Consider the following 56751-nt stretch of genomic DNA (forward strand, 5'->3'; position numbering starts at 1 on the left):
ACCCGGCTTCCGCCCCACCGCCCGCCCCGTCGAGGTCGACGGACAGGGCATCACCCGCATCGAGATCGACCTGGCCGCGGGCTCCCGGGTCCAGGGCACGGTACGCGCCGGGGCCGACCGCAGGCCGCTGCCCGACGCACGGGTGACCCTGGTGGACGCGGCGGGCAACGTCGTGGCCACCTCCACCACCGGTGAGGACGGCGCATACGCCTTCACCGACCTGGACTCCGGCGACTACTCGGTCATCGCCTCCGGCTACCCGCCGGTCGCCAACGCGTTGAACGTCGACGGGTCCGGCGTGGACGGCTACGACATCGAGCTGCACCACCCCGACGAGTAGCCAGCCAGCACACTCGTGCCCACCCCCGGCCCGCCCCCGTGTCCGCCGGACACGGGGGCGGTGTCATCCCTCCCGCCGAGGGGCGAAGCCGGTGGCGGGATCGGTGGCGTATCGGCGCATCGTGCCGATGCTCGCCGTCGTCCGGGCCCACCACCGATACGGCGGGGTCCCTGTCCTGAACCGTGCTGTGCTGCGGTGCGTGCTGTTGAGGTGCGTCGGCCATGTTCCGATTGCACCGCCGGGGCGCCGTGACCGTCCAAGACCTGTTCCAGGGCGTCGATACCGTACGGGTATCGTCGCAGCATGGAGCTACGCGCGCTGCGCTACTTCGTCGCCGTCGCCGAGGAACTCCACTTCGGCAGGGCCGCCGTCAGGCTGCACATGAGTCAGCCGCCGCTGAGCCGGGCGATCAAGCGACTGGAGGCGGAGGTCGGCGCCGCGCTGTTCCACCGGACCTCAGCGGGCGTCGCGCTCACCCCGGCGGGGACGGTGCTGCTCGACGAGGCGCGCGGCCTGTTGGAGCGGGCCGAGCGGGCGCGCGTACGGGTGGCCGAGGCGGGCGGGGCCGGGGCCGGGACCGTCACCGTCGGCATCCTCGGGGACAGCGCCGACCCCGCCGCGACGAGGCTGGCCGCCGCCTACCGCCGCCGTCACCCGCGCGTCGAGGTCCGCATCCGCGAGGCCGGTCTGACCGATCCCACCTGCGGACTGCACGCCGGAACCGTCGATGTCGCCCTGACCCGCGGGCCGTTCGACACCACAGGGCTGACGGTGCGCGAGCCGCGCGCCGATCCGGTGGGCGCGCTGCTGCGCGCCGACGACCCGCTGGCCCGCCGCGACAGCCTGAGCCTGGCCGACCTCGCCGGGCGACGCTGGTTCCGCTTCCCGCGCGACACCGACCCGCTCTGGCAGGCGTACTGGAACGGGGGAGAAGCGCGCGAGGGCCCGGTGGTGCGCACCGTCCAGGAGTGCAGACAGGCCGTCGCCTGGAACGGCACCGTCGGCATGACGCTGCTGGGCCATGAGCCGGGGGACGGGCTCGTGGTGGTGCCGCTGGCCGGCATGCCGCCGAGCCGGGTGCGGGTGGCGTGGAACGAGGGCGACGACCGCCCGCTGGTCCGCTCGTTCGTCCGGATCGCGCTGGACGCGTACGGCGCGCGGAGCGGCTGAGCGGGTGGGGCTCGCGGGTGTGCCGGGGCCTTGCGGGGCAGGGTGGTGCGGTCGTTCCTGGTGGAGTGCGCGGGCGGTGCCCGACGGGGCGGTGATGATGCCGGAGTACGGGACTGTGCCGGGGCGTGCTGTCGGGGCGGGTGTGACTCCGCGCGCCCCGGCCGTGTGAGTGAGGGCACCGTTGTCGAGGCGCTGGCGGCCGGGGCAGGGTGGAGGCATGGTCCACGCGCCGGACGTGTCGCGCGGCGCGGCTGCTCCTGGACCGGTGCCGCAGCGCCACCCGGCCCGCCCGACCGGCCGTCCGGCGGGTGCCACGCACCCTGCGCCCCTCTGCACACCGTGTGCACCCGCGGCCCTCCCACGTCACCCTCCGCACAGGGAGATCACATGCGCCCCGTCACGCTCCGCTTCGCCCTTCCCTCAGTGCCCGAGGAGGGTTCTGCCGCGGCTCGTTGCCTCCTGGCGGTCAGCTCGGCCCTCGCGCGCGAGGGCGTCGCCGTCCGCTGGCATGCGGGGCCTCCCCGCGTCTCCCGCACTCACGATGCGCAGCCGTCCCCCTCGCCCCCGCGGCCATGCCGGTCCCCGCACGTCCAGCCACACCTCCAGGCGCATCCGCATCCGCGTCCGCGTCCGCCGCACCCTCGCGGGCCCCGGCACGGGCGTCGAGACGTCCGCGCCCACGGTGGCGCACCCGGCGAAGGACGCGATGACGCGCCGCTGGCCGAGGGCGCCCGTCTCCTCGGTTCCTCAGCGGCTCCCGGCCCTTCCCGCCCCCCGTTCTTCGACGCGCTGCGGGCCTTCGACGAGCAGCGCGCGCACTCGTGGCACTCACCGGCGCACAGCGGCGGCACCGCCTTTCGGAAGTCGGCTGTGGGAGCGGACTTCCTCGACTTCTACGGACACGCGGTGTTCCGTACGGATCTCTCGGTCTCCGTCGGCGCACTCGGCTCGCTGCTGGAGCACACGGGCGTCATCGGGGAGGCCGAGCGCAACGCGGCACGTGTCTTCGGCGCCGACCGCACGTACTTCGTGCTGAACGGCACCTCGACGGCCGACCGGATCGTCGGCCACTACAGCGCGCTGCCGGGTGATCGCGTCCTCGTGGACCGCAACTGCCACAAGGCCGTGCTGCACGCGCTGGTGCTCAGCGGTGCCCGGCCCACGTATCTGGTGCCCAGCAGGAACGGCTACGGCATCATCGGCCCCGTACCGCCCTCCCGTCTGCTCCCGCCCGACGGGCCGCTCGACGGGCCGTCGGGCGGGGACGTGGCACTGGCCGTCGTGACCAACTCGACCTACGACGGCCTGTGTTACGACGCCGTGCGCGTCGCGGACCTGCTGTCGAAGTCGGCGCCACGCGTGCATTTCGACGAAGCCTGGTTCGGCTACGCGCGCTTCCACCCCCTCTACGACGGGCGGTACGGCATGGCGGTGACCGGCCGTTCGCTGCCGGGCCCCGAGCGGCCCACGGTCTTCGCGACCCAGTCCACGCACAAGATGCTCGCCGCGCTCTCCCAGGGGGCCATGCTGCATGTGCGCTCGGCGCCCCGCGCGCCCGTAAGGACGCGGGCGCTGGACGAGACGTACATGATGCACGCCAGCACCTCGCCGTCGTACCCGATGCTCGCCTCGCTCGACGTGGCGACGGCCATGGTGGACCAGCCAGGCCCCAGCCCCGTCATCGAGGAAGCTCTCGCCGAGGCCATCGCCTTCCGGCAGGCCGTGGCGCACACCGCGAAAGCGGTACGGCACACCGCACCCAGCGGGGAAGAGAACTGGTTCTTCGGTGTGTGGCAGCCCGAGGACGTCACCGATCCGGACACGGGCGAGACCTTTCTCTTCGAGGAGGCGCCCGTGCGGCTCCTGCTCTCCGATCCGCGCTGCTGGTACCTGACGGCAGATCAGGACTGGCATGGCTTCCCCGGGCTTCCGGACGGCTACTGCATGCTGGACCCGCTCAAGGTCACGCTCACCTGTCCTGGTGTGGACGCGTGGGGCAACCGGGCCGAGTGTGGTGTCCCGGCGCGTGTCCTGAGCGCCTATCTGGAGACGCGGGGCATCGTCGTCGAGAAGACGGGTGGCCACACCGTCCTTGTGCTCTTCTCGCCGGGCTCGACGCGGGAGAAGTGGGTCGCCCTGCTCGAAGCGCTGGCGGACTTCAAGGCGCTGTACGACGGTGGCGCCCCGTTGGGCCAGGTGCTCCCCGGCATCGTCGCGGCCCACCCGCGACAGTACGACGGGCTGACGCTGCGCGGACTGTGCGACCGGATGCACGGCTTCCTGGACGCGTGCGACCACGCGGACCTGCTGGCCCAGGCGTTCATGGCACTGCCCGAGGCGGCACTGACCCCGGCCGAGACGTACCGGAAGCTGCTGCGGGACGGCGCCGAACCCGTACCGCTCGTGCGGGCGGCCGGGCGCGTCGCCGCCACGACGGTGGCGGTCACGCCGCCCGGCATCCCCGTCCTCATGCCCGGTGAACGGCTCGGCGGCGCTGAGGGTCCGCTTCTGCGCCATCTCACCGGACTCCAGGAGTTCGACAAGGAGTTCCCCGGCTTTCCGACGGAGATCCACGGGCTGCGCCGCGAGGCCGCGACGGGCGACTACGTGCTCGACTGTCTGCGACACCGCCGCGACGGCTCCTCAAGGGAGGAGGAGGCGACGGGGGAGGCGGAGGGGGAGGCGGAGGGGGAGGCGGCGGGGGAGGCGAGCGCTCCATATCCGGTCCAGACCTCTTGACGAGAGGTCTGGACCTTTCTACTGTGCGGCGCATCGCGGCACCCGCGTCTCCGGGTGCGCCTTCGGGTCTCCGGATCCACTCCTCGCCGTACGGGCGGGAAGGGAGCACAGCGTGTCGGGTCGGACTGCACGTCTTCTGGGGGCCGGGGTGGCGATGGCCTTCGCCGCGCAACTGCTGCTCGGTGCGGCGCCGAGCGCTTCGGGCGCTTCGGGCCCTTCCGGCCCTTCCGGCGCGTCGGACGCGTCAGACACAGCGAGCGCGCCGAGTGCCGAGACCTGCGCCCAGAAGCCGAAGCCCTCGGGCAAGGTGCTCCAGGGCTACTGGGAGAACTGGGACGGCGCGTCGAACGGGGTCCACCCACCCTTCGGCTGGACCCCCATCACCGACTCCCGCATCCGCGCGCACGGCTACAACGTCCTCAACGCGGCCTTCCCCGTGATCCGTTCGGACGGCACGGTGCTGTGGGAGGACGGCATGGACGCGACGGTCAAGGTCGCGACCCCGGCCGAGATGTGCCAGGCCAAGGCGGACGGCGCCACCATCCTGATGTCCATCGGCGGTGCGACGGCAGGTATCGACCTCAGCTCTGCCACCGTGGCCGACAGGTTCGTCGAGACCGTGGTGCCGATCCTGAAGAAGTACAACTTCGACGGCATCGACATCGACATCGAGACCGGCCTCGTCGGCAGCGGCAACATCAACACACTGTCGGCCTCGCAGTCCAACCTCATCCGCATCATCGACGGTGTGCTCGCCCGCATGCCCGCCGGATTCGGCCTGACGATGGCCCCCGAGACGGCCTATGTGACGGGCGGCAGCGTGGTCTACGGCTCCATCTGGGGCGCCTACCTGCCGATCATCAAGAAGTACGCGGACAACGGGCGCCTGTGGTGGCTCAACATGCAGTACTACAACGGCAGCATGTACGGCTGCTCCGGCGACTCCTACTCGGCCGGTACGGTGCAGGGCTTCACCGCGCAGACGGACTGCCTCAACAAGGGCCTGGTCGTGCAGGGCACCACCATCAAGGTCCCCTATGACAAACAGGTCCCGGGCCTCCCGGCACAGCCCGGCGCCGGTGGCGGCTACATGTCGCCGAGCCTCGTCGCACAGGCGTGGAACCACTACAACGGCGGCCTCAAGGGCCTGATGACCTGGTCGCTGAACTGGGACGGCTCCAAGAACTGGACGTTCGGCGACAACGTGAAGGCGCTCCAGCGCCGTTGACGCGCCACGGCGCGCAGACCTGGATGCGCGCTTTCCGGCAGGGATGACCAACCGTCGGGAGCCGCACTGGTGCACGGTGCGTGAGTCCTGGTGTCAGGTGGCGGTAGCTCGGGCCCAGGAGCCGTCCGCGTGCATCAGGCGGGCTTCCGGGGAACTCAGGCGCTGCGTGTGCCCCAGTGTTCAGCCCAGAGGCGGGAGGCCCGGGTGACGCCCTCGATGCCAGGAGTGCCGTCGGCGTACAGGTCGGCCCAGCGGGCTGCCTCGGCCTGACTGAGCACGGCGACAGCCCCGGGGGCGGCCGCGCGGAAGGCGGGTACCTTCCGTGCCCAGTGGGCGGCCTCGGCGGGAGTGTGGCCGCCGTCGGAGATGAGGCGGATGGCCCACAGGGCCGGGTCGATCCAAGAGGCGCCCTGGGCGGCCCACGACCAGTCGATCACGTGGGCGCGGCCGTCCTGGGAGATAAGGATGTTCGTGGCGGCGAGGTCGGTGTGCAGCAGGGAGTCGCCGTGCAGGAGAGGCGCGTCGGCCTCGGAGCAGTAGTAGCCCCAGCGCTCCCAGGCGCTCAGCAGCGGCAGGGACGGTGCGGGGATGCCGGAGATCGTGGTGAGCGCCTGGACGATGGGTTCGAGATCCGGGGAACCGGGGGCGAACTCGGCGTGCTCGCCTCCCTCGACGGCCTCGAAGCCGAGCAGTGTCCATCCGGCCACTGTCACGCGCCACAGCACGCGTGGGCAGCAGCCGGGCAGCTGCGCGTTGACCTCGTATTCCAGGTCAAGCCCATCGGCCTCGGCCTCGTCATGGTGGCCGTGGGGCATCCCCTTCACGAAGACGGTGCTGGTGCCGGTGGAGAGCACGGCGGCCACGGCCGAGGCACCGCCGCCCAGGGCGTCGACGGCGGTGTACGTGCCATCGCCCGGCAGATGCCGGGCGGCAGTCTCACGCACTGCGCAAGGCAGTTGAACCCAGGGGATGCGGCCGGGAGGCATGACGCTGGCTACTTGGGTGGCTTCGGCGGGAACGGAGGGTTCTTGTCCGGTGTGACCGGGCCGGGCGGGCGTCCGGGAGGCGTAGGGGTTTTCGGGCCGGGCGGAGGCTTCCTCTCGGCAGTTGCCATGCCCCGAGGATAGCGGTGCTGGACAGTTCCGGTCTGGATCAGTGCCTGATCCTTGTTGGCGATCGGGTGAGTGGCCACGGGGGCCTCCAGTACGAGGTCACTCGATGGTGGCGCTCCAGCCGCTGCGCTCCAGGCGCACGGTTCCGTCGGGGCGGATGCGGACGCGGGCGCCGCGCACCGGAAGGTCGCCGTCGATGGCGAGCCAGCTCCGGACGCGGTCCAGCTCGTCCCACAGCCGTCGGGGGCCGCCCTGGTGCACGGTGGGTGAGTCGTAGACTCCGGTGGCGGTGGCGCGGGCCCAGGAGCCGTCCGCGTGGAGCATGTAGACGGTGCGTTTTCCATCGGGGCCTTCTTCGCGACGGTGGTCGATGCCGGGTACGAGAATTTCGAGCGTGGAGCGCAGGTCCCAGGTGTCCGGCACATATGTCAGCGGATACCGGCTGGTGGTGATGCTCTCGCCCTCGGCGTGCTGCGCGGTCTCCCACACCTCGGCGTTCTCGGGGAAGGTGTCGACGTAGTCGTCGCCGTGCCGCGCGGTCATGAAGGACGCGGCGTCCGGGGCGACGCGTCCGACGGCTCCACCGTCCTCGGTCTTGTCCGCCACCACGATCAGCCCCGTCCCGGCGAGCGTGGTCACCAGCCTGCCGCCCGGCGCGAGCGCCGTGAGCCAGGAGACGGGTACGGGGCGTACGGACACGGTAGCGATGATGCGGTCATAGGCGCCCTCGGGCAGGTCACCGGTCAGATCGCGGACCTCGGTCCTGGGGTGGTAGCCGATCGACGCCAGCCGTTCCCGTGCAGCCTGGACGAGGTACGGGTCCACGTCCACGCTGGTGACCTGCTGATCGCCGAGGCGGGCGCAGGCCAGCGCCGTGCCGTAGCCGGTGCCGCAGGTGATCAAAACCCGCGTGTCGTCGGTGAGGAAGGCGTGCCGGTACATGGTCGTCATCAGCGACGGCAGGGTGGAGGAAGAGGCGGGCCGCAGGTCTCTGCCGCGGGTGAGCGTCCGGCCCTCTTGGGCGTGGTCGGCGTGATGCGGCCCGACGCGGGTGACCAGGGTGGTATCGGCGTACACCGACCGCAGCCACGCGTCGGTGCCGTCGGTGTTGTCGGCGTCGTGGGGGCCATTGCGCAGCTGCCACACGTGGGTGTCGCCGCTGGTGGTCCTTTCCCACCACCGGGGGACGAACAGATGTCGCGGGGTGGCGGCCAGCGGCCGGTACCAGCGCGACTCGGCCCTGACCACCACCTCGTCGGCCAGGCGGGCGGCGTGTGTTTTCCAGTCCACGTGGTTCCCTTTCAACTGGCGGGAGGGCAGGTGGTGTTCTTGTCCGGCGCGCACGAGTCGCTGTGGGAGGGGTTGCAGTCCGGAGGACACGGTGCCGCACCGGCCCGGTGCGGGATGCTCGCGGCCATATCCGCCCACCGGTCACTGGCCAGTACCGACGCCAAGCTGACGCCTCCCTTGACGCTGCCCGCGGTCAGGAACCGCCCGATCTCGCACGGCGCGACCCGCCCGTCGGGGAGGATCGCGGCCTTCCCGTCCCCGCACCGCCCGCACAACGATGCTGCGGAGGGCACCTCGGCGCCCGCGGCGTTGCCGACGGCACGGACCCGGTCGACGTGCACCTCGACGCCGAGGGCCCGCATCTCGGCGCGGGCCCGCCGCGCGCGTTGGCCGCCGCCCATGTCGACGATGCCCACCGTCACCTCCACGCCACGGCGTACGGCCTCGATGATGTTGCCGCGCGTCGCCGCGTGGGAGCCGCGGCGGCGGGTGATCCCGTCATGCTCGTCGGCGTCGTCGCTGTAGTACGACGTCGCCAGGCTCACTTGCGGGTGGGTGAAGAGCCGCCAGTGCTCGTCCCGCAGCCGGTACAAGTTGGAGTAGACGCGCACGCGGAGGCCGACCCTCAGCGCGTGCTCGACGAGTCCGGTGAAGTCCGGGTGCAGGGTGGGTTCCCCACCAATCAACTGCACCTTCCGCACGCCCAGTTCTGCTGCCTCGTCGATGATCCGGTGCCAGTCGTCGGCGGTCATGCTGCCGTGGCCGCGTGTCGGTCCGGCCTGGGCGTAGCAGTGGGAGGGGCAGGTGAGCTGGCACCGGGCGGTGATCTCCAGGGACAGGAACCGCAGTGTGGTGGGGGCCTCCGTAGTGGTCATCATCGGAAGGTGTCCTGTCCTTCGTGGGTGATCGGGTGAGTGGTCATGCTCGGACCTCCAGTCCGGGGTGCCTGGGTGGCGACCTGCGCACGGCAGGGGGCAGTATCGGGGGCATGCGCGTACTCGTTCTTGGCGGAAGCTGGTTCCTGGGCCGGGCTGTTGCTGGCGAGGCAGTCAGCCGCGGCTGGCACACCACGACGTTCAGCAGAGGGAAGTCGGGGGAGGACGTCCCTGGGGCGCACGTGGTCCGCGGGGACCGTACGGACCAGGTCGACCTGGCGCGACTGGCCACGCACGGCCCGTGGGACGCCGTGCTGGACACCTCGTCCGCCGACTTCCCGCCGAAGACGGTGCTGGCCAGTGCGCGGGCGCTGCACGGCACGGCCGCCCGGTACGTCTACGTCTCCACGGTCAACGCCTACCGCGGGTGGCCCGACGAGCCATTGACCGAGGAGTCCGAGCTGCTCGACGCGCCGCCGACCGCCGATGAGGACTTCGGGCGGCTGCCCGAGGGCTGGGACGGTCCTGACTGGTACTACGGGCGGCAGAAAGCGGGAGCCGAGCGCGCGGTGCTGTCCACCTTCGGTGCCGAGCACAGCGTCATCCTGCGGCCCGGCGTCATCCTCGGCCCCCGCGAGTACATCGGGCGTCTGCCCTGGTGGCTGCTCCGCGCTTCGCGCGGCGGCCGGGTACTCGCCCCGGGGAGCCCGGAGGCGAGCATCCAGCCCGTCGACGTACGCGACGTCGCCGACTTCGCCCTCGACCAAGCCGCCGCCACGGCAGGAGGCGCGTACAACGTCACAGCCCCGATCGGGCGCGAGACGATGGGCGGCCTCCTCAACGCCTGCATGGAGGTGACCGACAGCACCGGCCGACTGGTGTGGGCGCCTCATGAACTGCTCACCGAGCACGACGTGCAGCAGTGGACGGAACTCCCGCTGTGGCGCACCCACGCGGGAGTGTGGGCGGTCGCGTCCACGGCCGCGCAGCGGGCCGGACTGGTGTGCCGGCCACTGGCCGAGACGGTCGCCGCGACCTGGTCCTGGATGCGGCAGGGAGGAACACCGGTCGATCACCCCCGATGGGCGGAGCAGGGAATCAGCGAGGAGAAGGAAGCGAAGATCCTGGCGGCGCTGGGCTGGTAATCACTCCTCAATTGCCAGTGGCGCCGATGTGCCGAGCGGGGCACGGGCACCGGCTGGAGGCCAGCCCTAGCCACGCACCCCGGCCCAGCGCGCCAACGCCGCCAGTTCCGGTTTCGAGCGTCGGTGCAGGGAGACGAGGACGCGCAGTACCTCGCGGGCCATGGGGTGGATCCGCGCCATCTGCGGGGCGGTCTCGCGGGCGCGCATGAGCGCCGTCAACGCTCCGTCGCGGTCCCCCTTGAGCAGGTAGGCGCGGGCGGCGTCGATGTGCAGGTGACACGTCCTCGTCGGGCGTAGCCCGCGCAGTGGGTTCCCCTCCAGTTCGGTGCTCATCGAAACGGCTCGGTCTGGGTCGTCCAGCTCTACCCATGCGGCGAGTTCGTGAAGCGCCGTGTTGCCCGTGCCGAACGTCAGATTGTGGGTCAGGAGGTCTCCCTCCGGTAGCTGGTCAGCCAGCTGGTAGGCACGCTCCATGTGTGCCTGCGCCTCGTTCTTGTCCCGTGCGCGGGAAGCCAGGGTGATGCCGCGCAGGTGCAGGCTTCCGGCGGCGACGATCGACTCCGTGCTGTCGTTGGGCAGTTGCCTGAGGTGGGTGATGGCTCGCTGAACGACGTCCAGACCGCCGTCGTAGTCACCTGCGGACTGGAAGGTGCCTGCTTCTGTCCACGCCGCTGCCGCCTCGGCTATGGGGGTCCCTGTACGGGTGGCGGCCCACTGCTGACGGGCGACGATGAGTTCGGCCAGGTCGGGATAGCCGAGTCGGTGGGCGATCGTGTAAGCACAGGAGTACACGTCCACGAGGACGAGCCAGGCAGCGGGATCGTCGGCCTGATGGGCATGGACGGTTGCCTGCCGCACCAGAGTGGGCAGCATCTGCGCGAGTTCGTTGTAGGCCGTGTCAGCGCGCAGCGCGGCAGCCCGGTTGACGTCCGCCAGGAGCTGTCGCGGATCGGGTGCGTCTCCGGCAGGGTGCGCGTAGCGCCGCGTTGCCGAGCGCAGATCGATGATGTGCTGCGGGTCGGCGTTGCTCTCCGGATACGGCTGCCCGTACAGATCCTGAGTGGTGACGCCAAGGGCCTGGGCGATGTTCGTGGCGACAGCGGGCGTACAGGCACGATCGCCCACTTCGATCTTCGACAGCAGGGACTTGGAGATCTTCGCCCGGTGCGCGAGAGCGTCCTGGGTGAGTTCGCTGGTCTTGCGCAGTTCGGAGATGTTCTCGCCAACCGCGTTCGGTGGAGTGGCAGCGTGCATACCGGCCAGTGTTCCCCACAGGGCGGCGAGATGCCGTTGCTGCGGTCGAGGCGGCTCCGCAGGTGTGCAAGAGCTGTGCAACTTCAGCCCCGGCTTCCGTAGTTATCTGGTTACACAACGTTGAAGTCGACGCGACAGGAGACCTTCATGCGCGACGAACGGCCTTGGATCCTGCGGGGCAAGGAAGACGACAGCAACAAGGGCAACGATCACGGCGGCGGAGGGCAGGGGGAAGGAGACGACTCCGACCACTCCGACAGCCAGCCCTCAGCAATCTCGCACGGAGCACCCCAGTGACCGCGAACGCACACACGACGGCCAGCCCCGAGGGGCTGGCCGCCCAGCTCACCGCGACCGGTGCCCTCGACAAGCGGTGGCGTCCCGCGTTCGAGGCCGTCCCGCGACACTGGTTCGTGCCGGATGTGATCTGGCCCGGCAAGTTCCAGGGCACCGGGCAGGCTTCGGCCATCGACCGCCGGAGCCACCCTGACGCATGGTGGGACGCTGTCTACAGCGACCGCGCGCTGACCACGCAGTGGGACGACGGCGAGCACACCGGCCCCGAACCCGGCAAGGTGCCCAGTTGCTCGTCCAGCATGCCGACCATGGTTGCCGGCATGCTTGATGACCTCGATCTCCAGCCGGGCATGCGCGTGCTGGAAATCGGCACCGGGGAGGGATGGAACACCGCGTTGCTGTGTCACCGCACCGGCGAGGCCAACGTCACGACGGTGGAAACGGACCCGGCGCTCGCCGACCGGGCACGCACACGACTGCGTGAGCGCGGCTTGACCCCCATCTGCCTCACAGGCGACGGCAGCCTCGGCCACCCCGAACGTGCTCCGTTCGACCGCATCATCGCCACCTGTTCTCTGGCCCGCATCCCCACGCAGTGGCTCGGGCAGGCTCGGCCCGACTCGGTGATCGTGGCCCCGTGGGCACCGGACTACGGCTCCGAGGCCATCGTCCGACTGTCTGTCACGGACAGTGGCAACGCGCACGGACGGTTCACCCGGTCCTCCGCGTTCATGCGCCTGCGCCAGCAACGCCGACGGTCCCGCCCCCTCCGCGAATACCTCGGGGGGCGGGACTGGCCAGCCGATGCCACACAAGGCACTACCAGCTTGTCACCGGACGAGATCGGTCCGTGGGAGCGGATGTTCGCCCTCGGTGTGCAGTTGCCTGGCGTATTCGTCTGGCCCGAGACGCACAACGAAGGCACCTACCGCCTATGGCTGCGGGACAAGGAGGTCACCTCCTGGGCCAGCGCTGATTTTGCTCCAGGCCGTGACGAGTTCGACATCGCGCAGTCCGGTCCGCGCCGATTGTGGGACGAGGTCGAGGCCGCATATCGGTGGTGGATCCAGCAGGGCCGCCCCGGCATCGAATGCTTCGGGCTGACCGTCGTCGGCGAACATCGCGTATGGCTCGGAGACCCCTCCCAGCCCGTACCCCAGTGGTGTTCCACCTCGGACGACTGGACCGCACCCTGTGATGACGACGCTTGAGCCCTTGCGGATCTGCCATGACGCCTCCCAACTGGACGAGCATCGCTTTGCCGCCCCTCGTGGAACCTCCCAACAGCTTCACGGGCCATCTCGATGACACAGGCCACTCGGTGGCTTCTCGCGTCGAATCCCGGCACATGGACATCGGCACCCCCGGCCCGGGCGATGACGAAGTCCTGGCCCGGGTCCGGGCGTACGTCAACGATGCCGCGGCCCAGTGGGGGCTCTGTTCGCTGGCCGACGATCTCGCTCTGATGGCGGACGAGCTGGTCGGCAACGCGCTCGAGCACGGGGAAGCGCCCGTGACGCTGGACCTGCGCCGTGGTCCTTGCGACGTGTGCCTGGTGGTCACGGATGCCGGGCCCGGGCGCCCCGTTCTGCGCGAGTCGACGTGGGAGGACACCAACGGCCGTGGCATCGCCCTCGTCTCCGCTCTGGCCGAGCAGTGGGGGTGGTGGCGCCGGGGGAAACGCAAGGCGGTCTGGTGCTCGTGCTCGTGTCCTTCCCGTACGCCGGTCACCGTCAACTGCTCGTCGCTGTCGCAGAGACAGAGGTGATGAGCGCCGCTCTGCACCTACGCCATCACCACCACCCGCTACTGACCTGGAGCAGCCCTGTGCCCCGTGACCACACCGTTCTCATCCCCGCCGACCCCGAGGATGTCTTCTACGACCCTCACGGCTGGGCCACCACCGCCGGTTTCCCCGTCGCCGTACTCGACGGCCACGCACCCCACTTCGTCATGCGCCGCATCCAGGACCGCGCCGTGCGCCTCATGTACGAACTCCCGCACGGCACCGCGTTCCTCACCAGCTACCCGCGCCCCCTGCCCTCCGGACAGGTCATCGAGATCATGGAAGGCAACCTGGCCACGCTGCTGACCGCACACGCCTGCCACCCCCTGCGCCTGCGCGAGAAGGGCGAACGCATCACCGTCGACGGGGAGACCCGCGACTGCGTGTCCACCCTGCTCGCGCCCCGACACTGGTGGCACGCCCGCCACACCCGTATCGGCAAGGCCCTGCACCACGAGGGCCGCACCGTCATCCTCACCGCACCGCTCGTCGGCGGACGCGCACTCCAACTGGTCACGGTGCGGCCGAGCTGACCCCCGTACGCCCGTCCCCCCGGGGAACCGTCGGCAGCGGTCCGGGGGACGGGCCCCGGCGCGGCCCGATCCGTCACGGCTCGCCCGCCGCCGCCTCCGCATCGGTCGCGGTGCGCTGGATGCGGGAGAGGACCTTGGAGGGGCTGCCGTCGTCGGCGACGGCCTCACCGGCCGTCAGCTTCAGCTCCCGTACGGTCGGACCCCAGGACGCCTTGCCGACGGGGTAGAAGACGGCCGTGTCCAGTTGGTCGAGGAAGGGCCAGACGTCCTTGTGCGCCGCCTCGTCGCGCATCGTCTCGGACGCGGGGACGGTCACCGGCAGCAGGTCGTAGCCGGAGGCGAAGGAGAGGACGTTCTTCTCGCCGTAGACGAAGTCGAGGAAGCCGCGGACCTCTTCGCGGTGTGCCCGCTGTTTGAACGCCACCAGCCAGTCGGCCACACCCGTCGTGGCCTCCGTCGGCCCGTCCTTGCCCGGCAGGGGAGCGATGCCGGACTCGATGCCGTTCTCCAGGGCCAGTTCCATCAGCGTGGGGTGCCCGTTGAGCATGCCGACCTCGCCGCGGGTGAAGGCGTCGTAGGCGTCCTTGCGGTCGGTGCCCGCCGGGTCCGGGTTGGTGAGGCCTTTGCCCACCAGTTCGTCCCGCAGCCAGGTGAAGGTGGCGGTGTTCTTGGGGGAGTCGAGGGTGTAGCCGCCCGCGTCGTCCGTGTAGCCACCGCCGCCGCTGAGCATCCAGTTGAGGGTCTCGGCCTCGGCGTCCTCGGTGCCCAGCGGCAGCGCGTACGGCACCTTCACGCCCGCGTCCTTCAACTTCGCTGCGTCCTCGCGCAGTTCGGCCCACGTCTTGGGCGGCTTCTTGATGCCCGCCTTCTCGAAGAGCTTCTTGTTGTAGAACAGCGCCCTGGTGTTCGCCGCGAACGGCAGCCCGTACTGCACCCTGCCCACCGTGCCCGCCTGTGCCATGGACGGGACGAACGCGGCCTGGGTCGGCGTGGAGAGTACCTCGTCGGCGCTGTAGAGCTTCTCGCCGCGCGCGTACCCGGCGAAGGAGCCGCCGATCTGCGCCACGTCGGGCGCGTTGCCGGACCTGACGAGGGAGGCGACCTTCTCGTCGACCTCGTCCCAGGCGTAGACGTCCACGTCGACGGTGACACCGGGGTGCTTCAGCGAGTAGCGGCTCGCGAGCTGGTCCCAGTACCGCTTGGAGCTGTTGCCGAAGCGGTCGCCGTGCTCGGCGGCCACCAGTTTCAGGGTGACCTCCTTCTTGAGGGGGCCGGTGCCGCATGCCGACAGCGCCGCCGTCAGGACGACCACCAGTCCGGTCACGGCACACCCCAGGCGCCGGCCCCGGCGTCGGCTCGTACGCCGATCCGTATGCAGGTCGTCGCTCCGACGCGTGTGCCCATCCCTGTACCGCCGCCGCCGCACGCTCGTACCGCCTCCGCTCCGCGGCGGGCCGACGCACCAAAGCGCCCGGTCCCGGCGCCGCGGCTGGAGTGTGCCGCGCCGTAGGGCGCCCGGTCCAGCACGGTACGGATACCGCTTCGGTCTCACGGATAACGGGTACGGGCCGACGCCGCACCCGGGCACCCGCGCCCGTCACCCCCGTCCCGTCACCCCCGTCCCGTCACCCCCGTCCCGTCACCCCAGCCACCCGCGGTCCGCCAGCTCCTTCACGAACCGCCCGTACGACTCCTCCAGCGCCTCCCGCTCCGCCGCCACCGGCTCCACCAGCCCACCCCCGTCACCGTTCCCGCCACCGTCCCCGTCCCCGCCGGTCATCGTGTCGGCCGCCTCCGTCAGCGAGGGGTGCAGGGTGCCGGTGGCCGCGAGGAGCGCGGCGCCGAACGCGGTCTCCGCGCGCTCGGCGACCCGCAGCGGCAGCCCGAGCGCGGTCGCCCTGATCCGGTTCCACAGCGCGCTGCGGCTGCCGCCGCCCGCCGCGTGCAGCGGCCCCTCGACCGGCACGCCCAGCTCTCGTACCCGCTCCACGGCCAGCCGCTCCAGGAAGGCGACGCCCTCCAGGGCCGCGCGGTGCGCGTCGGCCTCGTCGGCGGGGGTGCCGAGGGTGAAGCCGCGTGCCTCGCCGCTGACGAAGGGGAAGCGCTCTCCCTCCCTGCGCAGCGGATAGCGCACACAGGAGGCGGGACCGCGCCCGGCCGCCGCCGCGTCCAGGCCCGGCATACGTCGCGCCGGTATGTCGGCCAGCGCCTCGCCGCCCGTGCTGGAGGCGCCGCCCGGCAGCCACCAGCCGTCGGGGTGACGGTGGCTGTAGAGGGCGCCGGAGGGGTCGGTGAGCAGCTCGCGGGTGACGCCCTTGAGCACGTACGTCGTGCCCAGCACCCCCACGAACTGGCCCGGACGCACCGCGCCCGTGGCGAGCTGGCCCGCGCAGCCGTCCGTCATGCCCAGCCGCACCGCGCACCCCTCGGGCAGCCCGGTCTCGGCAGCCGCCGACGCGCACACGGTGCCCGCTTCCGTGCCGGGGGGCCGCACCTCGGGCAGCCACTCGACGGGGATGCCGAGCGCGGCCAGCACCTCGTCGGGCCACTCCCGCGCGAGCGGGTCGTAGCCGGTCTTGAGCGCGTGGCTCCAGTCGGTGGGGACGGGGCCGCCCGTCAGCGCGGCGCCGATCACGTCCGGTGTGTGCAGCACCCGCAGCGCGCGGTACGGCGCTGCGGCGGCGCCCGCGAACAGGGCGCGGTCGCGGGCCGCCACGCCGTCGGCCGCCGAGCCCGCCAGCGCCGCGTACCAGCCGACCCTGCCCAGCGCCGCCGTCGGCCCGACGGCCAGACCGAGCCGCTCCCACCTGCGGGAACCGGCCTCCTGGGCGCGGGCGTTGAGGGGGGCCGCCCTGCGGTCGTCGTACATCAGCGCGGGACCCAGCGGGCGCCCGTCGGGACCGGCCAGCACCAGGGTGCCCGAGGTCGCCGAGACGGCCACGGCCACCACCTCGCGACCGCCCCCGGGCAGCGCCGAGGTCGCCTCCCGCAGGGCCCGCGCTGTGGCGGGCCACCAGGCGCGCGCGTCCTGCTCGCTGCGGCCCTGCCCTGCCTGGCCCGAGCGTTCGGGCCGGGGGAGCGCGGCCCTGCCCTCGGCCAGCACCCGCCCGCGCGCGTCGGCGCACAGCACGCGCACGGCCGCTGTCGCGATGTCGATCCCGGCGACGACGGGCACGGGGGAGGGGGACGAGGAGGACGGGGGCTGCGATGGCGCGGTACGCATGCGGAGCGGTCCTTTTCTGCTGTGATGTGCCGTGTGAACTTCACACGGAAGGTGTGATGAACGGGAGTGGTGACGTCGTCACGGCCGCGACGCGTCGTCGCCCGCGACCCGCACGTCGGTCTGCTTGCGCAGCTCAGCGACCAGCCGCGGGTCCGTCCGCGCGTCCACCACCACGTGGTCGAAGTCCGCGACGGGGCACAGCCGGTGCAGCGCCGTGCGCGGCATCTTCGAGTGGTCCATGAGCAGCGCCGTACGCGCCCCCGAGCCCAGCATCGCCCGCTTGACCAGCACCACGTCCTGCTCCTGGTGGTACGTCATGCGCGCGTCCATCGCCGACGTGCTCACCAGCACCAGGTCGACAGCGAGCGCCTCGACGGCCTCCACGCAGGGGACGCCCAGATACGAGTCGTGGGTGTGCGAGTACTCCCCGCCCAGCGCGATCAGCCGCACCCCCTCCTGTCCCGCGAACACGTCCACCACGCGCCGCGCGTTCGTCAGTACCGTCAGCGGAACCGTGGCGGTCAGCAGCCCGGCCAGCGCGAGGGCCGTCGTCGAGTCGTCCAGCAGCACGGACATGCCGGGTTCCACCAGGCCTGCCGCGCTCCTCGCGATCGCCTCCTTCTCGGCGACGCGCACCCCGAGCCGGTAGTCGAGGTTGCTCTCGAAGACGCTGGAGGGCAGCGCCGAGACCCCGCCCCTGAAGCGCCGCAGCACGCCGCGCCTGGCCAGCTCGTCCAGGTCCCTGTGCACCGTCATCACGCTGACGCCCGTCAGCGCGGCGATCTCGGTGACGGTGACCGTGCCGTGCTCCAGCACGTGCTCGGCGATGAGCTGGCGGCGGCTGTTCTGGGAGCGGGAGCCGTCCTGGAGGCGGGCGTTTCCCGTGGATGCCCCGGCACTTCCCGTCGAAGCCCCGGCGTCCCGCGTCATCGCGCCGCCCCCTCGCGCACCGTCGCGCGGCCGTGGTCGCCGGGCGCGGTGGGGACGTTCAGCGAGCGCAGCGCCGTACGCTCCCCGTCCATCTCGATCTCGGTGACGGCCGCGTTGTCCAGGCGGGGCAGCACGAGCCGGTAGCGGCCGACGGGGATGCCGAGCAGCGCGCACAGCCCCACGCGCAGTGCGGTGTTGTGCGCGACGACGAGCACGGTGCGGCCCGGGTGCTCCCGCGCGAGGCCGCGCAGCGCGGCGCCCACCCGCTCCGCGACGGCGGCGGGCGGCTCGGAGCCGGGGAAGGCGCCCTTGTCAGCGTCCTCCCTGAACGCCCGCACGATCTCCGGGTCCTCGGCCTCCATCTCGGCGAGGGTGCGCCCCTCGCCCCAGCCGAAGTCCACCTCGCGCAGCCCGTCCACGACCTGCGGCTCCAGGCCGAGCGCGCGGGCCGCGGGCAGCGCGGTGCGCCGTGCGCGGTCCAGTGGGGAGCAGGCCAGCGCGCCGACGCCGCGTCCCACCGCCCAGTCCGCGAGAGCGCGCGCCTGGCGGTCGCCCTCGTCCGTCAGCGGCACGTCCGAGATCCCCGCGTAGCGGTTCTCCGCGTGCCACACCGTCTGTCCATGGCGTACCAGCAGCAGCCGGGCGGTCATCTCGTCCTCGTCTCCGTGTCTCTGTGGTTCCGTGGCTCGGGGCCGCGGGGGTGGCACAGCCGACCGCCCCTGCCCATTGCTTCTTATCGTCGATCGCTATAAATATAACAACCAACGTGTGGAAAACGAGGAGTCGCGAGCTACGGCGACCCGGCGACACGGTCCAGCGGCACGGAGAAAGGCAGTTCCATGCGATCCATCATCGGCGTCGACATCGGCACCTCCGTCACCAAGGCCGTCGTCTTCGACCGCGACGGACGGGCCCTGCACACCGCCGTGCGCCGCTCCCGCCTCGCCCGAGGGCCCGGCGGCATCGTCGAACAGGACCTGGAGGAGGTGCTGCGCTCCGTCGCCGAGGTGGTCGGCGAGGCCGCAGCCCCGCTGGAGCGCGTGCCCGACGCGCTCGCGCTCACCGGGCAGGGCGACGGGCTGTGGCTGAGGGACGCGGCGGGCAGGGCGGTGCGCCCGGCGATCTCGTGGATGGACGGGCGCGCCGCCGGGCAGGTCGCCGCCTGGCAGCGCGACGGAACCGTCGACGCGGTGTACGGGCGCACCGGATCCGGCATGTTCCCCGGCTGCCACGCGCCCCTTCTCACCTGGCTGCGCACGCACGAGCCCGAGACGCTGGAGCGCGCGGAGGTGGCCGGGTACTGCGTGGACGCCGTGGCCCAGCGGCTCACGGGCACCGTCGGCGTCGACGCGTCCGACGCCACGCTGCCCTTCCTCGACCCGGTCACCCGCACCTACGCGACGGAGGCCCTCGACGCCTGCGGCCTCGCCGGTCTCGCCCACCTGCTGCCCCCGCCCGCCGCGCCCGGCACGGTGCTGACGCTGGACCGCGAGGGAGCGGAACTGCTCGGGCTGCCGGAGGGCCTGCCCCTGACGGCCGGGCCCTACGACCTGCCCGCGTGCGCCATCGGCAGCGGCGTCGGCGAGTTGGGCGAGGGGCTGCTGACGGTGGGCACGACCCTCGCCTGCCAGGTGCTCACCGACCGCGTCGACCTCGTGCCCGGCGCCGAACCCGCCGGGATGTGGCTGTGCACACCCGACCCCGGGAAGTGGCTGCGCGCCATGCCCGCCATGGTCGGCACGGCGGGCATCGACTGGGCGCTCACGACGGTGGGCGCCACCACGGCGGACCTCGGGGACCTGCTCGCGCAGAGCCCGCCGGGCGCTGCGGGCGTCACCGCGCTGCCGTTCCTGTCGGAGGCGGGGGAGCGGGCGCCGTTCGTCGCGCCGGGCGCGCGCTGCCGGTTCGACGGGATCAGCCTCGCGCACGGGCGCGCCGACCTGGTCCGCGCCGTGTGCGAGGGCGTCGGCTACGCGGCACGCCACTGCCTGGAGACGGCGGGACTCTCCGCCGGGCTCGCGGCGTGCGGCGGCGGCACCCGTTCCGAGGGCTGGATGCGGACCTTCGCGGGGATACTGGGGCGCCCCGTGCGGGTGCCGGAGGAGACCGAGGTGGGTGCCAAGGGCGCCGCCATCGTGGCCCGTCGGGCGCTGGGGGACCCGGTGGACGAGGAGCGCTGGCACGCCGCCCACCACGTCGTGGAGCCGGATCCGCGCGAGCGCGAGCTGTACGAGCGGGGGTACGCCGCCTACCTCGGGGAGGTGGAGCGGAGCCGTCCGCGCTGGGAGGCGCCGACGGGCTGACGGGGGATCCGGGGGCCGCCGTCCCCTTGACCGTGGTCCGACAAGCTGTAAAGTCTAGACCAATCGGTGAGCGTGAGACGGACCGTCAGCTCCCGGCCGCCGACGCGTGTGCGCGAGGGCGGCCGACCCCACCGCCGACGGGCCCTCCTCACCCGAACCGTGGCTCCACCCTCTCCACCCCCCGCTTCACACCACGCTCGACCCGCGTTCGACGAGGCCGCCTTCGAGGGGCGCTCGACACGGCGGTGCCGGCGCTGCCCCCCACCCTGCCGGCGGCTCACACCGTGAAGGAGTTGGCATGGACAAGAAGAGAAAGCTCGCCGCGCTCGTAGGAGCCGCACTGGCTCCCGTGCTCGTGGTGACCCTGCCGGCCGGTTCGGCCAGCGCGCACGGCTACGTCTCCTCGCCCCCGAGCCGGCAAGCGCAGTGCGCCGCGGGGGTCGTCCCCTGCGGGGACATCAAGTACGAGCCGCAGAGCGTCGAGGGTCCCAAGGGTCTGAAGAGCTGTAGCGGCGGCAACTCCCGGTTCGCCGAACTCGACGACGACAGCAAGGGCTGGAAGGTCACCCCCGTCGGCAAGACGGCGTCCTTCAAGTGGACGCTGACGGCACGTCACGCCACCAGCACCTGGCAGTACTACGTCGGCGGCCAGAAGGTCGCGGAGTTCAACGACGGCGGGGCGCGCCCGGGCGAGACCGTCACGCACCAGGTCGACTTCGGTTCCCTCAGCGGCAAGCAGAAGGTGCTCGCCGTGTGGAACGTCGCCGACACCTCCAACGCGTTCTACGCCTGCACCGACGTCCAGATCGGCTGACGTCTCCCGGCCAGGGCCGGGAAACCAAGGCCAGGGAGGCGCGGACGCAGGCCGACGGCCACGCAGGACGCGCGTGCGGCACACGTCCCGGCGTGCGCCGCACGCGCGGCACCCCCCCCGTCCGCGTCTCCCGACGATCCCGCACCCCGCGTGCTTCCCCCGGGTGTACGGGTCACGTGGTGCATCGCGGGACCGGTCGGCCTCCGGTCCCGCGATGCACCACCCGGGCGCCCGGCGTCGCGTCGCGCCGCCCACCTCGCCCGCGTCTCCTGCGGAGTGGCTCATCTGGCGGAGGTGCGGGCCGGGCGGGGTGCGTCAGGGCTGAATGTTCTCCAAGTCCTTGAGGAGGCTGGGGCGGGTCGGCTGCCACCCGAGGGCATCGCGGGTGCGGGCGCTGGACGCCGGCTGGTCCATGGCGAAGATCGGTCCGAACGGACCGAAGCTCTCCTGCGGAACCTCCTCGACCGGCAGGCCCAGTCGCCGGCCGATGACCGTGGCGATGTCCCGCACCGCGTCGCCCTCGTCGGCGACGGCGTGCCAGGCCGTCCCGGCCGGCGCCGACTCAAGTACCAGCCGGAACAGGACCGCCGCGTCGAGCGCGTGCACGGCCGGCCAGCGCTGGGTGCCGTCGCCCGGGTAGCCCGCCACCCCGGTGCGGCGCGCCGCATCGGCCAACAGGCCGGCGAATCCGCCCTGACCCTCGTTGTGGACCGTGCGGGGCATGCGGACAGCCATGCTGCGCAGACCGCGCGAGGCCAGATCCAGCAGCGCTGTGACCGAACGGCCTCGACCGCCCACAGGTCCGTCGGTCGGCAGCGGATCGGCCTCGGTGGAGGCGCGTCCCGGCACCCAGGGCGTACCCGAGACCGTGACGATCGGGCGGTCGCTTCCGATGAGTTCCTGCCCCAGCGCGGTGAGAGCGGAGCTCTCCTCGGCGATGGCCTGCGCGAGTGCGTCCGGACTGCCGTAGTCGCGTCCGAACGCCAGGCTGATCACACCGTCGGACTGCGCGGCGCCGGACCGCAGGACGTCGAGGTCCGCCAGATCTCCTCGCAACACCTTGGCGCCAGCGCTTTCGAGGACCTGCGCGGAGCCGTCCGAGCGGGCCAGCGCGAGAACGGTGTGACCGTTGCCGAGCAGTTCGGTGACGACGGCGGAACCGATGGTCCCGGTACCGCCGGTGACGAAGACGTGCATGAGCCCTCCTCGAAAGTGATGGGACTGTTGTCCCATCACTGACTCTACACAGTGACGGGACAACAGTCCCATCGCCTATCCTGGCCCCATGGCTAGATGGCAACCAGGGGCGACCCAGCGACTCGTCGTCGCGGCCGTCGACCTGTTCACCGAGCAGGGGTACGACGCCACCACGGTGGCGCAGATCGCCGAGCGCGCGGGCGTCACCAAGAGCACCTTCTTCCGGCACTTCTCCGACAAGCGCGAGCTGCTGGTCGCCGGTCAGGAGACGCTCAGCAGGCTGCTCGCCGACGGCATCACCGAGGCGCCCGCCGGTGCCAGCCCGCTTCAGGCGGTGGCAGCCGGCCTTGAGCGCGCGTCGGGCGCCATGGGGCCGGCGAACCGCGAACTCGGCCCCCGCATCAAGGCGGCGGTGGCAGCCAGCACCGAACTTCAGGAGCGGGACGCTCTCAAGAGCGTGGGTCTCGCGGCTGCCATGACAGCGGCGCTCATCGCCCGCGGTGTTCCCGACGCGACGGCGCATCTCGCGGGCGAGCTGGGGGTCCTCGCCTTCAAGCGGGGCTATGCCCAGTGGTCGGAAAGCCAGGGTGACGAGGCGGAAGGGCTCGCGTCACATGCGCTGGCGGCCTTGGAGGACCTGCGTGCGGCAACGGCGTCGCTGGGCTGACCGATGCCGCGGACAGTCACCCAGTCACCCGCGACCGGCGTGAGCACCCCGGGAGCCGGTCGTCGGCCCCTTGGTCCGCCGCTTCGAGCTGACGGAGGCACACGGCGCCTCACCTCACCTCACCTCACCGCACCACCGCGAACCGCAGATGCTTGACGCCGGGCGACTCGATGACCCGGGTGCGCTCCAACTCGACCTTCCTGGTGCCCAGATGGTCGAAGAGGCGGAGGCCCCCGCCGAGCAGCACCGGCACCAGATGGATCTGGATCTCGTCCAGCAGCCCCGCGCGCAGGCACTGCTGCACCACCGTCCCGCCGAGCAGCCCGATGCGTCCGTCGCCCGCTGCCGCCCGCGCCCGCTCCACCGCGCGCTCCAGGCCGTCGGTGACGAACGTGAAGGCACCGGACCCGGACCCGGACTCCGCGCACGCCCCGGACGGCCCGGATGCCCCGGCCGCCTCGGATGCCGTGGCCGTCGTGGCCGTCGTGGGCTCGGGGCTCTCGCGGGTGAGGACGAAGCAGGGGGTGGCGCGCAGCGGGCCGCCGTAGCACCGGCCGCCCTCGCTCCGGCACAGGTCGTAGGAGCGTCTGCCCATCACCACCGCGCCCGTGGCGCGCAGATCCGCGGTGTCGTGCGGTGCCGCGATGAAGCCGTCGAGCGACATCGACATGCTGGAAAAGACCCGTCCCATGTCCCCTCCACCGGGGGTAGTCCTCCCGCCGCCCCCCCCGAGTCCGCACACCGTGCGGGCCGTGGGGGACGGCTGCTGACGGAGTGCGGACCGGTGGGTCGCGGGGAACTCATCGCCACGGACCGGATCAACAACAATCCGCATCCGCGGTCATGTTCGGCATGGGAAGCGCCGTTTCCGGGCCGGTTTTCTGTTGTTTCGCGTTCAGTCCTGACGGCTCTGGCGAGGGAGAGAGGGGAGTGGTCAGCCGATCTCGGCGCCCGTGGCCTCCAGCGCCGCCGTGACCGGCTGGAAGAAGGTCTCGCCGCCCTGGGTGCAGTCGCCGCTGCCGCCCGAGGTCAGGCCGACGGCCGCGTCACCGGCGAACATGGGCCCGCCGCTGTCCCCGGGCTCCGCGCACACGTCGGTCTGGATGAGGCCGTTGACGATGTCGCCGTTGCCGTAGTTGACGGTGGCGTCGAGGCCCGTGACGGTGCCGTCGCTCAGCCCTGTGGTGCTGCCGCTGCGCTGGACCTCCATGCCCACGCTCGCCTCGGCGGCCGAGGTGATCTCCCGGGTGGTGCCGTCCTGGAGGTCGACGGCGCTGGGCGCCTCGGCGGCGGTGTCGTCGTAGGCCACCAGCGCGAAGTCGGCCTCGGGGAACCGGGACTCGGCGACCGTGCCCAGTGCCGTGGCCCCGGCCTGGTCCGAGGTCCAGGTCGCGGAGGCGTTGCCGCAGTGGCCCGCGGTGAGGAAGGCGGGGGCGCCGTCGAGGGTGACGTTGAAGCCCAGCGAGCAGCGGGAGCCGCCGCCGAAGATGGCGTCGCCGCCGACCGGGGCCGCGTCCGCCCCGTCGCTGCCGCTGCCGCTGCCGCCGTCGCCCGGGCCCGGTGCGTCGGCTGACGGGTCGGTGCTGTCCCCTCCCTCCGCGCCGTCGTCGCCGTGGAACGGGGTGAACTCGCCACGGGAGCGTCGCACGGTCACCGTGCCGCTCATCGCGTCGGCGGTGCGGCGCAGCGTGGCCAGGTCGGCGCCGGTGACGGTGCGGTCGGCGAGGACGACGACCCTGTTCGTCCTGGGGTCGGCCGACCAGGCGGTGCCGGGGATCGACGCCTCGTCCGCGAGGGTGTCCGCCGCGGCCGACAGTTCGGCGCGGCTGTTCTCCACGACCCGGGCCCGTGCGCCGCGTGCGCGCACCTCCCGCGCCGTCTCCTCGTCCACGACGTTCATGACCAGGCGCTCGCTGTCGCGGTCGAAGTACCAGCCGGCGGTCTTCCCGCCCAGCTCAGAGGAGAGCCCGGACCCCAGCGTCGCCGCCGCGTGCGCGGTGAGCGTCGCGGGGCCCTCGGCCCGGTCGGGGCTCGCGTTGGCGTGCGGCAGCAGGATCACCGCCGCCGCGAGCGCGGTGGCGGCGGCCCCGGCTATGACGTAGGTCCGTTTGCTGTTCTCGCGTCGGTGGTTCAGTCGGTGGTTCAACTCGTCGACCTCCCTGGGCGGCGGACCGGCCCGCGGCCGGACCGCTGGAACAGAGCGGTGTGCGGCCGGACGGGAGGCCGCACCCCATGCCGCTCAGAGGTACATGCCCCCGCAGCCGCGCGGTGAGGACCGCTCACGTTGCGCGGGATTCCGGCACCGCGCGGCAGGGGCGTGTAAGGTCGGCAGGCTCATCACGCGGACGCCCGACGACGGGCCGCACCTGAGGTGTGACGCCCTGTCACGGGGGCAGCTCGTCACAGTGACGCCCCGTCATGGTGGCGACCGGTCACCGAGTTACCCCGCCACGGTGACGCCCCGTCACATCAAGGGGCCCGTCACACCGCCGCCCCCAGCCCGTACACCCGCCGCGCGTTGTCCGCCGCCAGCATCGCCGTCACCCGGTCCGCGTCCTTCCCCGACCAGGCGCCTTCCGCAGTCCAGCGCTCCAGCAACCGGGACAGCGCCTCGCCGAACAGGCGGGCGCCCACGACGTACAGCTCGGGCAGCCCGTACGCGTCCGTCGAGAACAGCAGCTTCCCGAACGGCGTCAGCTCCAGCATCTCGGCGAGCACCGACCAGGACCGCGCGCCCGTGTGCGTGAGCGAGAGCCCGACGTCGGCGTAGACGTGCGAGTAGGCCGCTGCGAGATAGCCCGCGTTGCGGTGGTACGGGTAGCCGTGCAGCAGCACCAGCGGGGTGCCCCACGGCGCGGTGGCGCGCACGAACTCCGTGAGCAGCGCGGGGTCGCAGCGGTCCAGGCGCAGATCCGGGTCGCCGAAGCCGGTGTGGAGCTGCAACGGCAGGCCCGTGCGGACGGCGGACCACAGCAGATGGCGCAGCAGGACCGGATCGCGCAGCCGATCCCCGTGCTGCCGCCCGGTGTGCCAGCGGACGGCTGCTGTGCGCACCTCCGCGTGCCCGGGTGGTTCGGGCGCCAGATCGAGGCCGTGCCGGTAGGCGGCGACGGACTTGAACGCGACGGCCGAGCGCGTGTACCGCAGCACCGACTCGTCCAGCTCGACGAGGAAGGCGTGGCCGTCGCGCGAGGCGTCGGCGGCGTGCTCGGCCAGCGTCTCCAGGCGGACGACCTCGTGCGCCGTCGCGCGGCCCGCCTCGGCCAGTTCGCTGGGCGTCAGCAGATCGCCCGGCAGGCCCGTGTCGACGAGCAGCGTCGCGACGCCGCTCGCGCGCAGCATCAGCCGGGTGACCTCGCCGGGGCCCAGCTCGCCGCGTCTGGCGAGGTAGGCGTCGGGCGGGCAGTGCGGCTCCAGGCCGAGCACGGGCGCGCACCAGCGGCGCACGGCGAAGCCGAGCTGTGTGTCGAAGAAGCTGGTGCCGGGTGCTGCCGGCGCGTCCGACTCGGTCAGGAACTCCTCGAAACCCGCGCGGTCCAGTGGCGTGCGGACCACTCCGTGGCAGTGGTGGTCCACCAGCGGCGGCAGCGCGGGGCTGCGGGGTGACAAGTGGCGGGGTGACAATCAGTACCTTCCGCGCGTCGCCGCGACGATCTCGTGGGGCGTCGCCCCGTCGAACAGCTCGGACTCCGCCCTCCGTACGGCCGCGATGGCCCCGAACAGCGGCTCTCCCAGCGCCTCGCGCAGTGTCTTGGAGCGCTCGAAGTGGCCCAGTGCCTCGGGCAGCGAGGTGGGCAGCCGGGGCTGTGTCCCGGCGTGCGCGGGGTCGCCCGCCACGGGCGGCGGCAGCCGCAGGCCCGCTTCGAGCCCGGCGAGTCCGGCGGCGATGACGGCGCCTGTGACCAGATACGGATTCGCCGCCGGGTCACAGCACTTGACCTCGGCGTTCGCCGCTCCGGGGCGTCCTGGGGAGGCGGCGACGAAGCGCAGCGCTGCCTCGCGGTTCTCCAGTCCCCAGCACTGGTAGGCACCGGCCCACTGGGAGGGCTGGAGCCGCAGATAGCTGGCCGGGGCGGGGGCGCCGACGGCCAGCAGCGCGGGCAGTTCGCGCAGCACTCCGGCGAGGAACGCCTCGCAGTCCGCCGTCATGCCGTTCGGTCCCTCGCCGCCCTCGTCGCTCTCACCGCCCTCGCACAGGTTCCGGCCGTCGCGCCACAGGCTCAGATGCAGATGCCTGCCGTTGCCGACGCCGCCCACCTCCACCACGGGCGCGAAGGAGGCGGTGTAGCCGTGCCGCAGGGAGACCGCGCGGACCGTCTCCCGTACGAGGACGGCGAGGTCGGCAGCGCCGACGGGGCCCGTGGGCGCGACGGAGACCTCGAACTGGCCCTGCGCGTACTCGGGATGGATCTGGAGCACCTCGACGTCCTGCGCGGCGAGCGCGTCCAGCACATCGCGCACGTAGTCGGACAGCTCGACCAGCCTGGCCATCCCGTAGGCGGGTCCTGTGGAGGGGTAGCGGAGCGGGGCGTGGGGCGCGGGGTGGAGGGCGGTGTGGGGTGTGACGTGGGGTGTGGCGTGGGCCGGGGTGTCGGCGCTCGTGCCCGGAGCGGCAGCGTCCGCGCGTGTGACCACCCACTCCGTCTCGAAGCCCGCCTTGAGTTCGAGCCCGTGCCGCTCGGCGGCCCGTTCTACGGTGCGGCGCGCGAAGTGCCGCTGGCAGGCGGCGTAGGGCTCGCCGCTCTGCTCGAACCTGTCGACGGGCGCCCATGCCCAGCCCGGCTGCGCGGCGAGCGGGGTGAGCCGGGCGAGGTCGGGGCGCAGCCGCAGATCGCCGTCGGGGCCGCCGATATGGGGGCTGGTCGTGGCCGAGTCGTCCACGAGATACACGTCGAAGACGGGGGACATGCCCACGCCCGTTCGCGCGGCACTCGCCAGCCGGTCGGTCGGTACGGCCTTGACGCGGGTGATGCCCGCGACGTCCACCCAGGTCAGGGCCACGCCGTGGACGCCCGCCGCGCTGAGCCGGTCCGTCGCCTCGCGGGCCTGTTGTTCGGCCGGGATCCGCTGTGTCGTACTCATGACGGCCGTCTACTCCGTCCGTCGGCCCGGGGCAAGGCCGCACGGCCGCGTGTCGGAACGGAACGCCTCGTACCGCGCTCCCTCCCCGCCATGGGCCCGCTGCGTCAGCGCGAGGCCGGGTCCGGGGCCGGGACCGCTGACGGCAGCCCCGGGAAGAGGTGCGCCATGAACGGGTTGCGGAACTTGCCCTCCGGATCGTGCTCCTGGAGCAGTGCGGCGAACTCGGGCGCCCGCTCGTACAGCGCGACGATCTCACCGGGTGACGTGGTCGTGAGCTTCCCCCAGTGCGGGCGCGCCTCCAGCGGCATCAGCAGCTCCTCCATGGCCGCTATCGCGGGGAGCACGGCCGCGGTGTCCTGGACCCAGGTGAAGTGGACGGTCAGCGAATCGCGCCCGTAGGCGGGGCTGAGCCACAGGTCCTCGGCCGCGACCGTGCGCACCTCCGACGTCTGGAGCACCGGCCCGATCACGCCCGCGAGCCCGCGCAGCGCGGCGAGGACCTCGGGCGCCCGCTCGCGGGGGAGATACAGCTCCGACTGGAGTTCCGTGCCGTTGCTGGGAGTGAAGTCGGGCCGGAAGTGGGGCAGCCGCTCGAACCAGGGCCCTGGCACGCCGCCCTGCGTGGTGCAGGAGTCCGGGGCCATGCCGGGGATCGGATGACGCGGCCCTTCGGCGAGCCGCCCGCCCTGCCAGGCAGGGCCCGGGTGCTCGGTGCCGTGCCGGTCGGTGCGCCGCTTGAGCCAGACGACGGCGGTGCCGTCGAGCCAGTCGGCGAACGCGCTGACGCTGTAGGCCGAGCCGAAGATCTCGTCGAAGTGCTCGGCCAGCCGCTCCAGCGGCACCCCGTCGTAGACCCACTGCGCCACCTCGAAGGCGGGCTCGGTGTCCAGCGTCAGCTCGGTGACCACACCGAGCGCGCCGAGGCTGACGACGGTGCCGGTGAAGCACTCCGGGTCGGCGTCCCGGCTCATCCGCCGCACCTCGCCGTCCGGGCCCACCACGTTGAAGCCCGCGACGGCCGAGGCGAGGCTCCGCTGCGCCGAGCCCGAGCCGTGCGTGCCGGTCGCGCAGGAACCGGCGACCGAGATGTGGGGCAGCGAGGCCATGTTGGCCAGGGCGCGGCCCTGCGAGTGGAGCACGGCCGCGAGTTCGCCGTAGCGCGTACCGGCGCCGACGGTGACGGTGGCGCAGGTGCCGTCGGTCTCGATCTTCGACGGGAGTCCGTCGACGCGGACGAGATCGCCGCTCGTGTCGGCGATCCGGTTGAAGGAGTGCCCGCTGCCGAGCGCGCGGACCCGCGTGGCCGAGGCGACGAGGTCCCGCAGCTCGTCCAGCGAGGCGGGCCGGTGGACCCGCGCGGCGCCGAAGGTGGTGTTGCCCGCCCAGTTCCGGGTCGGAGGGCCGGTTGTCAGCATGTGCGATCCGATCCGGTGAAGGCTCCGTCAAGCTGTGTTGGCCTGCGCTGACGACCCTAGTACGAAAACGCTTTCGCGACGACGGTGCACAACACGCGCCGGACGCGTGTGCGAACAGGCGCGCCGGGGCACGATCTTGAAGCGCCGGGGGCGTGCACCGGAAGCGCGCGCCGGAGACGAGCACGGGGAGCCGCACCCCGCGCGCGGCGATGAAGAGGTCCAGGGGCCGGGGAACCGAGGGAGGGAGCACCGTGGGACTGCCGCTCGACGGCGTGCTGGTGGCCGACTTCAGCCGCGTCCTCGCGGGCCCGCTGGCCGCCTCGACCCTCGCCGATCTCGGAGCCCACGTGATCAAGGTCGAACGCCCCGGCACCGGCGACGACACCCGCGCGTGGGGCCCGCCCTTCGCTGAGGACGGCACCGCCGCCTACTTCGACGCGGCCAACCGTTCCAAGAGCGGCCTCGCCCTCGACCTCGCCGACCCGCGCGACGCCGCCCTCGCCAGGGAGCTGGCCCGCCGCGCGGACGTCCTCGTGGAGAACTTCCGCCCCGGCGGACTGCGCGCCTACGGCCTCGACCACGCCTCCGCGCTCGCCGCCAACCCCGGCCTCGTCTACTGCTCCATCAGCGGCTTCGGCTCGGGTGAGGGCGCCGACCTGCCCGGTTACGACTTCGTCGTCCAGGCCGTCGGCGGCCTCATGAGCATCACGGGCGAGCCGGGCGGCCCGCCCCTCAAGGCGGGCGTCGCGCTCGTGGACGTGCTCACCGCGAAGGACGCCACCACCGGCATCCTGGCCGCGCTGCGCCACCGCGACCGCACGGGCGAGGGCCAGTTGGTCGAGGTCAGCCTGCTCTCCTCGCTGCTGGCGTCCCTCGTCAACCAGGCGTCCGCGCACCTGCTCACCGGCCGCGATCCAGGACCGCTCGGCAACCGGCACCCCAGCATCGCGCCCTACGAGACGCTCGCGTGCCGGGACGGCCCGCTGGCCGTCGCCGTCGGAAACGACCGGCAGTTCCGGGCCATGGCGGCGGCGCTCGGGGACCCGGAGCTGGCGGACGACCCACGCTTCGCGCGCAACGCGGACCGGGTACGGCACCGCGAGGCCCTCGTCGAGACGCTGGAGCGCCATCTCGCGCGGGACACCGCGCAGAGCTGGGCGGAGCGGCTGACGGCCGCCTCCGTCGCCTGCGGCCCCGTCAACTCCCTCTCGCAGGCGCTCGCGCTGGCCGGACGGCTGGGCCTGGACCCCGTCGTTCCGGTGGGCGCAGGCAGGGTGCCGCAGACGCGCAGCCCGCTGCGGATGTCGGCGACGCCCGTGGCCGAGCCCGTCGCACCGCCCCGCCTGGACGAACAGGGAGCGGTGCTGCGGGAGTGGCTGGAGGGCCCGGCGGAGGAGCCCGTTCCAGGGGGCGGGCCGTGAACTCGGGCCCGTACGGGCAGAGGTAGAGTGTGGCGCTCCGTATCCGGCCGGGTGCCCGGCGAGCGGTGGCGGGGAGGGGCCGGAGGGCCCGTTTCCGGCATGGAACCGCCCGTTTGACGTCCGTTGCCGTCCGGGTTCCGGCCGGGACTCCACGCCCGGCGGGGGCCGGGAGAGGGCCGGTGGGACCCGGCGGGCGCCGGTGACGGAAAATGCCTTATTTCGCAGAGCTTGATCGCGGGAAGAATTCCTGTGGCTCATGCCAGGGAAATCCCACGGGCTCGGACAAATGGAGTGGTGAAAACGACATTGTCGGTGGTGTGGCCCATGCAGTTACCGCACGGGGAGCCAGAGCATGCGTATCACTAGCGCGACGGGCGAACGCCCTGGCGGGCAGGCGGGTGAGGTCCCCGCCTCGGGGCCCGCCGTACCGCGGCTCGTGCTCGGCACCCGGCTGCGCCGTCTGCGCGAGGCACAGTTCATCACGGCGGCCGAGGCCGCCGATTCCCTCCGCGCTCCCGAGGAGCACGTCACGGCGATGGAGCTGGGCCGCTCAGGTTTCCGGCCGCGCGACGTCGCGGACTTCCTCCGGATCTACGGCGTCACGGACGAGGCCGAGCGCGCCACCCTCATCGCGCTGATGGAGGAGGCCAACAGGCCCGGATGGTGGCACTCCTACCAGGACGTGGTGCCCGCGTGGCTGCACACGTACCTCGGCATGGAGGAGGCCGCAGGGGTCATCCGCAGCTACGAGGTCCAGTTCGTGCCCGGCCTGCTCCAGACCCCCGACTACGCGCGCGCCGTGATCGCCCTGCGCGACGACGCCGGGGAGCCCCGCGCCGCGGAACGGCGCGAGCGGCGCCTGGCCCTGCGGATGCGCCGCCAGGAGATCCTGCGCGGGCCGCGCCCGCCGCATCTGTGGGCCGTCATCGACGAGGCGGCGCTGCGCCGTCCCATCGGCGGCCCCGAGGTGATGCGCGCCCAGTTGCGGCACCTCGTCGAGGTCTGCGAACTCCCGCATGTGACGGTCCAGGTGATGCCGTTCGCCGCGGGCGGCCACCCGGCGGCGGGCGGGCCCGTGACGCTGCTGCGGCTGCCGCAGAGCGAACTCCCCGACGTCGTCTACCTGGAGCAGCTCCACGGCGCCCACTACCCGGAGGACCCGGCGGACGTCGAGCGCTACCGCCACGTCATCGACCACCTGGTCACCCGCGCCGAACCCGCGACGCGCACCCGCGCCTTCCTGGAGCGGATCCTCGACGAGACGGCGACGTCGAGGGGGCGCCGGGGGCAGTGACGGGGTGGTGACGGGCGGGCCCGTCCCGGCTCCGGGGGCGTACGTCCCGCTGTGGCGGGTCGGCACGGGGGGGAGCGGTGTTCGTCCGTGCCGCAGTTCGTTCATACGTAGTGCGGGACCGGGGCCCGGTCCTTCCCCAGCCAGACCGTATGGCTCTCCGGGGTGACCGTGACGCCGAAGTCGAACAGCCGCGGCCTCCCGGATCTCTCCCACCATCCGAGGGCGTCGCGAAGGCTCCGGATGAGATCGCGGGTCCCGTACTGAGTGGTTTTTTCACCGGTGATTCTCAACCATGACTCTTCGTCATCAGTCAGGAAGAACCACCCGTCATCCTGCTTGTACGGCGTCACGCCGGGGAGGGTGACGGCCAAGGCGAACTCGCCATGAACGTCGAGGTCTATGTCGAGCGGGCCCGGAACCTGCTCCGCGGCATCGCGGGTTTCGTTCCAGATGCTCGAAATGTCCGGCCGCGTGGGACGCTGGCCACGCACCGCCATGAAGGTCTCCCCGCCGTGGAACCAGCCTCGGGCCACCTCTCCCGGTTCGCGGACTCTGAGCCATATCAGTCCGAGGGCCCTGCCGTTGGGCAGCCAAGGGGTGACGATTTCGCCGCCCTTCTTCACCTGCGTCAGCCAGGCTTGGGGCACCCGGTGGACCGAGGCCGTAGAGATGAGACGGTCGTACGGAGCTTCGTGCGGAAACCCCTCTTCACCGTCGCCGCAGTGGACAGCGGGTGCGTATCCCGCCGCTTCGAGGTTCGTTTGGGCGAGGTCGGCGACCGATGCGTCCACCTCCTTGCTGAAGACATTGCGCTGGCCCACGCGCTCACACAACAGAGCGGTGTTGTAGCCGGTACCGGTGCCGATCTCCCCGATGCGCTCGCCCGGCTGCGGGGCGAGCGAGGTGAGCATGTTCAGCACCCCGCCCGAGGCGCTGAGTGAGCTGGTGGGGAGAAGTCCGGAGCCATCTGCGGCCGTTCGTCCGTCGTCCACCTGAGTCACTACGGCATCGGTCTCGTGATAGACGAGTTCAGCCCACCTTGCTTCGTCGGTGCGCCGATGGAACGGGCGCCAGCGTCCGTCTCGCCACGTCCACACGGTCTCCGGAGCGAACCAGTGCCGATGCACTGATTCGAACGCCCCGCGAAGCCACTGTTGTTCGCGGAAGGCACCCCTGGCCGCCAGAGACTCGATGAGCCGCCGGCGGTAGGGAGCGAAATCAAGGGTCACTCGTCGTCGTCCTTACGGCGCGAGCCGGAGTCACCGCCGCCGATCGTCGGCGATTGCCCGTCGGTGTCTCCCGGAGGGCCCTTGGGCTGCTCGTCCGGCGGTTCCTTCGCGTGCTCTCCACCCATCGCAATTGCTCCTCTCAGAGGCTGGGACCATCCCAGCGCGGTCGGGGCGCTTCAACAACCGCATCGCTGGAATGAAGCGGCTGGCTCGTCGGCTGACGCCCGTCCCCTGGACCGTTGACGACGGTTTCTCCAGGGGACGGGGGCTCATGGGGTCGGGGTCGCGTCGTGCGGGGGTGTGACGGTGGTGAGTTGGAGGGTGCGTCCGCCGACGAGGGGTGCGGTGAGGATGACGGCGTGGCCCTGGTGGTGGAGGGCTTTGCCGATGCGGGTGTGGCGGGCGTGCCACCAGTGGCGGGGTGTGAGGAGGGTGGACAGGCAGTCGCGTGTCTCCCCGTCGACGGTGATGCGTTCGCCCATCTCGCGGAGGCGGAGGGCGTGGCAGGCGTAGCCGGTGAGGAGGGTGGCGAGGTTGCCTTCCATGATCTCGATGACCTGCCCTGACGGCATGGGCCGCGGGTAGCTGGTGAGGAAGGCGGTGCCGTGCGGGAGTTCGTACATCAGCCGCACGGCGCGGTCCTGGATACGTCGCATCACGAAGTGGGGTGCGTGGCCGTCGAGTACGGCGACGGGGAAGCCTGCGGTGGTGGCCCAGCCGTGGGGGTCGTAGAAGACATCCTCGGGGTCGGCGGGAATGAGAACGGTGTGGTCGCGGGGCATGGCGTTGCTCCAGATCGGTGACGGGGTGAGGACGTAGAGAAGGACGACGATGAGTGCGGCGAGCACGGTGATGGAGGCGATCTGCTCGGGCCGTCCTGGCGGGCAGAGGGGGCAGTGTGCTGTGGCCGTCGTGTTCATCGCATGTCGATGACCGTGACGTCGCGGAGTTCGCGGATCAGCTTCGATACGAGCAGCGCTCGCAGGCTCGTGTCGCCCTTGGGGGCCCACACGTCGGCCTCGTCGGTTTGCCAGCCACCGGCGGTCAGCCGGTAGTGCGTGCCGCCCGCGCCCCACAGGCGCGGGGTCTTGACGCGCAGCTCGGCGAAGTGGCCCTTCCCCAGGCGTGGGCACAGCTCCCGCGACATCTTGGCGTGTGCGTCGCACAGGGGCGGCATGGCGGTCACCGCGCCTTCGGGCCAGGTCGGCGGGTCCAGTTCCTTGCGCCAGTCGAAGAACAGCCAGCCATCACGGTTTCGGGATGCGGGTCCCTTGCACACCTGGCATTTCATGGAGTACATGCAGATGTACTGGCGTGCGGGATGCATGTTCGCGAAATGTGCGGTTCCCACGCCTGGAGATGAGGAGACTCTTGCCCACAGGGCGCCGAAGCCGCAGCGGTCTTCGGGGAGCGCAGGACCGTGGTATGTGAGCCTCGGCTCGGGGGCGAACGCTACGGTCAGCAGGCTCAAGGGCACGGGGACTTCGCTGTCCCACATCACGACGTAAGGGACCAAGGTGGGCTCCCCGGTCACCGGGTGGGGGGCGTAGTGCTCGCTCGGCAGCGTGCTGCCTTTATGGAAGAACGACGCGGGTCGAGCCATCAGGAGTCCTCCTCAGCACTGAGGAGTTCCGCCCATACGACCTTGCCCGAATGCCAGTATTCCGAGCCCCAGCGGTGCGCCAGCTCGTGAACGATGAACAGTCCTCGTCCGCTCTCTTCATCACGTCCGGGGCCTGGCCTGTGCAATGTCGGGGACTCGGCGGACGTATCGGATACGGCGAAGCGGACGCGATACGGCGCGGGCAGACTGACACCAAAACAGAGGAACAGACCGCCGCTGTGCTGAGCCGCATTGCCGACCAGTTCCGAGATGATCAGTGACCCGTCCTCTATGAGGTGACCCAGACTCCACGTGCTCAACGCTGTTTCCACCAGTTGACGGGCGTGCCCGGCGGCTTCTGGTGTACAGCACATCTCCTGGCTGTAGCCGGGTACGCCGATTACGTTCGGTTTCGTCGCGGTCATGATCACGGGGTCTTCCCTCCGAGTGGTGGAACCTCCAGGCCCCGACATATAGGAGGCGTATCTAGCTTCCTCCTGCTGCCACAGGTATTCCTGTAGAGCCATTTCACAGGGCTCGCAGTAGTGGAGCTGGCCGGTTTCGCCTTCCGCTTTTATGTCTCCCACTAGCCTCACCGGTAGCGGACTGTTGTCACATTTGAAGCAGCGCCCAGTGAAGACCTCGGAACGCCGAAACTTCATTTATTCATCGAGGGCTTGAGCGGCGGGACGGGCATCAGCCCGCACGGTCGTGGAAGGGCTGGCCCATCGTCGTCCGGCAGTAGAACTAAGGCGCGAGGCGTCCGCCACACGAGCCCGCCGCCGTGCTCCAGTACGTACCAACCGCCGTCCACGGACGAGAACATCGCCACGACGTCACTACGGTTCACGACATCGGGTGGGGCAGGGCGGCCCCGTCCGTGGCACCGACCCCGAGAACTTCACCCAGCTCCGAGTAGAGCCGACGGGCTTCGTGCGGCAGCAACCTCAGTGGCACGTCGCCTGTGAACGTCCCCTCATTGGAGAGCCGCGGGGGAACACTGATCGTGCCGTCGCTCTCCAAGATCAGCTGTTGACCGGGGATGCGCTTAACGCGCCAAGTCGGCTGGTGCACGGCCGCTCCTCTGCATGGTTTGGCGGGTCTGTGAACTACTCAACGCCCGTACGCAGGGGTTATCTACGCTCAACTGCCGGACACGGAGGCGTTCTTGGCATAGTGTCCTAAGTGGCCCAAACGTCCCTGGAGGCCCCTTGAATCAAACGCTGTATGGTGCTATGGCCCGGCGTGGGGTGAAGCCCGGCGAGTTGGCCCGTAAGGTTGGGGTTGACCCCAAAACCGTGAAGAGATGGCTCGCCGACGCCAGCAGGGCGCCCCACCAGGTGACCAGGGCTGCGGTGGCAGAGGCACTAGGAGTGAGAGCGGAAGTGCTGTGGCCTAAGTCGCTCCGGGAAACCGTGAAGATGGGGCCTGACCGGGAGATCGTCAGCGCCTACCCCTATCGAAATGCTTGCCCTACGTCTGTATGGGCGGATCTGATCGCTTCTGCATCGCAGAGCATCACGTTCGCTGGCTACACGAACTACTTCATCTGGCAGGAGCAGCCTCGATTGGCTGACCGGTTGAAGCGGAAACTGCATGATGGGTGCCGAGTGCGGTTCCTAGTAGGAGACCCCGATTCTGAAGTGACGAGAAAGCGCGAAGAGGTCGAAGGTGTGCCACTGACCGTAGGCACACGTATCCGAATCACCCTGGACGCCTTGGAGAAGATGCGGGGTGTCCCCGGCCTGGAAGCTCGCTTCTCGGACCAGCACATTGCATTGTCGGTTTTCGCCTTTGATGACCAGATGCTGGTGACCCCGCATCTGAGCAGTCTCCTGGGGCACGACTCGCCTATGCTTCATCTGAGGCGCCTTGGGGAAGACGGACTGTTTGACCGGTTCCAAGGACACGTGGCAGCTCTGTGGGAAGGCAGCCCTAGGCCCGTATGGGAATAGATTGACTTTCTGATGTGTCGTGGTGCGAAATCCCTTTCCTGGATACATATCCAGGAGGCGCACATGGCTCGGAAAGTCATCACCATCTTCAATGCGTGCCTCCATGATGAGGGACCCGCCCGGCACCGGTGCGGCGCCCGTACGCGTCAGCCCGTGACGCGTCAGCCCGTGACGCGCTCGAAGACGGCGGCCAGCCCCTGCCCGCCGCCGATGCACATGGTCTCCAGCGCGTACCGCGCCTCCCTGCGCCGCACCTCCCCGGCCAGCGTTGCCAGGATCCGGGCCCCGGTGGCGCCGACGGGGTGGCCGAGCGAGATGCCGGAGCCGTTGACGTTGACGCGCTCCTCGTGGTCCTTCTCGGTCAGCCCGAGGGCGCGGGTGCAGGCCAGGACCTGCGCGGCGAACGCCTCGTTCAGCTCGATCAGGTCCATGTCGTCCAGGGAGAGCCCGGCCCGCTCCAGCGCGCCGCGGGTCGCGCCGACGGGCCCCAGTCCCATGGTCCTCGCCGGTACGCCGTCCCGCGCGAAGGACACCAGCCGCAGCAGCGGCGTCAGGCCCAGCCGCTCGGCCGTCGCCGCGCCGGTTACCAGGCAGGCGGCAGCCGCGTCGTTCTGGCCGCTGGCGTTGCCCGCGGTGACCGTCGCCTCCGGGTCGGTCTTGCCCATGACGGGGCGCAGCCCGGCCAGTTGCCCGGCGGTGGTGTCGGGGCGCGGGTGCTCGTCGGTGCCGACGACGGTCTCGCCCTTGCGCGTGCGCACGGTGACCGGCGCGATCTCGTCGGCGAAGCGGCCCTCCTCCATGGCGCGTGCCGCCCTGCGCTGCGAGCGCAGCGCCAGCGCGTCCTGGTCCTCGCGGCTGACGCCGAAGTCGCGGCGCAGGTTCTCCGCCGTCTCGATCATGCCGCCGGGCACCGGGTGGTTCACCCCGCCCGCGGTGACCCGGCCGCGCGCGAGGGAGTCGTGGAGCTGGAGCCCGGGGCCCTTGATGCCCCAGCGGCCCTCGTGCGTGTAGTACGGCGCGGCGCTCATCACCTCGACGCCGCCCGCGATCACGACCTCGCTGAAGCCGCACCGCACCTGCATGGCCGCGTCGAGCACGGCCTGGAGCCCGGAGCCGCAGCGCCGGTCGGTCTGGAGGCCCGTGACCGTCTCGGGCAGCCCGGCGTCCAGCGCGGCGACCCGGCCGATGGCGGGCGCCTCCGAACTCGGGTACGCGTGCCCGAGGATGACCTCGTCCACCCGCGCGCCGTCGATCCCCGTACGGGCGACGACCTCGGCGATGACGTGCGCGGCCAGCGCGGCGGGCCGCTGCGTGGAGAGGGCGCCGCCGAACCTGCCGATGGGGGTGCGTACGGGGGCGCAGATGACGACGTCGGTCGGGGCGGGGGACGACGGGGCCGTGGCCATGGTCGGGCCTTTCCTGAGAGGGCGGGGGCTGTCCGGCTGAGCGGGCGCCGGAGGGGTTTCCCGCCGACCTTCGCACCCCGCACTGTGCCGGTCCAATATCCGATCCGCCTCGCACTGAGACGCACCCGCACCTAATCCGTGAGGGCCTCGGGCGCCGCGTGCGTGCCGGGCGTCGGCAGGGCCTCCTCGGCGATGTCCAGGACGCTGCGCAGCGCAGCCGAGGGGTTGTCCGTGCGCCAGGCGAGCGCGGCCCGCAGCACGACGGGCGGACCGGCGAGTGGGCGGTAGACCAGGCCCGTCTGCTGGATGTGCATGCAGGAGGTGAGCGTGAGGGTCACGCCGACGCCCATCGCCACCAGGGCCAGGATGGTGTACGAGTCCGGCGCCTCCTGCACGATCCGCGGGCGGTGCCCGGCGCTCTCGCACGCCTGGAGCGTGATGTCGCGCAGGCTGGACCCCGTGTTGGCGGGGAAGCTGACGAACGGCTCGCCCGCGAGGTCGGCGACGTCGATCCGCTCGCACCGCGCCAGCCGGTGGTCGGCGGGGAGCGCGCACACCAGTTCCTCCTCGTCGATCACCCGCGTCTCCACGCCGGGCTGGGTCACCGGCAGCCGTACGAAGCCCACGTCCAGCGAGCCGTCGGCGACGCGTGCCAGCGCGCGGTTGGCGTACGTCTGGCCGCGCATCACCAGCTCGATGCCGGGGTGCGCGGCGCGCACGGCCCGCGTCAGCACGGGCAGCGTCGTATGGCTGGAGGCCCCGGCGAAGCCGACCGTGACCCTCCCGTACTCCCCGCGCCCGGCCGCCTTCGCGACCCGCGTGGCGATCTCCAGGTCCTCCAGCACCGTGCGCACCGGTTTCAGGAAGGACTCCCCGGCGCTGGTGAGCCGCACCGAGCGGGTGCTGCGCTCGAAGAGCTGCACGCCCAGCTCCTTCTCCAGCTGGCGGATCTGCTGGCTCAGCGGCGGCTGGGCCATGTGCAGGCGCTTCGCCGCGCGCCCGAAGTGCAGCTCCTCGGCGACGGCCACGAAGGAGGCCAGATAGCGCAGTTCCACGGTGGCCCTCCAGTTATCAATCTCCCGTCTCAAACTGACCTTAATTTGGTATTGGACCCCAATCAATAGGCGCTGGCAGCGTAAGAGGCGACCCGTCACCCGTCACCGCACGCGAGGAGCCGCCATGGGACAGGACGAGGACGCAGCCACCGGAACCGCGCCCGCCGCGCGCACGACCACCACCCCCGCCGCCGTCGACAAGACGATGACGATGCGGGACGCGGTCGCCGCGTATGTCCACGACGGGGACACCGTCGCGCTGGAGGGCTTCACCCACCTCATCCCGACGGCCGCCGGGCACGAGATCATCCGGCAGGGCCGCAGGAACCTGACCGTCGTGCGGATGACCGCCGACATCGTGGTGGACCAGATGCTCGCCGCCGGCTGCGTGTCCCGGCTCGTCTCCTCCTTCGTCGGCAACTCCTCGGCCGGTTCGCTCGGCGAGCTGCGCCGCCGGGTGGAGAAGGGCCTGCCCGAGCCGCTGGTCTTCGAGGAGTACAGCCACTACGGGCTCATCTGCCGCTATCTCGCGGGCGCCCAGCGGCTGCCGTTCTACCCGCTGCGCTCCTACGGCGGCAGCGACCTGCCCCGCGTCAACCCCGACCTGCGCAAGGTCACCTCGCCCTACCCCGGACCCGACGGGGAGCGCGAGGAGATCTACGTCGTCCCGCCCGTCAACCCGGATGTGACGATCATCCACGCCCAGCGCGCCGACCGCGCGGGCAACACCCAGATATGGGGCCTCACCGGCATCCAGGCCGAAGCGGTCTACGCGGCACGCAAGGCCGTCGTCGTCGTGGAGGAGGTCGTCGACGACGAGGTCGTCCGCTCCGACCCGAACCGCACCGTCGTCCCCGCGCACGCCGTGGACGCCGTGGTCGTCTGCCCGCGCGGCGCCCACCCCTCCTTCGCGCAGGGCTACTACGACAGGGACAACGCCTTCTACCGCGCCTGGTCCGCGATCAGCAAGGACGAGGAGCGGCTGCACGCCTGGCTGGCCGAGTGGGTGCACGGCACGCGGGACCACGCCGAGTACGTGGAGCGGCTCGGCGAGGAGCACTGGGCGCGGCTGGCCGTCGGCGACGCCATGAGCCTGCCGGTGAACTACGGGCGGCGGCTGTGACGCGCGTGCCGTCCCGGACACTCGTGCCGCCTCTGAAGAGCGGCGCCAGGGCCGCCGTCCTCCGCCGTACCTCCCGACTCCCGGAAGCGAGCCGCGCATGACCCCCGCCACCACATCCGCCGACGGGTCGGCGACCCGCGAGGCGACCCCGTCCGAGCTGCTGTCCGTGATCGCCTCCAGGGAGCTCGCGGGCAGGCGGACCGTCTTCGCGGGCATCGGACTGCCCACCCTCGCCGCCTCCCTGGCCCATCTGACGGTCGCGCCGAGCCTGGAGATCGTCTACGAGTCCGGGGTGTGCGGCGCCCACCCCTCCCACCTCCCCGAGACCATCGCGGACGCCGTCCTCATCACCGGTGCAGAGGCGGTCCTCTCGATGCCCGCGCTCTTCGGCTCCGTGCTCCAGGGCGGCCACATCGACGTCGGCTTCCTGGGCGCGGCCCAGATCGACAAGTGGGGCAGCCTCAACTCCTCCGTCATCGGCGACTGGCACAGCCCCACCGTGCGGCTGCCGGGATCCGGCGGGGCCAACGAGGTGATGGCCAACTCGCGCGAGGTCTTCGTCGTCATGCGCCGCCACGACCCGCGCTCCTTCACCGAACGCCTCGACTTCTGCACCTCGCCGGGCCCCGACCGCGCTCTGGAGGACGGCATCAGGCCGCTGGGCGCCGGGGTCACCCGCGTCATCACGGAGCTGGGCATCCTCGCCCGCGAGGGTGTGGGGGAGGAGCTGCGGCTGGCTGCCGTGCACCCCGGGGTGAGCGTCGAGCGGGTACGGGAGGCGACCGGCTGGGACCTGGCCGTCGCCGACACCGTCCGCACCATCGAGCCGCCCACCGACGCCGAACTGCGGCTGCTGCGCGACGATGTCGACCCCGACCGTGTGTACCTGCGCTGAACCGGCGCGGAAACGAGAGGAGCGGCAACCGGATGGACCGTAACCGTGTGGACCACAAGGGTGTGGACCGTCACCGTATGGGCAGCCCCGCGCGTATCAGGATCGTCGGAGCCGGGGTCATGGGCCGCGGCATCGCCCAGTGGGCGGCGACGGCGGGCCACACCGTCGAACTCGCGGACGCGCGCCAGGAGTCGGTGACCGAGGCCCGCGAGTTCGTGCGCGGCATGCTGGAGCGCGCCGTCGCCAAGGGACGCACCAGCGAGGCGGAGGCGTCCGCGGCGCTGGAGCGGCTGGTCCCGCTGGAGAGCCCCTACTCCGCGCCCGTCGACGAGGAGCACGCGCCGGTGCTGGTGATCGAGGCGGTCAGGGAGGACCTGGAGACCAAGGCGGGCCTGTTCACCGAGCTGGAGAAGGTGCTGCCCGCCGCCACCGTCTTCGCCACCAACACCTCCTCCCTCTCCGTCACCGAGATCGGGGCGCGGCTCGCCGACCCCTCGCGGCTGGCGGGGCTCCACTTCTTCAACCCGGTGCCGCTGATGCGGATCGCCGAGGTCGTGCCGGGCGCCGCGACCCGCGCGGACATCCCCGGCGCGCTCACGGAGTTCGTCGAGAAGTGCGGCCACCGCGCCGTCACCGTCGCCGACACCCCCGGCTTCCTCGTCAACCACGCGGGCCGCGGACTGGTCACCGAGGCGCTCGCGCTGCTGGAGGAGAACGTCGCGGAACCGGCCGCGCTGGACCGGATCGCGCGCGACGTGCTCGGGCTGCGCATGGGCCCGTTCGAGCTGATGGACCTGACGGGGCTCGACGTCACCGCCTCCGTCATCGACACGGTGTGGCGCGGCTTCCGGCACGCCGACCGGCTGCGCCCCTCCTATCTGACCGCGAACCGCGTGGTGGCGGGCCTGCACGGGCGCAAGACGGGGCGCGGCTGGTACGCGTACGGGGACGAGGGCGGCGTCTCGGACGCCCCGGGCGAGGGCCCGGAGCCCGGCGACGCGGGACGCGCCGTGACCGTCGCGGGAGAGGACGCGGCGGCCGGGGAACTGCGCGCGCTGCTGGCCGCCTCCGGGGCGCGGCTCGACGAGGCGAACCCGCGCGCCCTCGTCCTCGTGCCGACGTGGGGGACCACCGTCGCCGAAGCCGTCGAGCGCCACGGGCTGGACGCGGGGCGCACCCTCGGCGTCGACCCGCTCTCCCTCGCCACGCCGCGCCGCGTCCTCGCGGTGACCCCGGCGTCCGCGCCGGCGGCGGTACGGGACGCGGTCGCCGTGCTCGCGGCGACGGGCGGCGAGGGCGGCGGGAGCACCGAGCAGGGCGCGACGGTCGCGGTCACTGTCGTACGGGACACCGCCGGGTCCGTCGCGCAGCGGCTGCTGGCGTCCATCGTCGGCGTGGCCGCCTCCATCGCCGAACGGGCCATCGCCACCCCGGCCGACATCGACCTCGCCGTCACCCTCGGGCTCGGCTACCCGCACGGCCCGCTGGCCTGGGGCGAGCACGTCGGCGCCGCGCGGCTGCTCGGGCTCCAGCGTGCGCTGCACGCCACGACGGGCGACCCTCGTTACCGGCCCACCCGCTGGGTCACCGAGCGCGCCCAGCTCGGACTCCCGCTGACGGCCCCGGACGCGCCCCTGCCGTAGAGCCGTCGCACACCGCGTCACCCCGCACCGCACCGCACCAACCATCCGGATCACTGAGCTGATCCTCAAGGACGAGGAGCACACTCCATGGACCCGAGGGACTTCGGCCTCTCCGAGACACAGCGCGACTTCCGCGCCATGGCCGCCGAGTTCGTCGACGCCGAGATCGTGCCGCACACCCGCGAGTGGGACCGCGCGGAACGCGTCGACCCCGGCATCGTCAAACGCCTCGGCGAGCTGGGCTTCCTGGGCCTCGCCGTGCCCGAGGAGTACGGCGGCGTCGAGGCCGACACGCTCTCGTACACCCTGGTCACCGAGGAGCTGGGGCGCGGCGACTCCTCCGTGCGCGGCATCGTCTCCGTCTCCCTCGGCCTGGTCACCAAGACCATCGCCGCATACGGGACGGACGCGCAGAAGAGCGAGTGGATACCCCGGCTCACGGCGGGCGAGGCGCTCGGCTGCTTCGCCCTCACCGAGCCGGGCACCGGATCCGACGCGGGCTCGCTCACCACGCGCGCCACCCGCGACGGCGGCGACTGGGTCATCGACGGCGGCAAGATGTTCATCACCAACGGCACCGTCGCCGAGGTCGCCCTCACCTTCGCGCGCACGAGCGAGAAGGGCATCACCGCCTTCCTCGTGCCCACCTCCACGCCCGGCTTCACCGCGACCGAGATCCACGGCAAGCTCGGACTGCGCGGCCAGGCCACGGCCGAGATCACCTACGAGGGCGTCCGCGTCCCCGACTCGGCCCGGCTCGGCGAGACCGACCGCGGCCTGGGCATCGCGCTCGGCGCGCTCTCCCGCGGCCGGGTCTCCGTCGCGGCGGGCTCGGTCGGCGTGGCCCAGGCGGCGCTGGACGCGGCGGTGCGCTACTCGACGGAGCGGGAGCAGTTCGGAAAGCCCGTCGCCTCCTTCCAGCTCGTGCAGGAGCTGCTCGCCGACTCGGCCGTCGACGTGCGTGCCTCGCGGCTGCTCACCCACCAGGTGGCACGGATGGCGGACGCGGGGGTGACGCCGAAGGAGTACGCGACGGAGGCGTCCATCGCGAAGTACCACGCCAGCGAGACCGCCGTGCGGGTCAGCAACAACTGCCTCCAGGTCTTCGGCGGTTACGGCTTCATCGACGAGTACCCGGTGGGCAAGTACCTGCGCGACGCGCGCGTGCTGACGCTCTACGAAGGCACCAGCCAGGTCCAGAAGCTGATCATCGGCCGCGCGCTGACCGGGGTGAACGCGATGTCCTGACGTGTACGTGTGATGTGTTTCTACGTGTGCGCGTGAGGTGTGCGTGCGCGGGGCCGCCGCCCCCCGTGGTGGCGGCGGCCCCGCGCACGGGTGGGGGCAGGCTCAGTCGGCGTACTCGCCGGTGCGGTAGCGGCGCGCCTCGCGCCTTCCCTCGTACCGCGCCTTGCGGTTACTGCTCCTGACCATGCCCTGCCACTCCTTCCTGCACCGTCGCGCCTGGCATCCGGCGCAGCAGGTGTGGCCGAACAGAAGCTGACCGGGGTCGGCCCAGTGGCAGCGGGTGCCCGTCAGCTCGTCCGGGGGCGCGAGGTAAGGGGGCAGGTCGCAGGCGCCGTGACGGTGATCGTGAACCGGTCGCGGACCGTGCTCGGCGTAGCGCACCCACAGTGGCTTGGTCTTGTCCGTACGGGACATACCGCTCCTTTCGGAGTCGCCGGAGAGGGCTTTTGGTGAACCTTGCAGGTTAACCGCACACGTCGAGCGCCGACAAGACCGGAACGAGCGACCGTGGCCCCGGTCTTCGCCGTGCACGCCCTCGGGTAAAGTCCGTGCAGGTTGCAAGAATGTCCGCGACCGGGGAATCAGTGAGCAGCGGCGAGCCCCCGGCGGACCGGACGGAGAGGGTGCGAACACATGGGTGCCAGCAGTGTCGTCGACGAGACCAGCGGGGGAGAGACCGCCCCGGCAGAGCCGTCGACTCCCGCGTCGGACAGCGCCCAGGGAGGCACTGCGGCGGAGCGGCTGCTGCTCTTTACGGACGCGGTGGCCGCGATCTCCATCACCCTGCTGGTCCTGCCGCTGGTCGAACTCGTCCCGGAGGCCGCTTCCGCCCACGAGGGTGCCAGCGAGGTGCTCACCGGCCACCTCAACCAGATCTGGAGCTTCCTGCTCAGTTTCACGGTCATCGCGAACATCTGGCTGGAGCATCACCGGACCTTCGCGTCGGTCTCGAAGGTCAACCGCCCCCTGATGGTATGGAACATGGGGTGGCTGCTCTCCATCGTCGTGCTCCCCCTCCCGACAGAGATGATCGGCGCCTTCGGCTTCGACCGGTTCGTGGGGGCGTTCTACTACTCGACGCTCCTGGCCGGAATGGTGTGCCGGTTGGCGATGCTGAGGATTGTGAAGACCACCCCGGGGCTGCTTGAGGAAGATGACCCAAGGGCACCGCAGAAGGCCGAGGACTCCTACACCGAGAGCTGGCTCAACGTCATCGCCCTGGTCATCGCATTCGCCATCGCGCTCGCCGTACCGGTGCTCCAGTACTACAGCCTGCTGCTCCTCGCCGTCGCGCCGAGGCTGGTACCCCTCCTCAGGGGCCGACGCACCGCCCGCTGACCGAGCGTTCGGGCCGGTGATCGGTGTTGACTCCGGCCCGTCACACGCCTGGCGACGCCTTCCCCCTACCAGTACCAACTCGGACACCGGCAGCCGACACAGGCACAGGCACAGGCACGCCAACATCGTCAGCCCTTTGTGTCAGCTCCTCTTAAGGCACCCGCACCCGGTGGTGCCGCGCGGCGATGCGGAGGTCCGCCTCGACGGCGGCGGCCGTCTCGCGCAGCGCGGGCAGGAGCGCGTCCCTGGTCGTCTCCAGGGGCTCGGAGCCGGAGTGCTGGGCGACGTTGAGCGCCGCGACGACCCGGCCCCCGGCATCCCTGAGCGGCACGGCCACCGAGCGCAGGCCCTCCTCCAGCTCCTGGTCGATGGCGGCGTACCCCGCCCGCGCCGTCTCCTCCACGATCCGCGCGAGCCGTGGCACGGAGGTGACGGTGTGCTCCGTGAAGGCGCGCGGCTCTGCGCGCTCCAGCACGTGTGCGCGCTCCGCCTCGGGCAGCCCGGCGAGGAGGACCCGGCCCATGGCCGTCGCGTAGGCGGGGAAGCGCGTCCCGAGCGTGATGCTGATGCTCATGATGCGGATGGTGGGCACCCGGGCCACGTAGAGGATGTCGGTGCCGTCCAGCACCGTCACGGAGGCCGACTCGTGGACCTTGGCGACCAGGCCGCGCAGATGCGGCTGGGCGATGTCGGCGAAGGACAGGCCCGTCAGATGCGCGTAGCCCAGTTCCAGGACGCGGGGGAGGGGGCGGAAGAGGTGGTCCGAGCACTCCGCGTAGCCCAGCTCCTCCAGTGTGAGCAACGCGCGGCGCGCCGTCGCGCGGGCCAGCCCCGTCGCCTCGGCGACGGCCGAGAGCGACATGCCCTGGCCCGGCGGCGCCTCGCCGAGGGCGCGCAGCACCGTCAGGCCACGGGCGAGGGACTGGAGGAAGCCCGCGCCCAGCTCGCTCTTCGCGCTCCGCGCGGGGTCGGCGCCTGACCCGGCGGCGTCCGCGTCCCCGGCGCCATGCGCATGGTTCACGTCCACCGCCCGCGCCGCGAGCGTCGACTCCATCGTGGCGGCTGCCTCGCGCAGCCTCGGCAGCACCGTGCGGGCGAGGTCACGCGCGCTGTGCCTGCTGGTGTGGCTGACTGCGCTGAGCGCGCAGGCCGTGCGTCCGTCGAGCCCGCGCACCGGCACGGCGACGGCCACCAGCCCCGGCTCGATGAGCTGGTCGTCCAGTGACCAGCCGTCCTCGCTCGCGGCCTCCGCGCGGCGCGTGAACTCCTCCTCGGTGCCCGGCACGGCGCGCGCGGGCACGGCGGAGAAGCCCTCGTCGTGCGGGTCGGCGGCGCGGCGCCTTCGCCACGCCGCCCACTGGTCCGCGTCCCAGCGCGCCGCGAACAGGGCGCCGGGCGCGCAGCGTTCGGCCGGCAGCAGGTCGCCGATGCGGAAGGCCAGCGCCATGGTCCTGCGGCGGGTGGCCTGCACGATGAAGCGCACCCCGTCCCCGTCGGGCACGGCGAGCGAGACGGACTCGTCGAAGTGGTCGGCCAGGGCCTCCGCCTGCGCGCCGAGCGCGTCGGGCAGGCCGCTGGCGGAGAGGTAGGCGTTGCCCAGCTCCATCAGCCGGGGCGCGAGCACCGCCTCCTGGCCGTCGAAGCGCACATGGCCGAGCCGGTCCAGGGTGGCGATGACCCGGTCCACCGTGGAGCGGGCCAGTCCCGTGGCCCGTACGAGGTCACCGGGGCGCGCGCTCTCCTTTCCCGGCCAGGACATGGCGCGCAGCACGGCGAGCCCCCGTTCCAGGGGTCGTACGGATTCCTGCTGCGGCATCGCGCCCTCCTCCTCGTGGCCGTCCCCGTGGCGTCGCCCCGTGGCATCCGTGGACATCCATCGACATCCATGGAAAGCGATTCGCGCGCAACCGTTGACACCGGCCCCCCGCGGTCGGAGACTCCCGTCAAACATTATGAACGAAAGTTCACCAGGCGAACAGCCCCTTTGGTGGACGCGATCAGCGGACCCGCCGCGCCGCGCCCGATACGTATGGGCGGCACACGCAGCACGCACGAAGGGAAACAACCGATGCGCACCACCGTCGGCATCATCGGCGCGGGCCCCGCCGGCCTCCTCCTCGCCCGCCTCCTGCACCGCGCCGGGATCGACTCGGTCGTCCTGGAGGCCCGCGACCGCGCCTACGTCGAAGCGCGGCAGCGCGCCGGGATCCTGGAGCAGGGCACCGTCGACGTGCTGCGCGAGTGCGGCGCGGGTGCGCGCATGGACCGCGAGGGGCTGCGCCACGACGGCATCGAGCTGCGCTTCGACCGGCGCCGCCACCGCGTCGACTTCCCCGAGCTGACGGGCGGAAAGTCCGTGATGGTCTACGCGCAGACAGAGGTCGTCAAAGACCTCATCGCCCTCCACACCGACGAAGGCGGCCCGCTGCTCTTCGAGGCGAAGGCACTGGCCGTCGAGGACCCGGACTCGGAGCACCCGCGCGTCCGCTACGTCCACGAGGGCGTCGAACAGACCCTGGAGTGCGACTACGTGGTCGGCTGCGACGGCTTCTGGGGCGTCGCCCGCGAGGCCGTGCCCCGCGAGCTGTCGCGGGTCTTCGAGCGCACGTACCCCTTCGGCTGGCTCGGCGTCCTCGCCGACGTGCCGCCCTCCAACGACGAACTCGTCTACGCACGCCACGACCGGGGCTTCGCACTGCTCAGCATGCGCTCGCCCGAGGTCTCCCGCCTCTACCTCCAGGTGCCCGACGGAACCGACCCGGACGAGTGGAGCGACGAGGAGATCTGGGACGAACTGGAGCGCCGCTTCGAGACCGCCGACGGCTGGTCGCTCAAACGCGGCCCCGTCACCTCCAAGTCGGTGACCCCCATGCGCAGCTTCGTCCACGAGCCGATGCGCCACGGCCGCCTCTTCCTCGCGGGCGACGCGGCACACATCGTCCCGCCGACCGGAGCCAAGGGCCTCAACCTCGCCGTCAGCGACGTGGTCACCTTCGCGCGCGGCCTGGTCCGGCTGCGCGAGACCGGCTCGGCCGACCGGCTCGACGCCTACTCCGAGACGTGTCTGCGCCGGGTGTGGCAGGCCGAGCGGTTCAGCTACGCGATGACGACCACGCTCCACCGTGCCCCCGACGCGACCGCCTTCGACGACCGCCTCCAGCTCGCCCGACTGGAGCGCATCGCCACAGCGCGCTCGGCCGCCACCGACCTCGCCGAGAACTACACCGGGCTCCCCTTCGGCTGAGCCCCGCCCCCCCCTCGCACCGCTCCCCGCCCGCGTTCCCGTCCCCGCAGAAACGAGAGCCGCATGCCTCCCTCCTCCGGAGCCCCCGCACCCGAGGGCCGTACGCACAGCTTCCGCTCCGTGGCCCCGGTCCTCGGGCTGTGCTGGATGGCCGTCTTCTTCGACGGCATGGACGTCAACATCTACGGCGCCGTCATGCCCCACCTCCTGGACGACGGCTCCCTCGGGCTGACCGAGAGCACGGCGGGCACCATCGGAAGCTGGACGACGTTCGGCATGCTCATCGGCGCGCTGACGGCGGGCACCTTCACGGACTGGCTCGGGCGCAGGCCCGTACTGGTCTGGAGCGTCGTCCTCTTCTCGCTCGGCTCCGCCGTGTGCGCGCTCGCGGGATCGGCCTCGCTCTTCGGCGGCGGGCGCTTCCTCGCCGGGCTCGGCCTCGGCGGGCTGATGCCGATCTGCCTGGCCATGGTCGCGGAGTTCGCGCCGCCGCGCAGGGCCGCGCTGGCCGTCGGGATGCTGATGACCTCGTACCACGCGGGCGGCATGGCGGCCACCGGGCTCGGCCTGGGCATCGCGCCCTCGTTCGGCTGGCGCTGGGTCTTCTGGGCGGGCGTGCTGCCCGCCGTCATCGCGGTGCCGCTGCTGCTGAAGCTGCTGCCGGAGTCGCCCGGCGTGCTGCTGGCGCGGGGCCGCAAGGCGGACGCCGACGCCGTCGCCGACCGCTACGGCATGCCGCGGCCCGTCCCCGCCGAGGCACCGGAGAGCGGCGCGAAGGGCCGGGTCACGGCGGTGCTGGCGCTGTTCGGGCGCGGCACCCGCTGGGCCACCCCGCTCCTGTGGATCGCCTCCTTCTGCGGGCTGCTCCTCGTCTACGGGGTCAGCACCTGGCTGCCGCAGCTCATGCGCGCCTCCGGCTACGGGCTGACGTCCTCCGTCAGCTTCCTGCTCGTCATCAACGCGGGCGGCATCGTCGGCATGCTGATCGCGGGCCGTACCGCCGACCGCTTCGGCCCGGTGCGGGTCTCCGCGATCTGGTTCGTGCTCACGGCGGGCGGCGCACTGCTCCTCAAGGCGCACCTGCCGCTGGGCGTCACCTACGCCGTGGTCTTCGTCACCGGCGTCTGGCTCTTCAGCGCCCAGGTGATGGTCTACGCCGCGAGCAACGCCACCTACGCGCCAGCCGAGCGCGCCGCCGGGCTCGGCTGGGTGACGGGCATCGGCCGCAGCGGCGCCATCGTCGGGCCCTGGATGGGCGGCGCCGTCCTCGCCAACGGGACGGCGGGCTGGGGGTTCACCGCGTTCGCGCTGGCCGGACTGCTCGGCGCGCTGACCATCGCGCTCGTTCCGCTCGCCGTTCGGGTACAACGGAGGCGGGCGGAAGGTTCCATTCCGGGCCCGGCCGACACCCCGCTCCAGCCACAGAGCTGAGCCGTCAGACCAGCAAGACGAGCAGAAGGGCAGGACCCGTCATGACCCTCCACCGCGGCCTCCTCATCGGTGGCCAGGAGGTCCCGGCCACCTCGGGACGCACCGAGGACGACATCAACCCCTCCACGGGCGAGGTCTACGCCACCGTCGCCGCAGCGGACGCCCAGGACGTCGAGCACGCCGTCGACGCGGCCGAGTCCGCAGCCGAGGCGTGGGCCGCGACGGGCACTGGCGCGCGCCGCGCGGTCTTCCTCAAGGCGGCCGAGCTGCTGGAGTCGCGCGGCGAGGCGGCCGTCTCGCTGATGGCCGAGGAGGTCGGCGGCAGCCGCCCCTGGGCGCTGTTCAACGTGCACCTGGCCGCCGGGATCCTGCGCGAGGCCGCTGCGGCGGTCAGCGCGCCGCGCGGCGAGGTGCTGACCCCGGACGACGGCGGCTCGCTGAGCCTCGCCGTACGCGCACCCGTCGGCGTCGTCGCCGCCTTCGCGCCGTGGAACGCGCCGCTGATCCTCGGCATCAGGGCCGTGGCCGCGCCGCTCGCCGCCGGCAACACGGTCGTCGTCAAGCCCAGCGAGGAAGCGCCGCTGGCCTGCGGCTACTTCCTCGCCGATGTGCTGCGCGAGGCGGGGCTGCCGGACGGCGCGCTGAACGTCGTCAGCAACGCGCGCGAGGACGCGGCGGAGGTCGCCGAGGCCCTCGTCGGCGACCCGCGCGTGCGGGCCGTCAACTTCACCGGGTCCACGAACGTCGGCCGCGTCATCGGCAACCTCGCCTCCCAGCACCTGAAGCCCGCGGTGCTGGAACTGGGCGGCAAGAACGCCATCGTCGTGCTCGACGACGCCGACGTCGACTACGCCGTGGACGCCGCCACCTTCGGCGTCTTCATGAACGCGGGCCAGATCTGCATGTCGGGCGACCGCGTCCTGGTGCACGAGTCACTGGCGGCCGACTTCACCGAGAAGTTCGCCGCGAAGGTCTCCGCACTGCCCCACGGCGCGCCCACGGACCCGGAGACGGTCATCGGGCCCCTGGTCAGCGAGGCGGCGGCACACCGCGTCGCCGCGCTTGTCCAGGACGCGGTCGGCAAGGGCGCGAAGGTCCTCGCGGGCGGCGGCGCGCCCACGGGGGCCGTGCACCCGGCGACGGTGCTCAGCGGCGTCACCAAGGAGATGGACCTCTACTACGGTGAGGCGTTCGGCCCGGTCTGCGCGGTGACACCCTTCGCCGACGACGAGGAGGCCATCCGCCTCGTCAACGACACGGACCACGGCCTGACCTGCGGCATCCTCACGGAGAACGGCACCCACGGGCTGGCCGTCGCCCGGCGCGTCCGCACGGGCATCGTCCACGTCAACGACCAGTCGGTGGCGGACGAGCCGCAGGCCCCGTTCGGCGGCGTCAAGTCCTCGGGCTACGGCCGCTTCGGCGGCCGCTGGGGCATCGAGGCGTTCACGGACACCCGCTGGGTCACGCTGGCGTCGAAACACGCGCGGTATCCGTTCTGAGCGGTTCCGTCCTTCAGCCTGCGGCAGGCGTCGACGGAGTGGAGCCAGGATGATCCTGGCTCCACTCCATGGTGCCGGCGTGTCACTGGAACTGTGCGAAGAACCTCCAGATCTCTCCCTTGGTCCAGGTGGCGACGCCGCTTTCGTTGGGGGAGCCGTCGACCGGGCCGGGTATGTGGCCTCCGTCGAACGCGGCCCATTGGACCGGGTATCCGGCACGGCAGCCCGAGTAGGTGGTGGTGATGTGCGTCCGGCTGCCCGGCGCGGGCTCGCGGGGGCTCTGGGGGGTGCAGCCGTTGTTGCCGACGAATCTGTCGCGCAGGGAACGCCCTTGCGAGATGTTGAGGACGTTGTCGCTGATGCCGTGGATTCCGAAGTAGGCGATGGGCTGGGTGCCGCCGCTGCACCCGCTGATCTGGGCGCCGGACATGACCGCGACGGCCCTGAAGACGTTCGCCCGGCTGCATGCGAGTGCGTAGCTCATGCCGCCGCCCCAGCTGAACCCGGTGGCGAAACGCTGTGCCGGGTCGACACAGAGGCCGCCCTCGATGCGCCGGATCATGTCGTCGACGAAGGTGACGTCCTCACCGTTCGAATTGGCCCAGCCGTTTCCGAGGCCCTGGGGGGCGACGAGGATGGCGCTGTTGTTCGACTGTTCCTGCTGGCCGTAGTAGGACCAGGCGGTCCCGCTCGTGCCACCCGAGGCGACGTCGCCGGCCGTTCCGCCCCGCCAGTGGAACGCGAAGATCAGCCGGTAGGGGTGGCTGTTGTCGTAATTGTCGGGAACTCTGAGGATGAAGCTGCGGTTCTGACCGCCGCTCTGAATCGTGTGCGTACCGCTGGTCAGGGTCGGCGGGCTGCCGCATCCGCCGTCGCCACCGTCGGACGACACCTTGACCATCTGCCATTGCTGGTTGGCGCCGCCCCAGTCGGCGTACTGGACGACGTTGGCGCCGTCGGCGGTGGAGCTGCCCTGCACCTCCACCGCCTTGCCGCTGTTGCGGTTGATCAGCCGGACGTGGCCCGCATCGGAGTCGGCCAGGCGGAACTGCTGGTTGGCCCCGTTGTGGTCGGCCCACTGCTGGATCGCGGCACCGTCGGCGGTCGAGACCCCGGCCACGTCGAGGACCTTGCCCGAGTGCCGGGCCTTGAGCCGGTAGTAGCCGTCGCCGGAGTCCACGAACTGCCACTGCTGGTTGTCTCCGTCGTGGCGCGTCCACTGGCTGACCCGGGCGCCGTCGGTGGTGGACGCGGAAGAGACGTCCAGCGCCTTGCCGCTGTTGCGATTGACCAGGACGTACCAGGCATTGGTGTCCACCGTCGCCGCCTCGGCGGGCGCCGGATTCACCGCGGTGAGCATGCCGATCGCGAGGGTCGCCGCTACCACGGCGGCGACGCGGGACCACCAATGCTGTCTTCGTGGAGGGGCGGGGGAAGCCGCACGGTAGGTCTTCATCGATTCACTCCTTTCGCTCCTTCGTTTGTGGCAGGTCTCGTCAGGTACGGGTCCAGCGTTGGTTGCTGCCGTTCGTGCAGGAGTAGAGCTGGATCTGGGTGCCGTTGGCGGTCCCGGCTCCGACGGCGTCGAGGCAGAGGCCGGACTGGACGCCGACGATGGAGCCGTCGGAGTTGAGGCGCCATTTCTGGTTGTCGCCGCCCCAGCAGCCGTAGATCTGGACTCTGGCGCCGCTGCCGGTGCCGGCGGCGTCCAGGCACTTGTTGCCGTAGACCCTCAGCTCGCCGGCGGAGGTGTGCTCCCACTGCTGGTTGGTGCCGCTGTGGCAGTCCCACAGGTGGAGCTGGGTGCCGTCGGTGGTACTGGTACCAGGCACGTCCAGGCAGCGGCCCGAACCGACGCCTTTGATCTGTCCGGACTCCGGGGGCGTGGTGGAGCCGCCGTTGAGTGCGTTGAGGACGGAGGTGTAGGCGGGCTTCTTGCTGCCGTCGCCGTTGAACAGCAGCGGCGTCTGCTCCGCTCGCCAGGAGTCGGTGTCGCGCACACCCCAGACCGTGATGCCGAGGCAGCGTGAGACGGCCAGGCAGTCGTTGGTCACGGCGGCGTAAGTCGTGGGCGAGGCGCCCTGGATGTCGAGTTCGGTGATGGCCACGTCGACACCGAGGGCGGCGAAGCTCTGTAGCGTGGTGCGGAAGTTGCTGTTGTACGGGCTGCCGCTGTTGAAGTGCGCCTGGAAGCCGACGCAGTCGATCGGTACACCGCGCTGCTTGAAGTCCCGGACCATGTTGTATACGGCCTGGGTCTTGGCCCAGGTCCAGTTCTCGATGTTGTAGTCGTTGTAGCAGAGCTTGGCGGCCGGGTCGGCGGCGCGCGCGGCGCGGAAGGCGGCCTCGATCCAGTCGTTGCCGGTGCGTTGCAGGTTGGAGTCGCGCCGGGCTCCCGAACTGCCGTCGGCGAAGGCCTCGTTCACGACGTCCCACTGGGCGATCTTGCCCTTGTAGTGGGCCATCACGCCGTTGATGTGGTCGATCATCGCCTGGCGCAGCGTGCTGCCGCTGAGGCTCTGCATCCAGCCGGGCTGCTGGGAGTGCCAGGCCAGGGTGTGGCCGCGTACCTGCTTGCCGTTCTGCACCGCCCAGTTGTAGACGCGGTCACCGGCGGTGAAGTTGAACTGGCCCCGCTGGGGTTCGGTGGCGTCGATCTTCATCTCGTTCTCGGCCGTCACCGAGTTGAACTCGCGGCCCGCGATCGTCGTGTACGCCGAGTCGCCCAGTCTGCCCGAGGCGATGGCGGTGCCGAAGTAACGACCGCTCTGCGCCGCCGCGGCGCCGAGCGTGCTCTCGGCGGCGTGTGCTTTCGGCGGCGCGGCCAGTGCACCGACCACACCGAGGACGCCGACGGCCAGCGCTATCAGCAGACCGCGGAGCTTGTGGCGGACGGCGGGTGGGGGAATGGCATACGAGCCCATGACTGTGCCTCCAGGGTAGAAATCACGGAAGGACTGAAAGTGCAGCGGCATCGTGGTCGTGGAACCGGGACGATCTCGACCGGCCCGGACAGCACCCGGTCGGCCTCCGGGCGACGAGTGGGGCAACGGCCTTGTTTCGACAGAGGCATGGGGGTACTCACATCGCGGCTCAGCCGGGGGCCGCCACGCGGCGTCGCGTACCTCTCCCACTGCGCGAGGAGTCAGGATGCGCTGGTGCGAACCTCACCGGAACGGAAACGGGGTGGCGCGGGTGCTGTGGTGCGCGGATCTGTCGTGCAGCACAGATTGCCAAGAATGTTCGAGATTTCGAACTGCGACCGGTGTCTCAGACAGGGATGATTGAGGGGTTGGCGGTGGGTCGTCAATACTCCCCGCAGGGGAAGTTTCCGTTCCTTGCCCGAAACTTTCCGGAAGCCCGGCGACTCGGACGGGGAACCGTCGGACCCCGAGCGCCACCGTCGGCGGACTCCTTGGACTGGCGCGCTGCACCGCAAAATCCAGGAGAGGTTCCGGTCGGGCGGGCGGCTCGTCACGCTTGAAGGGGAGGCGCTGTTTATGGACAGATCGGCGACAGGTCTCGACCGGGGGCCCCGCATCCCTAGCTTGTGACGTCAACGAGTCCGAGAAGTATCCGGAAAGTTTTCGAGACGACCCCGGCTGCGGCGTGGTCGAACCCGGTCGGCCAGCGGGTGTGCGCTTCGGTCAGACGTGTCCGGGTCAGGTCTGCCGTGTCACCGCATGGACCGGAGCCGAGGATGCCGCGTCGTGATCCCCGGTGGCTGGAGCAGGGGTGGGGGCTCTGGGCCGGGGTCGTCGGTGACGACGACCCCGGCGGCGGCGTGGTCGAACCCGGCTGGCCAGCGGGTGTGCGCGCTGGCCAGCGCTTCGGTCAGGCGTGTCCGGGTCAGGTCCGCCGTGCTCAGGTCCGTGCCGCGCAGGTCGGCGAGGCGCAGGTCCGCTCCGTGGAAGACGGCGAGGCACGCGTCGGCCTTGCGGAGGTTCGCCTCGCGCAGGTCGGCCTCGGTGAAGTCCGCTTCACGCAGATCGGTTTCGACGAGCCGCGCGCCGCGCAGATCGGCCAGGGCACAGCGGGCCCTGTGCAGGATCGCGGTCTTGAAGTCGGCGTGCCGCAGGTTGACCGAGACGAGCGAGGCCTGCGTCAGGTTGGCGTGGTACAGGCCCGCCCCCTCCATGCAGGAGCGGTCGAGGTTGACCTCGGGCAGCACCAGCCCGTCGCAGTCGGCGCGGCGCAGGTCGGTGGTCTGGAGGTTGACCCAGGACTGCTCGCGGTGCTGGCACAGCGCGCCGAGGCCGGTCAGCGCCACCTGCGCGTCCGCGGCGCGGGCCTCCAGCGGCGCGATGTCGTTGATGTGCACGGCCGCCGCCGGTGCCTCCGGCCCGGTGGGTGGCCAGGGCAGGTGCGTCCGCAGATATGCGGCCTTGATGGAGATGACGGCCTCGCGGTCACGGGGGGACTGCTCCGCGACGCGCCAGAGCGCGTGGAGCCCGCCGATGCGTGTCTCCAGTTTGTCGCTGCCGAGCTGATCGACCGCACTGCTGAACCGGTCGGTGACGTAGCCCTCCTGGGTGGCGCGCAAACTGTCCTGGCTGACCCGCACTTGGCGCAGGGTGGCGTAGGCGCCGAGGAGCACGACAAGGCCACCGACCGCCTGTAATAGCGTCGTGCGGACGTCGCTCACGGCCTTCAGCCGGTCCTTCGGCGCCACGGTGGCCCCGGCGAGATCATGGCCGACCACCACACCGGGCAGCACGACGAACAGGGTTCCTAGGACGGCCAGCCCCGCCGCGCCGACGAGTACGGTCACGGTCGTACGACGGCCGGCCGACCACCCGTGCCACAGCCGCCGGACGCGGCCCGCTTCCCCCGTCTCCATGGGCACGGGAGCTTATGCGCGCCCCGGAAGACGATCAAGACGCAGGACGAGGGCGAGTCCGGCCAGGAGTCCGTCTTGCGCGTCGACGACCGCGCCCGCGTCGACTTCTGACACCTGGTCACCT

49 protein-coding genes (1 of these 49 only partly in view) are annotated in these 56751 nt (G+C 71.7%); 22 read left to right on the forward strand and 27 right to left on the reverse strand.

Annotated elements, in window-relative coordinates:
* The 4 genes from ACYVOO_RS28845 to ACYVOO_RS28860 form a co-directional block, all read left to right on the forward strand.
* On the forward strand, positions 1 to 340 hold a 340-nt coding region (locus tag ACYVOO_RS28845), incomplete at its 5' end, for a carboxypeptidase-like regulatory domain-containing protein (RefSeq protein WP_461018636.1).
* A gap of 303 nt (positions 341 to 643) precedes the next feature.
* Positions 644 to 1510, forward strand: a complete 867-nt coding sequence (locus ACYVOO_RS28850) for a LysR family transcriptional regulator (RefSeq protein WP_461018637.1) — start codon at positions 644 to 646, stop codon at positions 1508 to 1510.
* Positions 1511 to 1897: 387 nt separating this feature from the next.
* The gene (locus ACYVOO_RS28855; RefSeq protein WP_461018638.1) at positions 1898 to 4249 is read left to right on the forward strand and encodes an Orn/Lys/Arg family decarboxylase; all 2352 of its coding nucleotides are present in this window, start codon (positions 1898 to 1900) and stop codon (positions 4247 to 4249) included.
* Positions 4250 to 4403: 154 nt separating this feature from the next.
* A complete protein-coding gene (locus tag ACYVOO_RS28860; protein ID WP_461018785.1) occupies positions 4404 to 5477 on the forward strand; it encodes a chitinase in 1074 nt (357 codons plus the stop codon).
* A 155-nt stretch (positions 5478 to 5632) separates the two neighbouring features.
* Here ACYVOO_RS28860 and ACYVOO_RS28865 read toward each other — a convergent pair whose 3' ends face one another.
* The 3 genes from ACYVOO_RS28865 to ACYVOO_RS28875 form a co-directional block, all read right to left on the reverse strand.
* Complete coding sequence (locus tag ACYVOO_RS28865) at positions 5633 to 6421, reverse strand: phosphotransferase family protein (protein WP_461018639.1); 789 nt, start codon at positions 6419 to 6421, stop codon at positions 5633 to 5635.
* 267 nt (positions 6422 to 6688) lie between these two features.
* Positions 6689 to 7879, reverse strand: a complete 1191-nt coding sequence (locus ACYVOO_RS28870; RefSeq protein ID WP_461018640.1) for a methyltransferase domain-containing protein — start codon at positions 7877 to 7879, stop codon at positions 6689 to 6691.
* An 11-nt stretch (positions 7880 to 7890) separates the two neighbouring features.
* Positions 7891 to 8757: a radical SAM protein gene (locus ACYVOO_RS28875; protein ID WP_461018641.1), complete on the reverse strand. Its 867-nt coding sequence runs from the start codon at positions 8755 to 8757 to the stop codon at positions 7891 to 7893.
* Between the two features lie 110 nt (positions 8758 to 8867).
* Between ACYVOO_RS28875 and ACYVOO_RS28880 the strand changes: the two genes are divergently transcribed.
* Positions 8868 to 9899 carry an NAD-dependent epimerase/dehydratase family protein gene (locus ACYVOO_RS28880; protein WP_461018642.1) on the forward strand — a complete coding sequence of 344 codons (1032 nt, stop codon included), beginning with the start codon at positions 8868 to 8870 and terminating at the stop codon, positions 9897 to 9899.
* A 66-nt stretch (positions 9900 to 9965) separates the two neighbouring features.
* Here ACYVOO_RS28880 and ACYVOO_RS28885 read toward each other — a convergent pair whose 3' ends face one another.
* The gene (locus tag ACYVOO_RS28885) at positions 9966 to 11153 is read right to left on the reverse strand and encodes a helix-turn-helix domain-containing protein (protein WP_461018643.1); all 1188 of its coding nucleotides are present in this window, start codon (positions 11151 to 11153) and stop codon (positions 9966 to 9968) included.
* A 120-nt stretch (positions 11154 to 11273) separates the two neighbouring features.
* Between ACYVOO_RS28885 and ACYVOO_RS28890 the strand changes: the two genes are divergently transcribed.
* The 4 genes from ACYVOO_RS28890 (at position 11274) to ACYVOO_RS28905 (ending at position 13769) form a co-directional block, all read left to right on the forward strand.
* A complete protein-coding gene (locus ACYVOO_RS28890) occupies positions 11274 to 11450 on the forward strand; it encodes a hypothetical protein (protein ID WP_461018644.1) in 177 nt (58 codons plus the stop codon).
* Complete coding sequence (locus ACYVOO_RS28895; protein ID WP_461018645.1) at positions 11447 to 12661, forward strand: methyltransferase domain-containing protein; 1215 nt, start codon at positions 11447 to 11449, stop codon at positions 12659 to 12661. The genes ACYVOO_RS28890 and ACYVOO_RS28895 overlap by 4 nt, the downstream gene beginning before the upstream one ends.
* A gap of 137 nt (positions 12662 to 12798) precedes the next feature.
* Positions 12799 to 13218 (forward strand): ATP-binding protein, encoded by a 420-nt coding sequence (locus ACYVOO_RS28900; protein WP_461018646.1) that lies wholly within the window; start codon positions 12799 to 12801, stop codon positions 13216 to 13218.
* Between the two features lie 59 nt (positions 13219 to 13277).
* Positions 13278 to 13769, forward strand: coding sequence for a hypothetical protein (locus tag ACYVOO_RS28905; RefSeq protein ID WP_461018647.1), 492 nt, complete (start codon positions 13278 to 13280; stop codon positions 13767 to 13769).
* 73 nt (positions 13770 to 13842) lie between these two features.
* Here the strand turns inward: ACYVOO_RS28905 and ACYVOO_RS28910 are convergent, their stop codons facing one another.
* The 4 genes from ACYVOO_RS28910 to ACYVOO_RS28925 all read right to left on the reverse strand — a co-directional run bounded on the left by ACYVOO_RS28910 (position 13843) and on the right by ACYVOO_RS28925 (position 18572).
* Positions 13843 to 15093, reverse strand: coding sequence for an extracellular solute-binding protein (locus ACYVOO_RS28910; RefSeq protein WP_461018648.1), 1251 nt, complete (start codon positions 15091 to 15093; stop codon positions 13843 to 13845).
* Positions 15094 to 15408: 315 nt separating this feature from the next.
* Complete coding sequence (locus ACYVOO_RS28915) at positions 15409 to 16992, reverse strand: FGGY-family carbohydrate kinase (RefSeq protein WP_461018649.1); 1584 nt, start codon at positions 16990 to 16992, stop codon at positions 15409 to 15411.
* 78 nt (positions 16993 to 17070) lie between these two features.
* Complete coding sequence (locus tag ACYVOO_RS28920; RefSeq protein WP_461018650.1) at positions 17071 to 17922, reverse strand: DeoR/GlpR family DNA-binding transcription regulator; 852 nt, start codon at positions 17920 to 17922, stop codon at positions 17071 to 17073.
* Positions 17919 to 18572 carry a histidine phosphatase family protein gene (locus ACYVOO_RS28925; protein WP_461018651.1) on the reverse strand — a complete coding sequence of 218 codons (654 nt, stop codon included), beginning with the start codon at positions 18570 to 18572 and terminating at the stop codon, positions 17919 to 17921. Before ACYVOO_RS28925 ends, ACYVOO_RS28920 begins: the two co-directional genes overlap by 4 nt.
* A gap of 189 nt (positions 18573 to 18761) precedes the next feature.
* Here ACYVOO_RS28925 and ACYVOO_RS28930 point away from each other — a divergent pair, with 189 nt between their 5' ends.
* Positions 18762 to 20225, forward strand: a complete 1464-nt coding sequence (locus ACYVOO_RS28930) for an FGGY family carbohydrate kinase (protein ID WP_461018652.1) — start codon at positions 18762 to 18764, stop codon at positions 20223 to 20225.
* A gap of 298 nt (positions 20226 to 20523) precedes the next feature.
* Positions 20524 to 21039 (forward strand): lytic polysaccharide monooxygenase auxiliary activity family 9 protein, encoded by a 516-nt coding sequence (locus ACYVOO_RS28935; RefSeq protein WP_453347012.1) that lies wholly within the window; start codon positions 20524 to 20526, stop codon positions 21037 to 21039.
* A gap of 315 nt (positions 21040 to 21354) precedes the next feature.
* Here the strand turns inward: ACYVOO_RS28935 and ACYVOO_RS28940 are convergent, their stop codons facing one another.
* The gene (locus ACYVOO_RS28940) at positions 21355 to 22236 is read right to left on the reverse strand and encodes an SDR family oxidoreductase (RefSeq protein WP_461018653.1); all 882 of its coding nucleotides are present in this window, start codon (positions 22234 to 22236) and stop codon (positions 21355 to 21357) included.
* An 88-nt stretch (positions 22237 to 22324) separates the two neighbouring features.
* Between ACYVOO_RS28940 and ACYVOO_RS28945 the strand changes: the two genes are divergently transcribed.
* Positions 22325 to 22903 carry a TetR/AcrR family transcriptional regulator gene (locus ACYVOO_RS28945; RefSeq protein ID WP_461018654.1) on the forward strand — a complete coding sequence of 193 codons (579 nt, stop codon included), beginning with the start codon at positions 22325 to 22327 and terminating at the stop codon, positions 22901 to 22903.
* A gap of 124 nt (positions 22904 to 23027) precedes the next feature.
* Here ACYVOO_RS28945 and ACYVOO_RS28950 read toward each other — a convergent pair whose 3' ends face one another.
* From ACYVOO_RS28950 to ACYVOO_RS28970, 5 genes are all read right to left on the reverse strand, one after another.
* Entirely contained in the window at positions 23028 to 23594 is a 567-nt protein-coding gene (locus tag ACYVOO_RS28950) for a dihydrofolate reductase family protein (RefSeq protein ID WP_461018655.1), read from the reverse strand.
* A 243-nt stretch (positions 23595 to 23837) separates the two neighbouring features.
* Positions 23838 to 25049: a S1 family peptidase gene (locus tag ACYVOO_RS28955; protein ID WP_461018656.1), complete on the reverse strand. Its 1212-nt coding sequence runs from the start codon at positions 25047 to 25049 to the stop codon at positions 23838 to 23840.
* 335 nt (positions 25050 to 25384) lie between these two features.
* Entirely contained in the window at positions 25385 to 26512 is a 1128-nt protein-coding gene (locus ACYVOO_RS28960; protein ID WP_461018657.1) for an amidohydrolase family protein, read from the reverse strand.
* 15 nt (positions 26513 to 26527) lie between these two features.
* Complete coding sequence (locus tag ACYVOO_RS28965; protein ID WP_461018658.1) at positions 26528 to 27985, reverse strand: type I glutamate--ammonia ligase; 1458 nt, start codon at positions 27983 to 27985, stop codon at positions 26528 to 26530.
* Between the two features lie 104 nt (positions 27986 to 28089).
* Positions 28090 to 29400: an FAD-binding protein gene (locus ACYVOO_RS28970; protein WP_461018659.1), complete on the reverse strand. Its 1311-nt coding sequence runs from the start codon at positions 29398 to 29400 to the stop codon at positions 28090 to 28092.
* A gap of 209 nt (positions 29401 to 29609) precedes the next feature.
* Between ACYVOO_RS28970 and ACYVOO_RS28975 the strand changes: the two genes are divergently transcribed.
* Positions 29610 to 30821, forward strand: a complete 1212-nt coding sequence (locus ACYVOO_RS28975; RefSeq protein WP_461018786.1) for a CaiB/BaiF CoA transferase family protein — start codon at positions 29610 to 29612, stop codon at positions 30819 to 30821.
* Between the two features lie 352 nt (positions 30822 to 31173).
* The gene (locus ACYVOO_RS28980) at positions 31174 to 32115 is read left to right on the forward strand and encodes a helix-turn-helix domain-containing protein (RefSeq protein ID WP_461018660.1); all 942 of its coding nucleotides are present in this window, start codon (positions 31174 to 31176) and stop codon (positions 32113 to 32115) included.
* 101 nt (positions 32116 to 32216) lie between these two features.
* On the opposite strand, the gene ACYVOO_RS28985 is transcribed toward ACYVOO_RS28980, so the two are convergent.
* From ACYVOO_RS28985 to ACYVOO_RS29015, 7 genes are all read right to left on the reverse strand, one after another.
* Positions 32217 to 33344, reverse strand: coding sequence for a methyltransferase domain-containing protein (locus ACYVOO_RS28985; RefSeq protein ID WP_461018661.1), 1128 nt, complete (start codon positions 33342 to 33344; stop codon positions 32217 to 32219).
* A complete protein-coding gene (locus ACYVOO_RS28990; protein WP_461018662.1) occupies positions 33341 to 33469 on the reverse strand; it encodes a hypothetical protein in 129 nt (42 codons plus the stop codon). The genes ACYVOO_RS28985 and ACYVOO_RS28990 overlap by 4 nt, the downstream gene beginning before the upstream one ends.
* Positions 33470 to 33613: 144 nt before the next feature.
* The gene (locus ACYVOO_RS28995) at positions 33614 to 34264 is read right to left on the reverse strand and encodes a hypothetical protein (RefSeq protein WP_461018663.1); all 651 of its coding nucleotides are present in this window, start codon (positions 34262 to 34264) and stop codon (positions 33614 to 33616) included.
* Entirely contained in the window at positions 34261 to 34671 is a 411-nt protein-coding gene (locus tag ACYVOO_RS29000) for a hypothetical protein (RefSeq protein ID WP_461018664.1), read from the reverse strand. Before ACYVOO_RS29000 ends, ACYVOO_RS28995 begins: the two co-directional genes overlap by 4 nt.
* 275 nt (positions 34672 to 34946) lie before the next feature.
* Positions 34947 to 35372, reverse strand: coding sequence for an ATP-binding protein (locus ACYVOO_RS29005; RefSeq protein ID WP_461018787.1), 426 nt, complete (start codon positions 35370 to 35372; stop codon positions 34947 to 34949).
* Between the two features lie 1691 nt (positions 35373 to 37063).
* A complete protein-coding gene (locus tag ACYVOO_RS29010; protein WP_461018665.1) occupies positions 37064 to 38308 on the reverse strand; it encodes an acetyl-CoA C-acetyltransferase in 1245 nt (414 codons plus the stop codon).
* Between the two features lie 131 nt (positions 38309 to 38439).
* A complete protein-coding gene (locus tag ACYVOO_RS29015; protein WP_461018666.1) occupies positions 38440 to 39363 on the reverse strand; it encodes a LysR family transcriptional regulator in 924 nt (307 codons plus the stop codon).
* Between the two features lie 205 nt (positions 39364 to 39568).
* Between ACYVOO_RS29015 and ACYVOO_RS29020 the strand changes: the two genes are divergently transcribed.
* The 4 genes from ACYVOO_RS29020 (at position 39569) to ACYVOO_RS29035 (ending at position 44272) form a co-directional block, all read left to right on the forward strand.
* Entirely contained in the window at positions 39569 to 40486 is a 918-nt protein-coding gene (locus ACYVOO_RS29020; RefSeq protein WP_461018788.1) for a CoA transferase subunit A, read from the forward strand.
* Positions 40487 to 40583: 97 nt separating this feature from the next.
* Complete coding sequence (locus tag ACYVOO_RS29025) at positions 40584 to 41381, forward strand: CoA-transferase subunit beta (protein WP_461018667.1); 798 nt, start codon at positions 40584 to 40586, stop codon at positions 41379 to 41381.
* Between the two features lie 32 nt (positions 41382 to 41413).
* Positions 41414 to 43024 carry a 3-hydroxyacyl-CoA dehydrogenase gene (locus ACYVOO_RS29030; RefSeq protein ID WP_461018668.1) on the forward strand — a complete coding sequence of 537 codons (1611 nt, stop codon included), beginning with the start codon at positions 41414 to 41416 and terminating at the stop codon, positions 43022 to 43024.
* Between the two features lie 87 nt (positions 43025 to 43111).
* Positions 43112 to 44272 (forward strand): acyl-CoA dehydrogenase family protein, encoded by a 1161-nt coding sequence (locus ACYVOO_RS29035; protein WP_461018669.1) that lies wholly within the window; start codon positions 43112 to 43114, stop codon positions 44270 to 44272.
* A 102-nt stretch (positions 44273 to 44374) separates the two neighbouring features.
* Here ACYVOO_RS29035 and ACYVOO_RS29040 read toward each other — a convergent pair whose 3' ends face one another.
* Entirely contained in the window at positions 44375 to 44686 is a 312-nt protein-coding gene (locus tag ACYVOO_RS29040; protein ID WP_461018670.1) for a hypothetical protein, read from the reverse strand.
* A 219-nt stretch (positions 44687 to 44905) separates the two neighbouring features.
* Between ACYVOO_RS29040 and ACYVOO_RS29045 the strand changes: the two genes are divergently transcribed.
* Positions 44906 to 45610 carry a TMEM175 family protein gene (locus ACYVOO_RS29045; protein ID WP_461018671.1) on the forward strand — a complete coding sequence of 235 codons (705 nt, stop codon included), beginning with the start codon at positions 44906 to 44908 and terminating at the stop codon, positions 45608 to 45610.
* 151 nt (positions 45611 to 45761) lie between these two features.
* On the opposite strand, the gene ACYVOO_RS29050 is transcribed toward ACYVOO_RS29045, so the two are convergent.
* The gene (locus ACYVOO_RS29050) at positions 45762 to 47483 is read right to left on the reverse strand and encodes an IclR family transcriptional regulator domain-containing protein (RefSeq protein ID WP_461018672.1); all 1722 of its coding nucleotides are present in this window, start codon (positions 47481 to 47483) and stop codon (positions 45762 to 45764) included.
* Positions 47484 to 47678: 195 nt separating this feature from the next.
* Between ACYVOO_RS29050 and ACYVOO_RS29055 the strand changes: the two genes are divergently transcribed.
* The 3 genes from ACYVOO_RS29055 to ACYVOO_RS29065 all read left to right on the forward strand — a co-directional run bounded on the left by ACYVOO_RS29055 (position 47679) and on the right by ACYVOO_RS29065 (position 51787).
* Complete coding sequence (locus tag ACYVOO_RS29055) at positions 47679 to 48854, forward strand: 4-hydroxybenzoate 3-monooxygenase (RefSeq protein ID WP_461018673.1); 1176 nt, start codon at positions 47679 to 47681, stop codon at positions 48852 to 48854.
* Between the two features lie 63 nt (positions 48855 to 48917).
* Positions 48918 to 50285 carry an MFS transporter gene (locus ACYVOO_RS29060; protein WP_461018674.1) on the forward strand — a complete coding sequence of 456 codons (1368 nt, stop codon included), beginning with the start codon at positions 48918 to 48920 and terminating at the stop codon, positions 50283 to 50285.
* Positions 50286 to 50326: 41 nt separating this feature from the next.
* Positions 50327 to 51787 (forward strand): aldehyde dehydrogenase family protein, encoded by a 1461-nt coding sequence (locus tag ACYVOO_RS29065; protein ID WP_461018675.1) that lies wholly within the window; start codon positions 50327 to 50329, stop codon positions 51785 to 51787.
* Positions 51788 to 51869: 82 nt separating this feature from the next.
* On the opposite strand, the gene ACYVOO_RS29070 is transcribed toward ACYVOO_RS29065, so the two are convergent.
* The 4 genes from ACYVOO_RS29070 to ACYVOO_RS29085 form a co-directional block, all read right to left on the reverse strand.
* Entirely contained in the window at positions 51870 to 53243 is a 1374-nt protein-coding gene (locus ACYVOO_RS29070; RefSeq protein ID WP_461018676.1) for an RICIN domain-containing protein, read from the reverse strand.
* Positions 53244 to 53283: 40 nt separating this feature from the next.
* A complete protein-coding gene (locus tag ACYVOO_RS29075; RefSeq protein WP_461018677.1) occupies positions 53284 to 54711 on the reverse strand; it encodes an endo-1,4-beta-xylanase in 1428 nt (475 codons plus the stop codon).
* Positions 54712 to 55463: 752 nt separating this feature from the next.
* Positions 55464 to 56627, reverse strand: coding sequence for a pentapeptide repeat-containing protein (locus ACYVOO_RS29080; RefSeq protein WP_461018678.1), 1164 nt, complete (start codon positions 56625 to 56627; stop codon positions 55464 to 55466).
* A gap of 118 nt (positions 56628 to 56745) precedes the next feature.
* Positions 56746 to 56751, reverse strand: partial view of a GMC oxidoreductase gene (locus tag ACYVOO_RS29085; protein ID WP_461018679.1) — the 3' portion only. Its footprint extends 1923 nt past the window's final position; 6 of the gene's 1929 nt are visible here — the last part of the coding sequence; the start codon falls outside the window, past its right edge; its stop codon occupies positions 56746 to 56748.

Source organism: Streptomyces daliensis (assembly GCF_054782395.1).

What these genes read in the sequence shown, in the direction of transcription:
- ACYVOO_RS28850 (WP_461018637.1), top strand. Translation starts at nt 644, where the DNA reads ATGGAGCTACGCGCGCTGCGCTACTTCGTCGCCGTCGCCGAGGAACTC.
- ACYVOO_RS28855 (WP_461018638.1), top strand. Translation starts at nt 1,898, where the DNA reads ATGCGCCCCGTCACGCTCCGCTTCGCCCTTCCCTCAGTGCCCGAGGAG.
- ACYVOO_RS28860 (WP_461018785.1), top strand. Translation starts at nt 4,404, where the DNA reads ATGGCCTTCGCCGCGCAACTGCTGCTCGGTGCGGCGCCGAGCGCTTCG.
- ACYVOO_RS28875 (WP_461018641.1), bottom strand. Translation starts at nt 8,757, where the DNA reads ATGATGACCACTACGGAGGCCCCCACCACACTGCGGTTCCTGTCCCTG.
- ACYVOO_RS28880 (WP_461018642.1), top strand. Translation starts at nt 8,868, where the DNA reads ATGCGCGTACTCGTTCTTGGCGGAAGCTGGTTCCTGGGCCGGGCTGTT.
- ACYVOO_RS28885 (WP_461018643.1), bottom strand. Translation starts at nt 11,153, where the DNA reads ATGCACGCTGCCACTCCACCGAACGCGGTTGGCGAGAACATCTCCGAA.
- ACYVOO_RS28900 (WP_461018646.1), top strand. Translation starts at nt 12,799, where the DNA reads ATGGACATCGGCACCCCCGGCCCGGGCGATGACGAAGTCCTGGCCCGG.
- ACYVOO_RS28915 (WP_461018649.1), bottom strand. Translation starts at nt 16,992, where the DNA reads ATGCGTACCGCGCCATCGCAGCCCCCGTCCTCCTCGTCCCCCTCCCCC.
- ACYVOO_RS28920 (WP_461018650.1), bottom strand. Translation starts at nt 17,922, where the DNA reads ATGACGCGGGACGCCGGGGCTTCGACGGGAAGTGCCGGGGCATCCACG.
- ACYVOO_RS28925 (WP_461018651.1), bottom strand. Translation starts at nt 18,572, where the DNA reads ATGACCGCCCGGCTGCTGCTGGTACGCCATGGACAGACGGTGTGGCAC.
- ACYVOO_RS28930 (WP_461018652.1), top strand. Translation starts at nt 18,762, where the DNA reads ATGCGATCCATCATCGGCGTCGACATCGGCACCTCCGTCACCAAGGCC.
- ACYVOO_RS28935 (WP_453347012.1), top strand. Translation starts at nt 20,524, where the DNA reads ATGGACAAGAAGAGAAAGCTCGCCGCGCTCGTAGGAGCCGCACTGGCT.
- ACYVOO_RS28940 (WP_461018653.1), bottom strand. Translation starts at nt 22,236, where the DNA reads ATGCACGTCTTCGTCACCGGCGGTACCGGGACCATCGGTTCCGCCGTC.
- ACYVOO_RS28945 (WP_461018654.1), top strand. Translation starts at nt 22,325, where the DNA reads ATGGCTAGATGGCAACCAGGGGCGACCCAGCGACTCGTCGTCGCGGCC.
- ACYVOO_RS28950 (WP_461018655.1), bottom strand. Translation starts at nt 23,594, where the DNA reads ATGGGACGGGTCTTTTCCAGCATGTCGATGTCGCTCGACGGCTTCATC.
- ACYVOO_RS28965 (WP_461018658.1), bottom strand. Translation starts at nt 27,985, where the DNA reads ATGAGTACGACACAGCGGATCCCGGCCGAACAACAGGCCCGCGAGGCG.
- ACYVOO_RS28970 (WP_461018659.1), bottom strand. Translation starts at nt 29,400, where the DNA reads ATGCTGACAACCGGCCCTCCGACCCGGAACTGGGCGGGCAACACCACC.
- ACYVOO_RS28975 (WP_461018786.1), top strand. Translation starts at nt 29,610, where the DNA reads ATGAAGAGGTCCAGGGGCCGGGGAACCGAGGGAGGGAGCACCGTGGGA.
- ACYVOO_RS28980 (WP_461018660.1), top strand. Translation starts at nt 31,174, where the DNA reads ATGCGTATCACTAGCGCGACGGGCGAACGCCCTGGCGGGCAGGCGGGT.
- ACYVOO_RS28990 (WP_461018662.1), bottom strand. Translation starts at nt 33,469, where the DNA reads ATGGGTGGAGAGCACGCGAAGGAACCGCCGGACGAGCAGCCCAAGGGC.
- ACYVOO_RS28995 (WP_461018663.1), bottom strand. Translation starts at nt 34,264, where the DNA reads ATGAACACGACGGCCACAGCACACTGCCCCCTCTGCCCGCCAGGACGG.
- ACYVOO_RS29000 (WP_461018664.1), bottom strand. Translation starts at nt 34,671, where the DNA reads ATGCATCCCGCACGCCAGTACATCTGCATGTACTCCATGAAATGCCAG.
- ACYVOO_RS29005 (WP_461018787.1), bottom strand. Translation starts at nt 35,372, where the DNA reads ATGACCGCGACGAAACCGAACGTAATCGGCGTACCCGGCTACAGCCAG.
- ACYVOO_RS29010 (WP_461018665.1), bottom strand. Translation starts at nt 38,308, where the DNA reads ATGGCCACGGCCCCGTCGTCCCCCGCCCCGACCGACGTCGTCATCTGC.
- ACYVOO_RS29020 (WP_461018788.1), top strand. Translation starts at nt 39,569, where the DNA reads ATGACGATGCGGGACGCGGTCGCCGCGTATGTCCACGACGGGGACACC.
- ACYVOO_RS29025 (WP_461018667.1), top strand. Translation starts at nt 40,584, where the DNA reads ATGACCCCCGCCACCACATCCGCCGACGGGTCGGCGACCCGCGAGGCG.
- ACYVOO_RS29030 (WP_461018668.1), top strand. Translation starts at nt 41,414, where the DNA reads ATGGACCGTAACCGTGTGGACCACAAGGGTGTGGACCGTCACCGTATG.
- ACYVOO_RS29035 (WP_461018669.1), top strand. Translation starts at nt 43,112, where the DNA reads ATGGACCCGAGGGACTTCGGCCTCTCCGAGACACAGCGCGACTTCCGC.
- ACYVOO_RS29040 (WP_461018670.1), bottom strand. Translation starts at nt 44,686, where the DNA reads ATGTCCCGTACGGACAAGACCAAGCCACTGTGGGTGCGCTACGCCGAG.
- ACYVOO_RS29045 (WP_461018671.1), top strand. Translation starts at nt 44,906, where the DNA reads ATGGGTGCCAGCAGTGTCGTCGACGAGACCAGCGGGGGAGAGACCGCC.
- ACYVOO_RS29050 (WP_461018672.1), bottom strand. Translation starts at nt 47,483, where the DNA reads ATGTCCACGGATGCCACGGGGCGACGCCACGGGGACGGCCACGAGGAG.
- ACYVOO_RS29055 (WP_461018673.1), top strand. Translation starts at nt 47,679, where the DNA reads ATGCGCACCACCGTCGGCATCATCGGCGCGGGCCCCGCCGGCCTCCTC.
- ACYVOO_RS29060 (WP_461018674.1), top strand. Translation starts at nt 48,918, where the DNA reads ATGCCTCCCTCCTCCGGAGCCCCCGCACCCGAGGGCCGTACGCACAGC.
- ACYVOO_RS29065 (WP_461018675.1), top strand. Translation starts at nt 50,327, where the DNA reads ATGACCCTCCACCGCGGCCTCCTCATCGGTGGCCAGGAGGTCCCGGCC.
- ACYVOO_RS29070 (WP_461018676.1), bottom strand. Translation starts at nt 53,243, where the DNA reads ATGAAGACCTACCGTGCGGCTTCCCCCGCCCCTCCACGAAGACAGCAT.
- ACYVOO_RS29075 (WP_461018677.1), bottom strand. Translation starts at nt 54,711, where the DNA reads ATGGGCTCGTATGCCATTCCCCCACCCGCCGTCCGCCACAAGCTCCGC.
- ACYVOO_RS29080 (WP_461018678.1), bottom strand. Translation starts at nt 56,627, where the DNA reads ATGGAGACGGGGGAAGCGGGCCGCGTCCGGCGGCTGTGGCACGGGTGG.